The sequence below is a fragment of the Brenneria sp. hezel4-2-4 genome, assembly GCF_013155275.1.
Classification (GTDB): domain Bacteria; phylum Pseudomonadota; class Gammaproteobacteria; order Enterobacterales; family Enterobacteriaceae; genus Brenneria.
On the sequence record NZ_JABJXS010000010.1, the window covers coordinates 1 to 57,671 of the forward strand.

At 53.9% G+C, this 57,671-nt stretch carries 58 protein-coding genes (1 of these 58 running past the window's edge); 20 read left to right on the forward strand and 38 right to left on the reverse strand.

All coding sequences use genetic code 11. From position 1 onward, the window contains the following. The 9 genes from HOY33_RS16570 to fkpA form a co-directional block, all read right to left on the reverse strand. A partial coding sequence (locus tag HOY33_RS16570; RefSeq protein WP_000031664.1) for a GTP-binding protein occupies positions 1–220 on the reverse strand: 220 nt, incomplete at its 3' end. A 68-nt stretch (positions 221–288) separates the two neighbouring features. Then, entirely contained in the window at positions 289–2,403 is a 2,115-nt protein-coding gene (gene fusA / locus HOY33_RS16575; protein ID WP_172291252.1) for an elongation factor G, read from the reverse strand. Positions 2,404–2,498: 95 nt separating this feature from the next. Then, positions 2,499–2,969 (reverse strand): 30S ribosomal protein S7, encoded by a 471-nt coding sequence (rpsG, locus tag HOY33_RS16580; protein WP_009111198.1) that lies wholly within the window; start codon positions 2,967–2,969, stop codon positions 2,499–2,501. Between the two features lie 96 nt (positions 2,970–3,065). Further along, positions 3,066–3,440, reverse strand: a complete 375-nt coding sequence (rpsL, locus tag HOY33_RS16585) for a 30S ribosomal protein S12 (protein WP_021013355.1) — start codon at positions 3,438–3,440, stop codon at positions 3,066–3,068. A gap of 131 nt (positions 3,441–3,571) precedes the next feature. Next, the gene (gene tusB / locus HOY33_RS16590; RefSeq protein WP_172291253.1) at positions 3,572–3,859 is read right to left on the reverse strand and encodes a sulfurtransferase complex subunit TusB; all 288 of its coding nucleotides are present in this window, start codon (positions 3,857–3,859) and stop codon (positions 3,572–3,574) included. Positions 3,860–3,877: 18 nt separating this feature from the next. Continuing rightward, positions 3,878–4,237 (reverse strand): sulfurtransferase complex subunit TusC, encoded by a 360-nt coding sequence (tusC, locus tag HOY33_RS16595; protein ID WP_172291254.1) that lies wholly within the window; start codon positions 4,235–4,237, stop codon positions 3,878–3,880. A gap of 20 nt (positions 4,238–4,257) precedes the next feature. Beyond that, a complete protein-coding gene (gene tusD / locus HOY33_RS16600; protein ID WP_172291255.1) occupies positions 4,258–4,647 on the reverse strand; it encodes a sulfurtransferase complex subunit TusD in 390 nt (129 codons plus the stop codon). After that, positions 4,641–5,369, reverse strand: coding sequence for a transcriptional regulator (locus HOY33_RS16605; RefSeq protein WP_172291256.1), 729 nt, complete (start codon positions 5,367–5,369; stop codon positions 4,641–4,643). The genes tusD and HOY33_RS16605 overlap by 7 nt, the downstream gene beginning before the upstream one ends. A gap of 403 nt (positions 5,370–5,772) precedes the next feature. Further along, positions 5,773–6,591, reverse strand: coding sequence for an FKBP-type peptidyl-prolyl cis-trans isomerase (fkpA, locus tag HOY33_RS16610; protein ID WP_172291257.1), 819 nt, complete (start codon positions 6,589–6,591; stop codon positions 5,773–5,775). A gap of 289 nt (positions 6,592–6,880) precedes the next feature. On the opposite strand from fkpA, the gene HOY33_RS16615 reads away from it, so the two are divergent. Beyond that, positions 6,881–7,099: a SlyX family protein gene (locus tag HOY33_RS16615; RefSeq protein ID WP_172291258.1), complete on the forward strand. Its 219-nt coding sequence runs from the start codon at positions 6,881–6,883 to the stop codon at positions 7,097–7,099. 154 nt (positions 7,100–7,253) lie between these two features. Here HOY33_RS16615 and slyD read toward each other — a convergent pair whose 3' ends face one another. The 4 genes from slyD to kefG all read right to left on the reverse strand — a co-directional run bounded on the left by slyD (position 7,254) and on the right by kefG (position 10,559). After that, positions 7,254–7,826 (reverse strand): peptidylprolyl isomerase, encoded by a 573-nt coding sequence (slyD, locus tag HOY33_RS16620; protein ID WP_172291259.1) that lies wholly within the window; start codon positions 7,824–7,826, stop codon positions 7,254–7,256. Positions 7,827–7,974: 148 nt separating this feature from the next. Beyond that, on the reverse strand, positions 7,975–8,169 hold the full coding sequence (locus HOY33_RS16625) for a YheV family putative zinc ribbon protein (RefSeq protein ID WP_172291342.1): 195 nt from the start codon (positions 8,167–8,169) through the stop codon (positions 7,975–7,977). Positions 8,170–8,197: 28 nt separating this feature from the next. Further along, positions 8,198–10,006, reverse strand: coding sequence for a glutathione-regulated potassium-efflux system protein KefB (gene kefB / locus HOY33_RS16630; RefSeq protein ID WP_172291260.1), 1,809 nt, complete (start codon positions 10,004–10,006; stop codon positions 8,198–8,200). Position 10,007: 1 nt separating this feature from the next. Then, on the reverse strand, positions 10,008–10,559 hold the full coding sequence (gene kefG / locus HOY33_RS16635) for a glutathione-regulated potassium-efflux system ancillary protein KefG (RefSeq protein ID WP_172291261.1): 552 nt from the start codon (positions 10,557–10,559) through the stop codon (positions 10,008–10,010). Positions 10,560–10,686: 127 nt separating this feature from the next. On the opposite strand from kefG, the gene HOY33_RS16640 reads away from it, so the two are divergent. Then, positions 10,687–12,597, forward strand: coding sequence for an ABC transporter ATP-binding protein (locus tag HOY33_RS16640; RefSeq protein ID WP_172291262.1), 1,911 nt, complete (start codon positions 10,687–10,689; stop codon positions 12,595–12,597). 53 nt (positions 12,598–12,650) lie between these two features. On the opposite strand, the gene HOY33_RS16645 is transcribed toward HOY33_RS16640, so the two are convergent. Continuing rightward, positions 12,651–13,253 (reverse strand): LysE family translocator, encoded by a 603-nt coding sequence (locus HOY33_RS16645; RefSeq protein ID WP_172291263.1) that lies wholly within the window; start codon positions 13,251–13,253, stop codon positions 12,651–12,653. A gap of 167 nt (positions 13,254–13,420) precedes the next feature. Here HOY33_RS16645 and HOY33_RS16650 point away from each other — a divergent pair, with 167 nt between their 5' ends. Beyond that, the gene (locus tag HOY33_RS16650; RefSeq protein ID WP_172291264.1) at positions 13,421–13,657 is read left to right on the forward strand and encodes a YheU family protein; all 237 of its coding nucleotides are present in this window, start codon (positions 13,421–13,423) and stop codon (positions 13,655–13,657) included. Between the two features lie 107 nt (positions 13,658–13,764). Further along, positions 13,765–14,634 (forward strand): phosphoribulokinase, encoded by an 870-nt coding sequence (locus tag HOY33_RS16655; RefSeq protein ID WP_172291265.1) that lies wholly within the window; start codon positions 13,765–13,767, stop codon positions 14,632–14,634. Between the two features lie 51 nt (positions 14,635–14,685). Here HOY33_RS16655 and HOY33_RS16660 read toward each other — a convergent pair whose 3' ends face one another. Continuing rightward, positions 14,686–15,093: an OsmC family protein gene (locus tag HOY33_RS16660; RefSeq protein ID WP_172291266.1), complete on the reverse strand. Its 408-nt coding sequence runs from the start codon at positions 15,091–15,093 to the stop codon at positions 14,686–14,688. A 310-nt stretch (positions 15,094–15,403) separates the two neighbouring features. Here HOY33_RS16660 and crp point away from each other — a divergent pair, with 310 nt between their 5' ends. Then, positions 15,404–16,036, forward strand: coding sequence for a cAMP-activated global transcriptional regulator CRP (crp, locus tag HOY33_RS16665; protein ID WP_004090925.1), 633 nt, complete (start codon positions 15,404–15,406; stop codon positions 16,034–16,036). Between the two features lie 83 nt (positions 16,037–16,119). On the opposite strand, the gene ppiA is transcribed toward crp, so the two are convergent. From ppiA to HOY33_RS16700, 7 genes are all read right to left on the reverse strand, one after another. After that, on the reverse strand, positions 16,120–16,689 hold the full coding sequence (gene ppiA / locus HOY33_RS16670) for a peptidylprolyl isomerase A (protein WP_172291267.1): 570 nt from the start codon (positions 16,687–16,689) through the stop codon (positions 16,120–16,122). Positions 16,690–16,993: 304 nt separating this feature from the next. Further along, positions 16,994–17,770 (reverse strand): ABC transporter ATP-binding protein, encoded by a 777-nt coding sequence (locus HOY33_RS16675; RefSeq protein WP_172291343.1) that lies wholly within the window; start codon positions 17,768–17,770, stop codon positions 16,994–16,996. A gap of 60 nt (positions 17,771–17,830) precedes the next feature. Next, positions 17,831–18,718, reverse strand: coding sequence for an ABC transporter ATP-binding protein (locus HOY33_RS16680; protein ID WP_371734390.1), 888 nt, complete (start codon positions 18,716–18,718; stop codon positions 17,831–17,833). Continuing rightward, positions 18,690–19,496, reverse strand: coding sequence for an ABC transporter permease (locus HOY33_RS16685; RefSeq protein WP_370541757.1), 807 nt, complete (start codon positions 19,494–19,496; stop codon positions 18,690–18,692). Before HOY33_RS16685 ends, HOY33_RS16680 begins: the two co-directional genes overlap by 29 nt. A gap of 95 nt (positions 19,497–19,591) precedes the next feature. After that, on the reverse strand, positions 19,592–20,632 hold the full coding sequence (locus tag HOY33_RS16690; RefSeq protein ID WP_172291269.1) for an ABC transporter permease: 1,041 nt from the start codon (positions 20,630–20,632) through the stop codon (positions 19,592–19,594). A gap of 132 nt (positions 20,633–20,764) precedes the next feature. Further along, the gene (locus tag HOY33_RS16695; protein WP_172291270.1) at positions 20,765–22,375 is read right to left on the reverse strand and encodes an ABC transporter substrate-binding protein; all 1,611 of its coding nucleotides are present in this window, start codon (positions 22,373–22,375) and stop codon (positions 20,765–20,767) included. 75 nt (positions 22,376–22,450) lie between these two features. Then, complete coding sequence (locus HOY33_RS16700; protein WP_172291271.1) at positions 22,451–23,605, reverse strand: mandelate racemase family protein; 1,155 nt, start codon at positions 23,603–23,605, stop codon at positions 22,451–22,453. Between the two features lie 351 nt (positions 23,606–23,956). Here HOY33_RS16700 and HOY33_RS16705 point away from each other — a divergent pair, with 351 nt between their 5' ends. The 7 genes from HOY33_RS16705 (at position 23,957) to HOY33_RS16735 (ending at position 30,803) form a co-directional block, all read left to right on the forward strand. After that, on the forward strand, positions 23,957–24,187 hold the full coding sequence (locus tag HOY33_RS16705; protein WP_172291272.1) for a nitrite reductase (NAD(P)H) small subunit: 231 nt from the start codon (positions 23,957–23,959) through the stop codon (positions 24,185–24,187). 104 nt (positions 24,188–24,291) lie between these two features. Then, positions 24,292–25,671 carry a siroheme synthase CysG gene (gene cysG / locus HOY33_RS16710; protein ID WP_172291273.1) on the forward strand — a complete coding sequence of 460 codons (1,380 nt, stop codon included), beginning with the start codon at positions 24,292–24,294 and terminating at the stop codon, positions 25,669–25,671. 414 nt (positions 25,672–26,085) lie between these two features. Then, the gene (locus HOY33_RS16715) at positions 26,086–26,802 is read left to right on the forward strand and encodes an ABC transporter permease (RefSeq protein WP_172291274.1); all 717 of its coding nucleotides are present in this window, start codon (positions 26,086–26,088) and stop codon (positions 26,800–26,802) included. After that, on the forward strand, positions 26,802–27,536 hold the full coding sequence (locus HOY33_RS16720; RefSeq protein WP_172291275.1) for an ABC transporter permease: 735 nt from the start codon (positions 26,802–26,804) through the stop codon (positions 27,534–27,536). The genes HOY33_RS16715 and HOY33_RS16720 overlap by 1 nt, the downstream gene beginning before the upstream one ends. Beyond that, entirely contained in the window at positions 27,533–28,297 is a 765-nt protein-coding gene (locus HOY33_RS16725) for an ABC transporter ATP-binding protein (RefSeq protein WP_172291276.1), read from the forward strand. Before HOY33_RS16720 ends, HOY33_RS16725 begins: the two co-directional genes overlap by 4 nt. 48 nt (positions 28,298–28,345) lie before the next feature. Next, entirely contained in the window at positions 28,346–29,215 is an 870-nt protein-coding gene (locus HOY33_RS16730; RefSeq protein WP_172291277.1) for a transporter substrate-binding domain-containing protein, read from the forward strand. Positions 29,216–29,348: 133 nt separating this feature from the next. Continuing rightward, positions 29,349–30,803 (forward strand): M20 family metallopeptidase, encoded by a 1,455-nt coding sequence (locus tag HOY33_RS16735; protein WP_172291278.1) that lies wholly within the window; start codon positions 29,349–29,351, stop codon positions 30,801–30,803. Between the two features lie 67 nt (positions 30,804–30,870). On the opposite strand, the gene trpS is transcribed toward HOY33_RS16735, so the two are convergent. The 12 genes from trpS to pilM form a co-directional block, all read right to left on the reverse strand. Beyond that, the gene (gene trpS / locus HOY33_RS16740; protein ID WP_172291279.1) at positions 30,871–31,875 is read right to left on the reverse strand and encodes a tryptophan--tRNA ligase; all 1,005 of its coding nucleotides are present in this window, start codon (positions 31,873–31,875) and stop codon (positions 30,871–30,873) included. Next, positions 31,872–32,576, reverse strand: coding sequence for a phosphoglycolate phosphatase (locus HOY33_RS16745; RefSeq protein WP_172291280.1), 705 nt, complete (start codon positions 32,574–32,576; stop codon positions 31,872–31,874). The genes trpS and HOY33_RS16745 overlap by 4 nt, the downstream gene beginning before the upstream one ends. After that, entirely contained in the window at positions 32,569–33,246 is a 678-nt protein-coding gene (gene rpe, locus HOY33_RS16750) for a ribulose-phosphate 3-epimerase (RefSeq protein ID WP_172291281.1), read from the reverse strand. The genes HOY33_RS16745 and rpe overlap by 8 nt, the downstream gene beginning before the upstream one ends. A 181-nt stretch (positions 33,247–33,427) precedes the next feature. Then, positions 33,428–34,240, reverse strand: a complete 813-nt coding sequence (gene dam, locus HOY33_RS16755; protein ID WP_172291282.1) for an adenine-specific DNA-methyltransferase — start codon at positions 34,238–34,240, stop codon at positions 33,428–33,430. An 80-nt stretch (positions 34,241–34,320) separates the two neighbouring features. Next, positions 34,321–35,268: an SPOR domain-containing protein gene (locus HOY33_RS16760; protein ID WP_172291283.1), complete on the reverse strand. Its 948-nt coding sequence runs from the start codon at positions 35,266–35,268 to the stop codon at positions 34,321–34,323. Positions 35,269–35,415: 147 nt separating this feature from the next. Next, on the reverse strand, positions 35,416–36,501 hold the full coding sequence (aroB, locus tag HOY33_RS16765) for a 3-dehydroquinate synthase (RefSeq protein ID WP_172291284.1): 1,086 nt from the start codon (positions 36,499–36,501) through the stop codon (positions 35,416–35,418). A 52-nt stretch (positions 36,502–36,553) separates the two neighbouring features. Then, positions 36,554–37,075, reverse strand: coding sequence for a shikimate kinase AroK (gene aroK, locus HOY33_RS16770; RefSeq protein WP_113867471.1), 522 nt, complete (start codon positions 37,073–37,075; stop codon positions 36,554–36,556). Positions 37,076–37,407: 332 nt separating this feature from the next. Further along, positions 37,408–38,679, reverse strand: coding sequence for a DNA uptake porin HofQ (gene hofQ / locus HOY33_RS16775; protein WP_172291285.1), 1,272 nt, complete (start codon positions 38,677–38,679; stop codon positions 37,408–37,410). Positions 38,680–38,714: 35 nt separating this feature from the next. Continuing rightward, positions 38,715–39,119, reverse strand: a complete 405-nt coding sequence (locus tag HOY33_RS16780; RefSeq protein WP_330528048.1) for a HofP DNA utilization family protein — start codon at positions 39,117–39,119, stop codon at positions 38,715–38,717. After that, positions 39,112–39,666, reverse strand: a complete 555-nt coding sequence (locus HOY33_RS16785) for a hypothetical protein (protein WP_172291286.1) — start codon at positions 39,664–39,666, stop codon at positions 39,112–39,114. The genes HOY33_RS16780 and HOY33_RS16785 overlap by 8 nt, the downstream gene beginning before the upstream one ends. Continuing rightward, entirely contained in the window at positions 39,663–40,229 is a 567-nt protein-coding gene (locus tag HOY33_RS16790) for a PilN domain-containing protein (protein ID WP_172291287.1), read from the reverse strand. The genes HOY33_RS16785 and HOY33_RS16790 overlap by 4 nt, the downstream gene beginning before the upstream one ends. A 2-nt stretch (positions 40,230–40,231) precedes the next feature. Further along, positions 40,232–41,083, reverse strand: a complete 852-nt coding sequence (gene pilM / locus HOY33_RS16795; RefSeq protein WP_172291288.1) for a pilus assembly protein PilM — start codon at positions 41,081–41,083, stop codon at positions 40,232–40,234. Positions 41,084–41,219: 136 nt separating this feature from the next. Between pilM and mrcA the strand changes: the two genes are divergently transcribed. Continuing rightward, the gene (mrcA, locus tag HOY33_RS16800) at positions 41,220–43,772 is read left to right on the forward strand and encodes a peptidoglycan glycosyltransferase/peptidoglycan DD-transpeptidase MrcA (protein WP_172291289.1); all 2,553 of its coding nucleotides are present in this window, start codon (positions 41,220–41,222) and stop codon (positions 43,770–43,772) included. 75 nt (positions 43,773–43,847) lie between these two features. Here mrcA and nudE read toward each other — a convergent pair whose 3' ends face one another. After that, positions 43,848–44,399 (reverse strand): ADP compounds hydrolase NudE, encoded by a 552-nt coding sequence (nudE, locus tag HOY33_RS16805; RefSeq protein ID WP_172291290.1) that lies wholly within the window; start codon positions 44,397–44,399, stop codon positions 43,848–43,850. A gap of 439 nt (positions 44,400–44,838) precedes the next feature. Here nudE and HOY33_RS16810 point away from each other — a divergent pair, with 439 nt between their 5' ends. The 5 genes from HOY33_RS16810 to pckA all read left to right on the forward strand — a co-directional run bounded on the left by HOY33_RS16810 (position 44,839) and on the right by pckA (position 50,895). Then, a complete protein-coding gene (locus HOY33_RS16810; RefSeq protein WP_172291291.1) occupies positions 44,839–46,989 on the forward strand; it encodes an intracellular growth attenuator family protein in 2,151 nt (716 codons plus the stop codon). A gap of 98 nt (positions 46,990–47,087) precedes the next feature. Next, complete coding sequence (gene yrfG, locus HOY33_RS16815; RefSeq protein ID WP_172291292.1) at positions 47,088–47,789, forward strand: GMP/IMP nucleotidase; 702 nt, start codon at positions 47,088–47,090, stop codon at positions 47,787–47,789. After that, on the forward strand, positions 47,786–48,196 hold the full coding sequence (gene hslR / locus HOY33_RS16820; protein WP_172291293.1) for a ribosome-associated heat shock protein Hsp15: 411 nt from the start codon (positions 47,786–47,788) through the stop codon (positions 48,194–48,196). The genes yrfG and hslR overlap by 4 nt, the downstream gene beginning before the upstream one ends. 7 nt (positions 48,197–48,203) lie before the next feature. Then, positions 48,204–49,076: an Hsp33 family molecular chaperone HslO gene (hslO, locus tag HOY33_RS16825; protein WP_172291294.1), complete on the forward strand. Its 873-nt coding sequence runs from the start codon at positions 48,204–48,206 to the stop codon at positions 49,074–49,076. Positions 49,077–49,275: 199 nt separating this feature from the next. Next, on the forward strand, positions 49,276–50,895 hold the full coding sequence (pckA, locus tag HOY33_RS16830; RefSeq protein ID WP_172291295.1) for a phosphoenolpyruvate carboxykinase (ATP): 1,620 nt from the start codon (positions 49,276–49,278) through the stop codon (positions 50,893–50,895). Positions 50,896–50,959: 64 nt separating this feature from the next. On the opposite strand, the gene envZ is transcribed toward pckA, so the two are convergent. Both envZ and ompR read right to left on the reverse strand, forming a co-directional pair. Next, positions 50,960–52,318, reverse strand: coding sequence for a two-component system sensor histidine kinase EnvZ (envZ, locus tag HOY33_RS16835; RefSeq protein WP_172291296.1), 1,359 nt, complete (start codon positions 52,316–52,318; stop codon positions 50,960–50,962). Beyond that, positions 52,315–53,034 (reverse strand): two-component system response regulator OmpR, encoded by a 720-nt coding sequence (ompR, locus tag HOY33_RS16840; protein WP_005969424.1) that lies wholly within the window; start codon positions 53,032–53,034, stop codon positions 52,315–52,317. The genes envZ and ompR overlap by 4 nt, the downstream gene beginning before the upstream one ends. Before the next feature lie 337 nt (positions 53,035–53,371). Between ompR and greB the strand changes: the two genes are divergently transcribed. Then, positions 53,372–53,860 (forward strand): transcription elongation factor GreB, encoded by a 489-nt coding sequence (gene greB, locus HOY33_RS16845; RefSeq protein ID WP_172291297.1) that lies wholly within the window; start codon positions 53,372–53,374, stop codon positions 53,858–53,860. A gap of 25 nt (positions 53,861–53,885) precedes the next feature. On the opposite strand, the gene HOY33_RS16850 is transcribed toward greB, so the two are convergent. Then, positions 53,886–55,175, reverse strand: coding sequence for a citrate synthase (locus HOY33_RS16850; protein ID WP_172291298.1), 1,290 nt, complete (start codon positions 55,173–55,175; stop codon positions 53,886–53,888). Positions 55,176–55,454: 279 nt separating this feature from the next. On the opposite strand from HOY33_RS16850, the gene HOY33_RS16855 reads away from it, so the two are divergent. Continuing rightward, positions 55,455–57,671: the 5' portion of a Tex family protein gene (locus HOY33_RS16855; protein WP_172291299.1), read on the forward strand. 120 nt of this gene lie beyond the right edge of the window; the window shows 2,217 of its 2,337 coding nt (coding positions 1–2,217); its start codon is at positions 55,455–55,457; its stop codon lies off the right edge, out of view.

Consider the following 57,671-nt stretch of genomic DNA (forward strand, 5'->3'; position numbering starts at 1 on the left):
TCGGGGTATCGTATTCAACGTGAGAGGTGTTGATGGTGATACCACGGGCTTTTTCTTCCGGCGCGTTATCGATCTGATCAAATGCGCGCGCAGCGCCACCGTAGGTTTTAGCCAGAACGGTAGTAATTGCTGCGGTCAGCGTTGTTTTACCATGGTCAACGTGGCCGATAGTACCGACGTTAACGTGGGGTTTTGTACGTTCAAATTTTTCTTTAGACACGGCGATATTCCTTACTCTAATGTTCTCTCCCTGTGGAGAGAGCACGGGATTAATGTGTTAAACCCAGATTATTTACCACGGGCTTCAATAACGGCCTGAGCAACGTTGTTCGGCGCATCATCGTACTTCAAAAACTCCATGGAGTAAGATGCACGGCCTTTGGTCAGAGAACGCAGTTGAGTTGCGTATCCGAACATTTCAGACAGTGGAACCTCAGCGTGAATCACAACGCCAGTAACGTTGGACTCCTGACCGCGCAGTAGACCACGACGGCGGCTAAGGTCACCGATAACGTCACCAGTGTTTTCTTCCGGCGTTTCAACTTCAACCTTCATGATCGGCTCAAGCAGAACGGGTTGCGCTTTCTTAAAGCCATCTTTAAAGGCAAGAGAAGCTGCCAGTTTAAACGCCAGTTCAGAGGAGTCAACGTCGTGGTAAGAACCGAAGTGCAGACGCACACCGAGATCAACTACCGGATAACCAGCCAACGGACCCGCTTTCAGCTGTTCCTGGATACCTTTATCAACGGCAGGGATGTATTCGCCAGGAATTACACCACCCTTGATGTCGTTGATGAACTCATAGCCTTTCGGATTTGAGCCCGGTTCCAACGGGTACATGTCAATAACAACATGACCATACTGACCACGACCACCAGACTGCTTGGCGTGTTTACCCTCGATATCGGTAACTTTTGCACGAATCGCTTCACGATATGCAACCTGCGGTTTACCAACGTTGGCTTCAACGTTGAACTCGCGCTTCATACGGTCAACGATGATGTCGAGATGCAGTTCACCCATACCAGCGATGATGGTTTGGTTAGATTCTTCGTCAGTCCATACGCGGAAAGACGGGTCTTCTTTCGCCAGACGGCCCAGAGCCAGACCCATTTTTTCCTGGTCGGCTTTGGTTTTCGGTTCTACCGCGATGGAAATAACCGGCTCCGGGAATTCCATACGTTCCAGAATGATCGGCGATTCTGGATCACACAGGGTATCACCCGTCGTTACGTCTTTCAGACCGATAGCCGCAGCGATATCGCCCGCGCGAACTTCTTTAATCTCTTCACGTTTGTTGGCATGCATCTGAACGATACGACCAAAACGCTCGCGTGCGGATTTCACCGAGTTCAGTATGGTATCACCGGAGTTAACCACGCCAGAGTAGACGCGGAAGAAAGTCAGGTTACCTACAAACGGGTCGGTGGCGATTTTGAACGCCAGTGCAGCGAACGGTTCGTCATCGTTGGCGTGACGCTCGGCCGGTGTATCTTTACCGTCATCCAAAATACCGTTGATCGCAGGTACGTCAGTTGGCGCCGGCAGGTAATCGATTACCGCATCCAGCATCGCCTGCACACCTTTGTTCTTAAACGCGGAACCACAGGTTATCAGGATGATTTCGTTGTTCAGAACGCGCTGACGCAGAGCTTTTTTGATCTCTTCTTCAGTCAGTTCTTCACCGCCGAGGTATTTCTCCATCAGATCTTCTGATGCTTCAGCGGCGGACTCGATCAGGTTCTGGTGCCATTCGTCGGCCAACTCCTGCATATCAGCCGGAATATCTTCATAGGTGAAGGTAACGCCTTGATCGGCTTCATTCCAGTTGATAGCTTTCATTTTCACCAGATCAACAACACCGGTGAAATTTTCTTCAGCGCCAATAGCTAACTGAAGCGGTACCGGATTTGCGCCCAAACGGGTTTTGATCTGGCCGACCACTTTCAGGAAGTTCGCACCCATGCGGTCCATTTTGTTAACGAACGCAATGCGCGGCACTTTATATTTGTTCGCCTGACGCCATACGGTTTCAGACTGCGGTTGAACACCACCGACAGCACAGTAAACCATTACTGCACCGTCAAGAACACGCATGGAACGTTCCACTTCGATAGTGAAGTCAACGTGTCCCGGGGTGTCGATGATGTTGATACGATGGGGTTCATACTGCTTGGCCATACCTGACCAGAAAGCAGTTGTCGCAGCAGAAGTGATGGTGATCCCACGCTCCTGCTCCTGCGCCATCCAGTCCATGGTGGCCGCGCCGTCATGAACTTCACCGATTTTATGGTTCACACCGGTATAGAACAGAATACGTTCTGTCGTGGTGGTTTTACCGGCATCGATGTGTGCACTGATACCGATATTGCGGTAGCGTGCAATGGGTGTTGTACGAGCCATTTGTTTCCTCTATATCCTAGGGCGTTCAATTAGTTAACCCAAGCGGGTCGGCTTTCGAAAGCGCCCGCCTGGTTAGCATAACTACAGCGAAGGGATTACCAACGGTAGTGAGCGAACGCCTTGTTGGCTTCAGCCATACGGTGAACGTCTTCACGTTTCTTGACAGCAGTACCTTTGTTTTCTGCTGCATCAGAAAGTTCGTTCGCCAGGCGCAGAGCCATGGATTTATCACCGCGTTTACGAGCAGCTTCAACGATCCAACGCATTGCCAGAGCATTACGACGAACCGGACGGACTTCAACTGGCACCTGATAAGTAGAACCACCAACGCGGCGAGACTTAACTTCGACAGTCGGGCGAACGTTGTCCAGAGCTACTTCAAAAGCTTCCAGATGATCTTTACCAGAACGCTGAGCCAGGGTCTCCAGCGCGGTATAGACAATTGCTTCAGCAGTAGATTTTTTACCATCTACCATCAGGATATTTACAAATTTGGCCAACAGCTCTGATCCGAACTTAGGATCCGGCAGGATTTTACGTTGACCAATGACGCGACGACGTGGCATGGAAATACTCCGTTGTTAATTCAGGATTGTCCAAAACTCTACGAGTTTAGTTTGACATTTAAGTTAAAACGTTTGGCCTTACTTAACGGAGAACCATTAAGCCTTTGGCTTCTTCACGCCGTACTTGGAACGGGATTGCTTACGGTCTTTAACACCTGAGCAGTCCAGCGCGCCGCGAACGGTGTGGTAACGCACACCTGGCAGGTCTTTAACACGACCGCCACGGATCAGGATCACGGAGTGTTCCTGTAGGTTATGACCTTCGCCACCGATGTAGGAGGTCACTTCAAAACCGTTAGTTAAACGAACACGGCATACTTTACGCAGCGCGGAGTTCGGTTTTTTCGGGGTGGTGGTATATACACGGGTACATACGCCACGTTTCTGCGGGCAGGCTTCCAACGCCGGAACGTTGCTTTTAGCAACCTTCAGAGCGCGTGGTTTGCGTACCAGCTGGTTAATTGTTGCCATTCAAAAAGCTCCTGGTTTTTGCTTCGTAAACACGTAATAAATCGTCTCGTACCCGCGCAAGGCAAAGTATGAGGACGCAGAATTTTAGGGCTGGCAGTGGAAGGAGTCAAGAAATATACAAAAATTCAGCGTTACCAAGCCAGCTGTTGCGGATGCCGAACCGTCAATTTAACAAACTCAGTATAGTCAATTAATGAAACATTGGTTGAAATTTGTGCGACCAAGCCGCGGGCATCCACATCATTTTTAAGCGCATACAAAGGGATAGCGGTTTTAAGCAGGCGGTTTAATACCGGGGTATCCGCCAGTGCGGCGATAACGCCGTCCTGCAATAATACCAGTGCGTCCTCCGGCCCCAGACAACGTAACAGCGTGTCCATGTCGCAGTGATAAGGAGAATGAGAAAGGGTGTGCAACATAAATAAAAACACTCGCCGCTAAAATGAGATGATTGACGGGTAATCCGACAGCTCGCTTTTTAAGGCTTCCGGGCTCAGAAGCTCAACATCCACCACCCAATTGGTATCCAACGCAATACCGCGCTGCCGTAAAGATGTTTCGCACGCATAGCAGCGCTCGATGTCATACAGCGGCAGTACGCCAAAGGTGGCAATATAGTTACGCATCAGGATCTTTTCAGGCTGCTGTCCGGGTAATAACTGCAATACGCCATCACCGATAAAGAACACGCCGATTTCTTCCGTCAACGCCGATACCGCCAACAGGGCATCCAATCCTTCACGGCCGGCCGCGCTACCGTGAGGCGAGTGGGTAAAAACAAACGCAATACGCTTCATGACGCTACCTTAAAGACGCATTAAAACTGCACAACCCGATCGCAGGCCAGAACGGACTGAGCCAGTTCGCCAAGACCGCTTAAGGTAAAGCCATCCTGTAAATTAGCGGCGCCCAATTTAAGGTATTCGGCCTGCTGCCGGTCAGTAACGCCACGCCGCAAGGCCGCGGCGATGCATACATTGAGCGCCACCTGATGTTCCTGGCCCAAGCGTTGCCAGCCACGCACCAGATCAAATTCATCATTCGCCGGAGAGGTGAGCTGATTGGCATTCAACACGCCCTCGCGATAAAAGAAAACGCAGGCCAACCGATGCCCCTCGGACAATAAAGCCTGAGCGAACTGCAACGCGCTGCTCGCTTGCTGCGTACCATAAGCAGGGCCGGTGACCAGCAGGCAATAGCTTAGCATCCGCGATCGTGCCCGCTAAAATCGCCGCTTTTAAACTGGCGAATATAGAGATATACGGTGTGTTTGGAGATATTCAGGCGCTCGGCGACCTGGTTGATCGCATCTTTAATATCAAAGATGCCCTTCTCATACAGGCTCAACACAATCTGTCGGTTTTTCGCATTGTTAGACACATTGCGGTCCGCATTCACTTCTTCAATGGAGAATTCCAGCGTTTGCGCCACCAGATCGTCAACCGACGATGCGAAGTTGACCGATGACGCCACTTCATGGGTTTCTGGTGGAATAAATGTCTGAACGATCTGTGAGAAAGGCACATCCAGGTTCATGTTGATGCATAACAATCCAATCACCCGCTGATCGCGGTTACGAATCGCGATCGTCACCGATTTCATCAGCACGCCGCTTTTAGCCCGGGTGAAATAGGCCTTGGAGACGCTGCTGTCTTCTCCGGCCATGTCATGCAGCATACGCAATGCGAGGTCGGTAATCGGCGATCCGATTTTCCTGCCGGTATGTTCCCCATTGGCAATACGCACGGCGGAACATTTAAGATCCTCAAGGGAATGCAGCACAATCTCGCAGTGCTCGCCGATCAACATGGCCAAACCATCAACCACCGCTTCATACGATTTCAGGATCTCATAATCCGTCTGGCTAAACGGACGTTCATCCAGCAAATCAAGGTCATAAGATTCGCCGGATATAAGCGAAGTAGACATGGCAAACACCACCCTCAATGTGATCTATTTGTTGTATTGACAAGAGGCACAGTCTAGCAAATGTCCACTCACTCGTCCCTGAAATTAACAAGCCGCATGATAAGGTTGAATGAATGGAATCCCGCCAGCGACGGCCCCGGGTGACACGGCAACCATTGTTACAAGAGAGAAGCTGCTTGGAGAATCAGTTCCAGATTGGCAGACCTTATTGGAACAGCATAATGTTTGTGCCGATTTTTGCCGACTTTATCACACTTGCTTAAAACATTGCCTGCCGCCGGCAATGGCTATTGATGCCAGATTGACGTTGACGCTCACGTCAAGAGGAAGGTTCAGTCGGAAGCCGGCAAAAAAAAAACCGCAGGGCTGAACCTGCGGTTTATCATCGCTTGATAGGGATAAATTACTGGGCGCTTTTCTCAGCAGCGGCCGGTTTTTCCGCTTTTGCATCGTCGGCTGCTTTCACGTCGGCTTCAGATTTGATATCCAGCAGTTCAACGTCAAAGACCAGCGTGGAGTTGGCAGGAATGCCTGGAACACCGGTTTCACCGTAGGCAAGGGCTGGCGGAATAACCAGTTTAATCTTACCGCCCTTCTTCACCTGTTTTAACCCTTCAGTCCAGCCGGGGATAACGCCGTCCAGACGGAAAGACAACGGCTCGCCGCGTTTGTAGGAGTTATCAAACTCGCTGCCGTCGACCAGCGTACCTTTATAGTTAACCACCACGGTGTCGCTGTCTTTCGGCGCATTGCCGCTGCCGCTTTTCTCAACCTGATACAACAGGCCGGATTCGGTTTTCTTCACGCCTTTTTCTTTGGCGAAAGTATCGCGATATTTGGTGCCTTTATCCGCGTTGTCTTTGGCGTCCTGCTTCATCTTGGTTTCAGCCGCGGCTTTTACCCGGCCTTCAAAGCTTTGCAGCGTCTTTTCAATCTCTTCGTCGCTCAGTTTGCTCTTATCGGCAAACGCGTCCTGAACACCGGCAATCAGCTGATCTTTATCCAGTTTAATACCGAGCTTTTCCTGCTCTTTAAGCGAGTTATCCATGTAACGACCCAGAGATGCGCCTAACGCATACGCCGCGGCCTGTTCATCATTCTTGAATTTGGCTGCCGTAGTACTATCGGACGCCTGCGCCTTATCTGCCGCCAGAGCCTGGCCAGCGTTCAGAGTCAGGGCCATCGTCGTTGCTAACAGCGTTACTTTAAACAGTGATTTCATCCATTTCTCCAGCATCTGGAGCAATACGCCCCAGCCATCATTAAAAATAAATTCGCGACTACTATAACTGCGCGCGTGAAGACAACACAACGACACGCACGACAAACTTTTGATAAAAACGCCCGCAGCGGTTTTTAATCGCCCGATTGGGCCGAGCCGTAAAATCAACCCCTACAGGACGGCTCAACATCCATAGATAGCCTATTGCGTCCTATTCCGACCGTTTTTACTACCAGAAGTTTCCGCTTTCTGACAAACTCACGGGGAACAGGAAGTAAAAGGAAAACCGATGTCACCGTCTTTACTTGAAGAACGGCTCGAATTACTGGAAAGTCGACAGGCCTTTCAGGAACTGACGATAGAAGAGCTGAACCAGACCATTATCCAACACGAGCGGGAAATTAGCCGCTTGCGCGAGCAAATGCGCTTGTTGACGGAAAGATTACGCACCCAGCAGACCTCGTTAGTCGCCCCGCAGTCTGAAGAAACGCCGCCGCCGCATTATTAATTAATGCGTCGACACCGCGGCAACGGCGCTCCGAAAAACCGGCGGCAGATGCCCGCCATAAAAAAACCTCAGATCAACGACCGTTGATCTGAGGTTATCTGCAACGCCTGCCTTCCGCCGATAAAATCGGCGTTTATCCGCAATCAGGCTCGGATTAATGGCAACCGCAACCGCCGTTACCGCCGCAGCCGCCTTTACCGTGCTCATGCTCGTGGTCATGACCGTGACCGCCACAGCAGCCATCGCCATGCTCATGGTCGTGCTCGCCGTGAACATGGCCGTGAGCCAGCTCTTCTTCGGTCGCGTCACGGATCGCGATGACCTCAACATTAAAGCTCAGGTTCTGACCCGCCAGCATATGGTTGCCATCAACCACGACGTGATCGTCTTCAACTTCGGTAATTTCGACCGGCACCGGCCCCTGGTCGGTTTCAGCCAGAAAACGCATACCAACCTGCAACTCGTCTACGCCCATAAAGACATCTTTGGGTACGCGCTGAACCAGGTTTTCGTCATAATTGCCATAAGCGTCGTTGGAAGCGATGTTGACATCAAAACGATCGCCCACGGCGCGGCCTTCCAATGCGTTTTCCAGACCGGAAATCAACGAGCCGTGACCATGCAGATAGTCCAACGGCGCACTCACCGGAGACTCATCAACCAACACACCGTCTTCTGTTCGTACCTGATAGGCCAGACTGACCACCAGATCTTTTGCTACTTTCATGATATCTCCTACCGTTGGAAATCAAACTGGCGCAAATTGTAGCTGAAAAAAATCCCTGTGTACCGTCCGGGATAAAAAAACGTCACGCAGCGACGGCCCGGAGGGTGGCGTACTTGATGCCGCCGGGGCGTCGCCCGGAATCCCCCGCTTACTCGGGATGAAAAATGCCGATGATGTTGTCCGCCGGGCGCCCCGCCGTCGTGGCGGACTCATCCGTCCGGCTTTGCTGATAACCGCACTTCACACAGACAACCACTTCCGTCTGGTTTTCATGTCCGACGGCCAATGTATCCTGCGTTTGACATTTAGGGCAGACGGCCCCGGCAATAAAGCGTTTACGCATAGTGTTCCGACCTACTTTCGCTTCAGTATTATCCAATTTCATCCCAGTCGTCCGGCCGGCGGCGCTCATGCTGCATTTCCCGTTGGAAAATATCCTCCAGCTCGCGCCGCGCCTCTTTCACCCGAGATATCTGCGCCACATCGCTCTGTAACTGCGGCATCAACTCCCGCAACATCCGCATATCCAGACGGCGGAAATGCTGCTGGGCACGAAAAGCCTGATGGGGATGCATACCCAACGATATCAGCGATTTGCGACCCAACTCCAGCGCGCTGGAAAAAGTTTCGCGGGAGAAATGCCTGACCCCGGCCTGCAAAAGCTCATGCGCTTCCACCCGCCCACGGGCGCGGGCCAAAATTTCCAGATGAGGAAAATGCTGTTGGCACAGATGCACAATCGCCAGGGTATCTTCCGGCGCATTACAGGTAATGACGATCGATTGCGCCTTTGCCGCACCCGCCGAGCGCAATAGTTCCAGTTCCGTCGCATCACCATAGTATACTTTATAACCATAGCTGCGCATCAGGCTGACCGCGCTGATATCACGTTCCAGCACCGTAATGCGCATCTTATTCGCCATCAACAGGCGGCCAATCACCTGTCCGAAACGCCCAAACCCCACCACAATCACCTGCGGCTCGTCATCGGCGACGTAGGGCTTCTCGTCGGGCGCCTCCTGCATGTTGTAGCGGCGGGCCAGAATGCGGTCGATAAGCTGCATCAACAGCGGCGTCGTCATCATCGACAGCGTTACCGTCACCAACAGCATCGGCAGTTGGTCGCCCTGTAAAACCTTATAAGCCGACGCGGCTGAAAACAGAACAAAGGCAAACTCCCCGCCCTGACTCAATACGCCGGCGAACTGCAAACGTTCCGAGCGGCGCATTCGGTTAATCCGCGCCAGAACATAGAGCACCGTTCCTTTTACGGCGACCAGCACCACAACCGCAATCAATACGTCCACAATATGGGTGTAGAGAATGCCCAGATTGAGCGCCATGCCGACGGAAATGAAGAACAACCCCAGCAGCAATCCTTTAAACGGCTCGATGGCGATTTCCAGCTCATGGCGATATTCGCTCTCCGCCAGCAGCACCCCGGCAATAAACGTGCCCAGCGCCATCGAAAAACCCAGCGCTTCCATAAACAGCGCCGATCCCAACACCAGCAGCAGCGCCGCCGCGGTAAACACTTCACGCACGCCGGAGGCGGCGATAAAACGAAACAGCGGGCGCACCAGGTAGCGGCCGCCGATCAGCATACCGGCAAAGGCCGCAACCTTGAGCGCCACATGATTCCAGTCGTCCAGCTCGCCCTGAACGCCGGCCAGAATCGGAATTAATGCCAGAGCGGGAATGACCGCCAAATCCTGAAACAGCAGTACGGAAAAACCCAGTTGCCCGGACTCGCTGCGATTCATCCCCTTTTCGCGCATTAGCTGTAATGCCATCGCCGTGGATGACATCGCCAGCCCCACCCCGCCGATTAATGCGGATTGCCAGGAGAAATCGGTCAGATAAAGCGCCCCGCCCAACACCAGCGCACTTAGCCCGACCTGTGCGGCGCCGACGCCGAAAATGGAGCGGCGCAGCGTCCATAATTTTTTCGGATTCAGTTCCAGCCCAATGATGAACATAAGAAAAACGACGCCAAGCTCGGAAAAATGCAAAATAGCGTCGACATCCCGAATAAACCCCAATCCCCAGGGGCCGATGGCGATCCCGGCAATCAAATAGCCCAATACGGCGCCAATGCCTAATCGTGCGGCAATCGGCACGGCGACCACCGCCACAAACAAAAACAGAACGCCGGCGGTAAGCAGTGCGGAACTTTCCATATCAGCGTTCCTCGCGATCGAAAGGGGAAGCCAACCATTGGGCATAGGCCAGCGCATGACTGGACAGCGCATCCGGCGGCAGACGGCGCGCCCAGTAAACAACCATCGGCTTCATCCAGCGCATGCGACATAAAGCGGCGGCCATTTCAAACGGCCGCAGCAGTTCATCCATGGAATAACCGCTGTTGCCGCCGGCCCGATAGGCTTCCTCCGGCTCACCGGTGGTGATCACCGAACGCCAGAGCTTTCCTGCCAGCGCATTTCCCCCGATGCCGTTGGCAAAGCCGCGCGATAACACCCGGTCGAGCCACTCTTTCAGTAAGGCCGGACAGCTGTAGGTATATAACGGATGCTGGAACACAATCACCTGATGCTCGCGCAGCAGCTGTTGCTCATGGTGAATATCAATAAAGAAATCAGGATAGTGCGCGTAAAGGTCGTGCACGGTGACATGATCTAACTGGTGCGCCGGTTGCAGTAAAACCCGGTTCGCCACCGAGTCCTGTGATTCCGGATGGGCATACAGCAGCAAAATCCTGGGTGGCTGCGACATCATTCCCCTCCAAAGCGTCGTCATGGTGGTCGTTTTCCGTTACCATGCAGCGCAACGACTAAAAACAAGACCTGTTGGTCCTGATATCAGGTCCATAATTTAACATACTCTGAACATACGGCGCTTTATGATTGTTTTCTCCTCGCTGCAAATTCGACGTGGTGTACATGTTTTGCTGGATAACGCAACGGCTACCATCAATCCCGGCCAGAAAGTCGGTTTAGTGGGTAAGAACGGCTGCGGTAAATCGACGCTGTTGGCATTGCTGAAAGGTGAAATCAGCGCCGACGCCGGTAGTGCGACCTTCCCTCAAAGCTGGGCGCTCGCCTGGGTCAATCAGGAAACCCCGGCGCTGGATGTCCCGGCGCTTGAGTATGTGATTGACGGCGACCGCGAGTTCCGTCAGTTGGAAGCCGCATTGCACACGGCGAACGAAGAGAACGACGGCCATGCGATCGCCACGCTGCACGGCAAGCTGGACGCCATTCAGGCCTGGACGATTCAGGCCAGAGCCTCAAGCCTGCTCAATGGCCTGGGCTTCTCACAGGAACAGTTGCGGCACCCGGTCAGCGCTTTTTCCGGCGGCTGGCGCATGCGTCTTAATCTGGCCCAGGCGCTGATTTGTCGCTCCGATCTGCTGCTGCTGGATGAACCGACCAACCACCTCGATCTGGATGCGGTTATCTGGCTGGAAAAGTGGCTGAAAAACTACCCGGGCACGCTGGTGCTGATTTCGCACGACCGCGACTTCCTCGATCCTATCGTTAATAAAATAATACACATAGAACAACAAACGCTAAACGAATACACCGGCAACTACACCTCGTTCGAACGTCAGCGCGCCACCCGGCTGGCGCAGCAGCAATCGTTATACGAACATCAGCAGGAACGCGTCGCCCATCTGCAACACTATATCGACCGCTTCCGGGCCAAGGCGACCAAAGCCAAGCAGGCGCAAAGCCGAATAAAAATGCTGGAACGGATGGAGATGATTGCCCCCGCCCATGTGGACAACCCGTTTCGTTTCAGTTTCCGGGCGCCGGAATCGCTGCCGAATCCCCTGCTCAGAATGGAAAAAGTCAGCGCCGGCTACGGCGATACGCCGATCCTCGAGTCGATCAAGCTGAATCTGGTGCCCGGCTCGCGCATTGGCCTGCTGGGCCATAACGGCGCGGGGAAATCGACGCTGATCAAGCTATTGGCCGGTACGCTGGCGCCGATGCAGGGTGAAATCGGCCTGTCCAAAGGCGTGAAACTGGGTTATTTCGCCCAGCATCAGTTGGAGTTTCTGCGCGCCGACGAATCGCCGCTACAGCATATGGTGCGGTTAGCCGAACGGGAAACCGAGCAGCAACTGCGCGATTACCTCGGCGGCTTCGGCTTCCGCGGCGACAAGGTGACGGAAATTACCGAACGCTTTTCCGGGGGGGAAAAAGCCCGACTGGTGCTGGCGCTGGTCGTCTGGCAACGTCCGAATCTGTTACTGCTCGATGAACCCACCAACCATCTGGATCTTGATATGCGACAGGCGCTGACCGAAGCGCTGATCGATTTTGAAGGCGCGCTGGTGGTGGTATCGCACGACAGACACCTGATCCGTTCCACCACCGACGATCTCTATCTGGTGCATGACCGGAAAGTCGAGCCGTTTGATGGCGATCTGGAGGATTACCAACAGTGGCTGCTCGACAGACAACGTCAGGACGGCGACGGCGATGAGACGCCGAAGGAAAACGCCGTCAACAGCGCGCAGGCCAGAAAAGACCAAAAGCGGCGCGAGGCCGAGCTAAGAACCCAGACGCAGCCTTTGCGCAAGCTGATCGCCAGGCACGAACAGCAGATGGAAAAGCTGGGCGTCGAGCTGGAAGCCATTGAGGCACGGCTGGCGGACAGCACACTATATGATCTCAGCCGCAAAGCCGAGCTTACCGAGTGTTTACAGCAGCAGATAAAAGTAAAAGCGGAACTGGAAGCATCAGAAATGGCCTGGCTGGATGCGCAAGAGCAGTTAGAGCAGATGAATCAGTCGCTGTCATAATTGACGCCGGCGGCGAGCGGATAAAACGCTTATCCGCTCGCCATAACAGGCCGTCAGTGCCAAATCAGCAACACACAGGCCGCCGTCAGCATGCCCATCGATACATTGAAGATAATCCAGGCTTTTTTACTGCGCAGCAGTCGGCCGATCAGCGTGCCGAACCCCAGCCATATCACGCCGGAAACCAGATTCACCAGCACGATGCCGACGCTTATCGCCACCACCGAATGATTGTATTTATCGCCCGCCAGACTGAAGCTGGCCACCGCGCCCAGCGCCATCAGCCAGGCTTTGGGATTCAGAAACTGTAGCAACCAGCCCTGATAAAGCCGGATAGGCCGCGAGGGGGCAATTTTTGTCTCAAGCTTTTCATAGGCCGCCGTGGCAATTTTCCATGCCAGCCACAGCAGATACAAACTGCCGAGGACTTTGAGAATGAAGTGCAGCGAAGGGTAGATCAGGATCAGACCGCCAATCCCAAACGCCACCAGCAGTAAAATACTCTGCATGCCCAACATGATACCGAGCATCAGCCACAGAGAGCGATAAAAACCGAAGTTGGCGCCCGACGTGGTCAGTAACATATTATTCGGACCCGGGGTAATCGCCGCCACCCACAGAAAACCCAGCATTGACAGAAACAGGCTCAATTCCATGTAATGGGTGCTCCTCACCCTGACGCATTTTTACGATATAGTTGATAATGAGTATCGAATTGCTGGTTAACCAACGGTATTGAAGCTAACAGTGTGATATTGATCGCACAAGATCCGGCAACAAGATTTTTATTCCTATCGGGACAACCTTTTTCTGGACAATCATTGTGATCATTCCCTGGCAACAACTCGATCCTGAAACAGTGGACAATCTCATCGAATCTTTCGTACTCCGGGAAGGAACGGATTACGGTGAACAAGAACGTACGCTGTCGCAAAAGGTCGCCGACGTTCGCCGGCAACTGGAATCAGGCGACGTGGTTTTGGTATGGTCGGAGCTGCATGAAACGATCAACATCATGCCGCGCAGTCAGTTTAATGCCGGCGAGTACCACCCTCGCTAAACGCGGGAAAAGTCATCAGAGAAGATGTATCTGTCTTATTAAACATGCTAACAATGATAAAAATATAAGCATCCGATCGGTGCCACTATTACGGAGTAAATCGTCTTATGTCGCATAAGCATCCGATTATTGCGGTTACCGGCTCCAGCGGAGCGGGAACCACCACCACCAGCCTGGCATTCCATAAGATTTTTCAGCAATTAAAAATGCGGCCGGCCCAGCTTGAAGGCGATAGTTTCCACCGCTATACCCGTCCGGAAATGGATATGGAAATTCGTAAAGCGCGGGATCTGGGTCGCCATATCAGTTATTTTGGCCCGGAAGCCAACGATTTCAGCCTGTTGGAACAATCCTTTATCGAATATGGCCGGCATGGGCGCGGTCTGACGCGTAAATACCTTCATACCTACGATGAAGCGATTCCCTATAATCAGGTGCCCGGTACGTTCACGCCGTGGGAACCCATGCCTGAACCCACGGATATCTTGTTTTATGAAGGGCTGCATGGCGGGGTCGTCACCGATCAGCACAATGTGGCGAAACACGTCGATTTACTGGTCGGCGTCGTGCCCATCGTCAACCTGGAATGGATTCAAAAACTGATCCGCGATGTCAATGAACGCGGGCACTCGCGTGAAGCGGTGATGGATTCGGTCGTCCGATCCATGGAGGATTACATCACCTATATTACGCCGCAGTTTTCACGCACGCATATCAACTTCCAGCGCGTTCCGACCGTGGATACCTCAAACCCGTTCGCCGCCCGATCCATCCCTTCATTGGACGAAAGCTTTGTGGTGATCCACTTCCAGGGGCTGGATAATATTGACTACCCTTATCTGCTGGCCATGTTGCAGGGGTCGTTTATTTCGCATATCAACACGCTGGTGGTGCCCGGCGGGAAAATGGGGCTGGCGATGGAGTTGATTATGGCGCCGCTGGTGCAGCGATTGCTGGAAGGGAAAAAAATCGAGTAGCCGGCGGCTAAAACCAGCCCGGCCACCATACTCCGGGCGATACCGCCCAGGCTATGGCAATACTCTGACTTCATGGCTGTAAGTGACCTTGACCGTTTTATTCAGCATCAGCGCCACCGAGCAATATTTTTCCGCAGACAGTTCCACCGCGCGCGCGACCGCCTGCTCGGCCAATCCTTTGCCCGTCACGGTAAAATGCAGATTAATATGGGTAAACAAACGCGGCGCTTCCGTTCTCCGCTCCGAGGTCAGTTTAACTTCGCAATCCGCGACGTCATTACGCCCTTTCTGCAAGATCGACACCACATCAATCGCGCTACAACTGCCAATCGACATCAGCACCATTTCCATGGGACTTGGCGCTTTATCGCCCGAATTTCCATCCATCACCACCTGATGTCCGGAAGCTGATTCGCCCAGAAATGTTAAGTTTTCAACCCACTTCACCCGAGCCTGCATGCCGCCTCCGCTAAAAAATTTTTGAATATTTATATCGTTATTATACAAAAACAACCTATAACCACAGCTTTATCATGCTGACGCGAGACAACACAAGACACTTCCTCCAAGCTGTGTTAAAAATGAGAACAGAAGCTGTCTTTTCTGGACAAACTCAGATCGCGGGAAGATGATAACGTCGCCAGACAGAAGCTCCAGTATATTCCCTGACGGCCTACACGTAATTTGAATTTTTAGCAGTAAACACGCCGTACAGGGAACTCTGAGCCCTGTGATTTGCGCAGTGAATTACAACAGAGGATAATAGCGAATGGTTCTCGGCAAACCGCAAACAGACCCAACTCTCGAATGGTTCCTTTCTCATTGCCATATCCACAAGTATCCATCGAAGAGTACGCTGATTCACCAAGGTGAAAAAGCAGAAACGCTTTACTACATCGTGAAAGGCTCTGTCGCAGTGCTAATCAAAGATGAAGAAGGCAAAGAAATGATCCTCTCTTATCTCAATCAGGGAGATTTTATTGGCGAGCTTGGCTTGTTTGAAGAAGGCCAGGAGCGTAGCGCCTGGGTACGGGCGAAAACGGCTTGTGAAGTTGCTGAAATTTCCTATAAAAAATTCCGGCAGTTGATTCAGGTCAATCCCGATATTCTGATGCGTCTGTCCGCGCAGATGGCAAGCAGGCTGCAAGTGACCTCAGAGAAAGTCGGTAATCTGGCATTCCTTGATGTAACCGGTCGCATTGCCCAAACATTATTGAACCTGGCAAAACAACCCGATGCCATGACGCACCCAGATGGCATGCAAATAAAAATCACCCGCCAGGAAATTGGGCAAATCGTTGGCTGTTCACGCGAAACCGTGGGCCGCATTCTTAAAATGTTGGAAGATCAGAACCTCATTTCCGCACATGGTAAAACGATCGTGGTTTACGGTACGCGTTAAACCCGGCGATTACCCTACGACAAAAAAGCGTGAAGTCTCTTTCACGCTTTTTTTATAGCCATATAACACCATAGCAAGGCGTATCAGGGCAGAACTTTGGCTGACTGGATCACGATCGGTTTGGTGGGCACATTTTGGTAAGGGCCGACGTTTTCGGTCTGCACCTGAGCGATTTTATCCGCCACGTCCATGCCTTTTACCACTTTACCGAATACCGCATAGCCAAAATCACGCTGTCCGTGATCGAGGAAAGCGTTATCAGCCACATTGATGAAGAATTGACTGGTGGCGCTGTCTTTTTCCGCAGTCCGCGCCATGGAAATGGTGCCGCGCAGGTTGCGTAAGCCATTGTCCGCTTCATTTTTGATCGCCGGGTTGGTCGCTTTCTGCTTCATGTCGTCGGTAAAACCGCCGCCCTGAATCATAAAGCCGGGGATGACCCGATGAAACGTCGTGCCGTTATAAAAACCGTTATTCACGTACTCAACGAAGTTATTCACCGAAACCGGTGCTTTTTGGTTGTCCAATGCCAGCTCAATGTTTCCCGCCGAGGTCGTCAGCAAAACATGCGTTGTGCCGGAGGCAGCGAACACCGGAGAAAAAGCCGTAAGTGAAATAAAAGCCGCCGCAGCAGCCAGAGTACGTTTAAGCATGATAATTCCTTGTTGAAGAAACCGACCACTGAAAGCGTAATGATTGTAAATACCCACACCCGCCAACGCCACCCATTTACCTTTTTTTACGTATTATAAAAAGGCTGACGTTAAAGTCAGCCCCAGACCATTGACAAAGCCCGTTATTAGGGAGAGCGTGGCGAGGGGCCGTAGCGGCGTAAGCCGCCGGAGCGCCCCTCGGTACGGTAGGCCCGGGTATCTCAGGCTTACAGACGACTTTGTCAGTAACCTCAGGCTGACGTTAAAGTCAGCACCCGCTTATTACCTGTCGCCGCACAGAACCTTAGCCCATACGCTCCGAACGCACCGCAAGGTCGCGGCTATACTGGCGGCTGGCCTCCACCAGCATGGTGGTATAGGCGTTCTTCGGCGTATCGCGGGTTAAGTCGCCGATATTCAGCGTTTCCAGTATCCGGCCATACTGCATCACCGCGACTTTATGACACAGATGGGAAATTACCCCCAGATCGTGCGTCACCAGCAGGTAGGTTAATTTCTCCTGCTGTTGCAGTTCAGCCAGCAGATTAAGAATTTCCGCCTGCACGGAAACGTCCAGCGCCGAGGTCGGCTCATCGAGCAACAGCACTCTGGGCTCCAGAATCAGCGCGCGGGCGATCGCCACGCGCTGGCGCTGGCCTCCCGAAAGCTGATGCGGATAGCGGCGGCGGAAGTGCGTGCCCAGCCCGACTTTCCCCAGCAGCGTATCGATACGGTCGTCACGATCGTTAAAACGGTGGATGGACAGCGGTTCTTCCAGAATCGACTCCACCGTGTGACGGGGATGCAGCGAACCATAGGGATCCTGAAAAATCATCTGCACTCGTCGGCAGCGCGCCTGATCGATACGATGCGCCAGTTGCTGGCCGTCAATCAGCAAGCTTCCCTGCCAGTGATTAAACAACCCGGCCAGACATTTCAGTACGGTGGTTTTACCCGAACCGGACTCGCCGACCAGACCGAAAATCTCACCGTCGTCCACGGTAAGGTTCACGTCATACAAAACCTGATTCTGCGTGCTTCCCTGACCAAACGACAGATTAAGGTTGTTCACTTCAATCATGGATCGGTTCATATTCATAGATTCGCTCATCGGAAGGGTTGCCGTCGCCATACGTGCTCCTTACTCATTAATCCAGGCCGGATCGCGATTCATCACCGGCAGATGCGAACGCGGACGATCGATATCCGGTAACGAGTTCAGTAATCCACGGGTGTAAGGATGCCGCGCATTATCCAGATCGGTGGCGGCAATCGACTCCACCACCCGTCCGGCGTACATCACCAGTACCCGATCGCAGAAACTGCGCACCAGATTGATGTCGTGGCTGATGAAAATCAGCCCCAATCCACGTTCACCCACCAGATCGTCGAGCATCGCCAACACCTGCAAGCGCACCGAAACATCCAGCGCCGAGGTCGGTTCATCGGCAATCACCACTTCAGGCTCGGTAATCAGCATCATCGCAATCATGATGCGCTGCCCCTGCCCGCCTGAAATTTCGTGGGGATACAGGCCGTATACCCGTTCCGGCTGGCGAATACGCACCACATCCAGCATCGCCATCACTTTTTCCTTCGCTACGCGCGCCGAAACGCGATGGTGAGCCAGATAGGCTTCTGCAATCTGATCGCCGACGCAGACCACCGGATTCAATGAGTATTTGGGATCCTGCATAATCATTGAGATGCGTTTGCCGCGGATCTGACGCATCCGCGCTTCGTCCGCCGTTAACAAATCGGTGTCGCCAAAACGCAGACGATCCGCCGTAATACGCGCGCTGTGCGGGTGTAAGCGCAGCAAGGCGCGCCCCACCGTGGATTTACCGGAGCCTGATTCGCCGACAATCGCCAGCTTTTCACACCCCAGCGTGAAGGAGACGCCGCGCACGGCATCGGTCACCACGCCGCCGTTGACGAAACTGACCCGCAGATCCGCGACATCCATCAACGGTGCGTTCTGCGGCGTACGGTGAGAAAGATTATTCAGTTCTGGGATCGAGGATGTCACGTAGGCCGTCTCCAAGGAAATTGAACGCCAGGCTGTTGATCAAAATCGCCAGCCCCGGAATAGTCACTAACCACCAGCACTCCATCATGTAACGGCGACCGGCTGAAATCATCGCGCCCCATTCAGGATCGGGCGGCTGCGCCCCTAACCCCAGGAACCCCAGCCCGGCCGCGGTCAGAATGATGCCCGCCATGTTCATGGTGATACGAATAATCACCGACGGCAGACACAGCGGCACAATGTGGTGCAGCAGGATGCGGATCGATGATGCGCCTTGCAGTTTCACGGCGGAAACAAAGTCGGCATGGCGCAATGACAGCGTTTCGGCCCTTGCCAGACGCGCAATCGGCGGCCAGGCGGTCAAGGTAATTGCGATCACCACATGCTCCAGCCCCGGGCCAAGCGCCGCCACGAACGCCAGCGCCAGCACCAGACTGGGGAAAGAGATGAAAATATCGGTGATGCGCATCAGAATGGTATCGACGATGCCGCCGTAGTAGCCCGCCACCACACCCAGCAACAGACCGATCGGCCCGACGGTTACCGACACCAGCGCCACGATATACAGCGTGATGCGGGAGCCATAGACCAGTCGGCTAAAGACATCGCGGCCAAACTCATCGGTTCCGAACCAATGGGCCGCGCCCGGCGCCTGCAATGCATTGCCCAGATCCTGCGCCAGCGGGTCGTGCGTCGCGATCCAGGGGGCAAAAATGGCGACCAGCATCAGCATCAGGACGATAGCCGAACCAATGGCGGTCAATGGATTACGCATCATCAGCAGCAGAAAACCAGCGATACGCGCGCCGCGCAGCTTCAGGCGCCCCACCCGCTTTTCCGGTGACGTTCGCAGTACCGGTTCAGAGGAAATGTTCATGCGTTCGTCCTCGGATCAAAGATTTGATACAACATGTCCGACAACAGATTGAGGGTGACGAAGATCAGCCCTACCAGCAGGACACAGCCCATAACCGCGTTCATATCCCCCAGCAGCAAACTGCCGGTGAGATAGGAGCCGAACCCCGGCCAGGAGAACACCGTTTCGATCAGCACCGCCCCTTCCAGCAGCGAACCGTAAGCCAGCGCGACCACCGTCAGCAATTGCACCAGAATGTTACGAAACGCGTGCGCCCACACCACCCGGAATTCAGACAGCCCCTTGACGCGCGCGGTAATGATGTACTCCTGCGACAGCTGCGCCAGCATAAAGCTGCGCGTCATACGGCTGATATAAGCCAGAGAATGAAAACCCAGAATGGTGGCGGGCAACAGCAGGTGATTCAGCGCGCTGCGGAACACCTCCCAGTTGCCTTCCAGCATCGCGTCAAGCAACAGCAGCCCGGTGCGGTTCTCCACCAGGCCGTCATAGGCCATGTCCACCCGTCCGGCGCCGCCCACCCAGTTGAGCCAGGCATAGAACACCAGCAGCCCCATCATGCCGACCCAGAATATCGGGGTGGAATAGCCCGCCAGACTGATAAAACGCACCACGTAATCCGCCCATTTGCCGCGTCTTGCCGCCGCCAGAACGCCCAGCGGCACGCCCAGACCGGCGCCGACGATAATCGCCATCGTGGCGAGCTCTATGGTGGCGGGAAAGACACGGATGATATCGTCGACGACCGGACGTCCGGTCAGAAGCGCGTTGCCCAAATCGCCCTGCATAAGAGAGTTGAAGTAAATAAAAAACTGCGCATACAGCGGCTTATCCAGCCCCAACTGCTGATAAACCTGTTGATAGGTACTTTGATCGGCATCCTGTCCGACAATCGCCAGGACGGGGTCGATCGGCATCACGCGGCCGATCACGAATGTCAGGATCAGTAATCCGAACAGCGTAACCACGACCTGAAACAGACGTTTCGCCAACCGACGCAACACTCCCCCCGGTTTGATCCAATCAGAGAAAACCATGTTCTTTCTCCTGCTACTCCGGTTAGCGGCGATGCCAAATCGCCACTAACGCGGCTATTTCGTTTTTAACGTTCCCAGGCGGGATGATTCGCCGGACACACATCGGCCAATCATCCGCTGAACGTGTGAAAACTAGCGCTGTTTAGAGACGTCCCGCAGTTGCGTCGTGGAAGACGGATGCGGCACATAACCTTTCACGTCTTTACGCAACACCACGGAGTCGATCATCTGCGACACCGGAATAATCGCCGGGAACAGTTCTTCATAACGATTCTGTACGTCGATATACATCTGCTTCTGTTGCTGGGGATCTTTCTCCAATAACGCCCGATCGATCATCTCGTTCAATGACTTATCGTAGAAAGAGGTGCGCCAGCCCTGGAAGTTGGTCAGTTTGGCTTCTTCGCTGTTATCGGGGTTATAGGCCACGGATCGCAGGCTGGAATGGGGATGCGGATCGACGCCGCCGCCGCCGCGGCCAACCAGCATATCGAATTTACGATCGCGCATGGCGCCATATACCTGATTGCCGGTGCCGGAAATAATCTTGGCTTTGATGCCGGCCTGCGCCAGCGTTGACTGCACGGAAGTCGCCAGATTGAGGAACGGTTGATCCGACAACACGCGCAGCGTGGTTTCAAAGCCATTCGGATAACCCGCTTCCGCCAGCAATGACTTGGCTCGGGCCACATCCAGCTTATAGCCCGGATTCGGCAACGTGGCATCCATCCCGGATTGAATCGGGCGTTGGTGATAGAAGCCGTAGCCAGGCATGACGGTTTTATTTACGCCATCATAATCAATGAGATAGCGAACCGCTTCACGCACTTTGGGTTGCGCGAAGTATTCATTTTTCAGACTCATGGCGACGTAATACAGCGTGCCCTTTTTCACCTCATCCACGACGACGTTCGGGTCGCGTTTCAGGGCGTTGATATCCGGCACCGACATGCCGGAGGCGACATCAATATCGCCTTTTTCAATCATCAGGCGCAGCGCCTGCGACTCGGTCATGTGGCGGAAAATGACGCGCCTCATTTTGGCGTCGCCGTGCCAGTTGCCCTCAACCCGACTGATGCGCAGCACATCTTTCGCCTGCCACACATCCAGCTTGAACGGGCCGGAGCCTGCCTCATTGGTCGTCAGCCAGCCGTTGCCCCAGTCGCCGTTTTTCTCGTGCTGCAAGACCGTTTTGCTATCCAGCACCGATCCGCTGCCCAAGGTCGCCAGCGAATAGATAATCAGTTTGGGATCGTTCGGCTTGGGCAGTTCGATTTCAATCGTATGGGCATCTTTGGCGCGGATCATTTTCTCCACGTTGTCCGCCGTGAAACCATAGGATTTCCAGGTGGTGGCCTGCGCCATATTGAGGTTAAGCAGGCGTTTCATCGACCAGGCGAAATCCTGCGCCGTAACCGGGTTTCCTGAATGGAACGCCGCGTTGTCCACCAGATTGAAGGTAATGACCTTACCGTCATCGCTCACGCTCCAGCTTTTCGCCAGAGACGGCAGGACGTTGCTCAGGTTTGCCGGATCGAGCACCACCAGCGAATCATACAGATTGACGATAATGCCCACCACTTCATTACCGGTCATCGCCGCCGGATCGAGCGACAACATGTTGTTCATATTCATCCCGACAATCAGCTGATCGTCAGGCGTTTTGGCGGACAGCATGGCGGGGGTCGCCGCCATGCAGAGGGTACTTAACAGTAGGGTACGGAGTATTGCGCGTGCTTTCATTATTCTTCTCCAGGTGTGGAAGTATGGAAGACGACAACTTTTTATTTTTTAAGTATTTTCTTTCAGACTGACGTTCTATTCTTTGCTTAAGGTATGCTCCTCAATCCAGTCAAAATTGATATCCTCGCCCAACCCCGGACGCTGCGGCAGATGCACGAAGCCTTCGCCGTCCATCGGATCGACGATGGAATTCAGGTAGGCGGCGGGTTCATCATAATCAAGGAAGGGATGCAGCAAGCCGCGTTCATACCAGCGGCAGTTCTTGATAGCGCCCACCACCGCCAGATTGGGGGCGCCATTGCCATGAATCTCGCAATCCATACCAAAGGCTTCGGCCAGACCAGCCACTTTCATACACGGCGAGAGACCGCCGACGCCCTGTACGCCGGCGCGCAAAATATCGCACGCGCCTTCTTTCACCCAGTCGGCCCGGCTGAAGTATTTGCCTGATAGACTTTCCGGCCCGATGACATCAATATCCAGGCTTTTGGTCAGCCAGCTATAGGAGGCCATGCTCTGTTCTTCCATCGGCTCTTCAAACCAGGCGAAATCCAGCTTCTGGAGTTCCCGGCCGATGTACAGCGCGTCGCTGCGGCTATACCAGTGATAGCCATCCAGCATCAGGCAGATATCCGGCCCGACCGCTTCACGCACGGCGGCACAGGCTTTCACATCCATTTTCGGGCTGGGAGCAAAAGAAACCGGCGGCATCCAGGTGTGCAGTTTGATGGCTTTATAGCCGCGCTGAACCAGTTTTTCGGCGAACTGACCGTACTCTTCCGGCGTGGATAAACCACCGGCCAGTTCGTCGCCGCACATGGTGCTGCCGTAGGCCGGCACTTTTTCCCGGTAACCGCCCAACAGCTTGTGGACGGGCATATTCAACATGCGCCCCTGTAGATCCCACAGCGCCGATTCAACAATCGACAGCGCGCGATCCGTCAGTTGGTTGGCGCTACCGCGCTGCCAGTGCACCAGATCCTGCCACAGACGCTCGCGATCAAACGGGTTTTGCCCGATCAGAACTTTGCGGAAAAACGCATTCACGATATGCGGGCGAATCACTTCCGGCGGCGCGAACGCATAGCCTTTATGCCCCTCGTCGGTACTGATGGTTAACAGAGCCATTTTGGCCTGATTTTCCGCGCCCGGATGTGAATGCCCTGCGCTGTCAGACACCCGGCGCGTGGGATAAGTAAACACGGTGACATCAATTGATTCTATTTTCACGTTGTTACCTGCCTTGATGTTTAACACAACTCATGTACACGATTTACAGTTGGAAACTGCATGTATTAAAGGAACAATTTTGTATGCGTCGTCATTCTGTATAAGGGAAAAAGCAGATATATCTACCCGTTTTCTCTTACAGAGAGATCGGCATCACAAAAAAGGAATAATGTGTTAATTAAAAAAAAATAGCGTTTTATTTTTAATTATTAAGGTTGTTCCTGCGTTAGTCATTAGGCAATTTCTTTCATCTAAAAAGATTATGCGGCGGATAATTGTGCAATTGCCCATAACTTTGTGAGCATTATCACCAGAAAAATCGCATACCCTTCCCTTGACAAGGGAAATAGCATGTTTTCAATCGCCGATGAGAAAGCCATACGCTCGAATTCCGGGCGCAAGATTAATGATGGTTTCCCGGCCGAGCGTCAAGGTGAGCGATGGGTCGCCAGCGCATTGAAAAAACAGCATTTTCACCTGTATGATGGCCCCTGCCTGGAAGACGAAACCCAATCCGCCGCGATAGACGGCATTCAGGTTCCCGATGGTAATGGGCAAATTGAATATTTATCCCGCCGTTGAGGGCATAATTGCCGTTGATGACGCGCCATCACTGATATAACGCTACGCCGCCTGCCTCACTGGCGGGCGGCTTCTATTGACCTGAATTTATTAAGAGGCAACACATGGATTACCTGCCAATATTTTGCCAGTTACGCGACAAACCTTGCTTATTGGTCGGGGGAGGAGAAATCGCCGAGCGTAAAGCCAGGCTATTACTGGATGCCGGAGCGATTCTCACGGTGAATGCCCTCAGCTTTAATGAACAATTTATTGGCTGGCAAAAAGACGCGCGGGTCACCCTGGTACAGGGTCGGTTTAATCCAGACTTGCTGAACGGCGCATGGCTGGCGATTGCCGCGACTGACGATCGGGAAATCAACAGGCAGGTTTACGAAAGCGCCAGCAAACAGCGGATTTTCTGCAACACCGTAGACGATGCCCGGAACACAAGCTGCATTATGCCTTCCATTATCGACCGATCTCCTATTATGGTCGCCATCTCATCCGGGGGAACCGCGCCGGTGCTGGCGCGTATACTGCGTGAGAAACTGGAAAGCATCCTGCCGCAGCATCTTGGCAAGCTGGCGGCTTTTGCCGGCGAACTACGCCAGCGCGTGAAAGGCCGCTTCAAAAATATGGGCGCCCGTCGCCGCTTTTGGGAAAAACTGTTTATTCACGACCGGCTGGCTCAATCGCTGGCGAATAACGACACCGCCAGCGTACAGCAGCTTACCGAGCAACTCTTCTCCGCGCCGTTGGATGACCGGGGTGAAGTCGTCCTGGTGGGCGCGGGGCCGGGAGATGCGGGATTATTAACGCTAAAAGGCCTACAGCAACTGCAACAGGCCGATATCGTGATCTACGATCGTCTGGTTTCAGAAGAGGTGCTTAACCTGGTAAGGCGCGATGCCGAACGTATTTTTGTCGGCAAGCAGTCTGGTCATCACTGTATTCCCCAGGAACAGATTAACCAGCTATTACAGGAAAAAGCGCTGGCGGGGAAACGGGTGGTGCGGTTAAAAGGCGGCGATCCCTTTATCTTCGGGCGCGGCGGCGAGGAATTGGAGCACCTGCAACAGGCGGGAATTCCTTTTTCCGTCGTGCCCGGCATTACCGCCGCCTCCGGCTGCTCCGCCTATGGCGGCATTCCCTTAACGCATCGCAATCATGCCCAAGGCGTGAGGCTAATCACCGGACATGTCCAACATGACGCCGAACTCGACTGGGCCAGCCTGGCGGCCGAAAAACAAACGCTGGTGTTCTATATGGGGCTCCAGCAGGCTGATTATATTCAGAGCAAACTGATCGAACAGAAGCTTCCGGCCACCGTCCCTGTCGCGTTGATTGAAAATGGCACATCCACGGCGCAGAGGGTATTAACCGGACAGCTTTCCCAGCTTGGTGAACTGGCGAAACAGGCTGTCAGCCCGAGCCTGATCATCATCGGCAGCGTCGTCAGCCTGCGAGAAAAACTGAACTGGTTTATCCAGCGACCAGACTAACGACCATACCGTTCTTCTTTTATCGACGGCGGCCGGCGGAGGGATCATCCCGCTGGATCGCCGCCCGACAAATGCACCAATATAGTGCTTGGCACCAAATGGAAGCACCGCAATGCACTACTTTGTCACAATTCCCTCTAAAACATTATTTTGATGCTTTACCCGCTATGCGACCTGCCTTATGTTGGCTAATCTAATGGCGATTAATAAGCAATATATATGAATAAATAGTCAATTTAGGCACGGGTAAAATCTGGCCTGAATATTGCTTAGCATCCTAAGCACTTCGGTGCGAGCGAAGCTATACCTCTACATCGTCGTTCCCGAACAGGGTGTGCGGTTCTCCGATCACAAAAAACAGTTCTGCTCACGACATCATTAGAAGGCGGAACAATAAGCAGTTGGGAGCTATTTGTGGAAGAAGTGACTTTCTGGCAACTCATCAGTTTTGGTGAAAATGGCTGGGGGAAATTATTATTGCTCGGCGCTGGCATGACGATCGCGCTGGCAACCTGCGGGTTCCTGCTCGGCGCGCTCATCGGCACCGTCGGCGCCTGGTCAAAAATTTGCGGTAACCGTCCCGTACGTTATCTCGCTGACGCCTATACCACCATCATCCGCGGCATACCCGACCTGCTCATCATTTACCTGCTGTACTTTGGCGGAAGCTCGGCGTTAACCATGCTGGCCAGACTTTTCGGCAATGATGGCTTTGTCGGTTTTCCTGGCTTTCTGGCCGGGGTATTTGCCGTTGGCATCTCTTCAGGCGCACAGCAGACGGAAGTTTTCCGCGGCGCGTTTTACGCGGTTTCCACCGGTGAAATTGAAGCCGCCAAAGCCTGCGGTATGCCCACGATGCTCCGCCTGCGGCGTATTATCATGCCGCTCCTGCTGCGCCATGCCATCCCGGCATTAGGCAATGTCTGGCAACTGGTGTTAAAAACCTCCGCACTGGTATCGGTCACCGGCGTCGCCGAGTTGATGACCCAATCTCAAACCGGCTCGGGTTCAACCGGCAAACCGTTTGATTTCTTTATGGCGGCGGCGATGCTTTACCTGGTTATCTCTATCTGTTCCGGCTGGATTATGCGTAGAACAGAGTCATATTATTCCCGGGGTGTGAAACGCTGATGGATTTTCCTTTTATTTATGCCACGTTTCTGGAAATCATTCCCGGCATTCCCCTGACGCTTCAGTTAGCCATCGGTTCTGTTTTTTTAGGGTTCTTTCTGGCTCTGGGGCTGGCGTTAATGCAGATATCCGGAAACCCGCTGCTAAATTCGATTGCCCGGACCTATGTGCTGTTTTTCCGCGGCACGCCGCTGCTGGTGCAACTGTTTTTAATCTACTACGGGCTGGGACAATTTCCCTGGGTCCGGGAAAGTTTCCTGTGGCCGATGCTGCGCGAACCCTATTGGTGCGCCCTGCTGTCTCTCAGCCTGTGTACCGCCGCCTATGCCAGTGAAATCATCCGGGGCGGATTGCAATCCGTGCCTGCCGGACAGATAGAGGCCGCCCGCGCCTGCGGCATGCCGTCCCTGATGATTTTTAAACGCATTATTTTCCCATTGGCTATTCGTCAGGCGCTGCCAGCCTACGGTAATGAATTGATCTCAATGATCAAATCAACCTCACTGGCTTCCATTATCACCTTGATGGAAATTACCGGTATTGCCGCCCGAATTATTGCGGAAACCTACCGGGCGCTTGAAGTCTTCATGGTTGCCGGCGCGATCTATCTGTTTATCAACCTTATTCTGACGCGTCTGTTGATATGGGCGGAGTTCACCGTCACCCCGCATTTACGGGCGCCCGGCGCCCCGTCTGCAGCAAAGAACATCAAGAAACTGGGAGACCTTAAATGACCACGCCAGCGATCTGCCTGCGCAATATTCACAAAAGCTTTGGCTCTCTGGAAGTGCTGAAAGGTATCTCTTTTGAAGCCAGTCAGGGCGAAGTTGTCTCGATCCTCGGATCATCCGGTTCAGGAAAATCCACCCTGCTGCGTTGTATCAATATGCTGGAACTCCCCGATCGAGGAGAAATTATCGTCGCGGGCGAATCCATTGAAATGAAACCAAACCGCAAGGGACAAAACCGCCCTTCCAATCCCAGGCAAATCGATCGGATACGCACTCAGCTAGGCATGGTGTTTCAGAGCTTCAATCTGTGGTCGCACAAAACGGTGCTGGAAAACGTTATTGAAGCACCGGTACATGTTTTAAAACGTTCTCATGCAGAAAGTGTGGAGCATGCCGAGCAGCTATTGGAAAAAGTCGGGCTGGCGGATAAACGACATTACTACCCTTCCCATCTTTCAGGCGGTCAGCAACAACGTGCGGCGATCGCCCGCGCATTGGCGATGGCGCCGAAAGTTATGCTGTTCGACGAGCCGACATCGGCGCTTGACCCTGAATTGGTCGGTGAAGTATTACGCGTGATGCGAACACTGGCGGACGAAGGAATGACTATGCTGGTCGTCACGCATGAGATGGATTTCGCCCGCGAAGTCTCGAACCGGGTGGTCTTTCTGCATCAAGGCGAGATTGAAGAACAGGGTACGCCAGAGCAGGTTTTCACCGCCAGTCAATCCGCCCGCTTCCGGCAATTCATTGCCAGCTGGTAAGTCACTATTAATGATTAATCAATAAAATAACACCGGGGAAATAGCCTTATGATGAAATCAAAATTAAAAATGATCGCCTGTTCGCTGTGTCTGGTAAGCACGCTGGCCGCGGCTTTCACCGCGTCGGCTGAAGAGAAAAAATGGTCGACGATACGTATCGCCACCGAAGGCAACTATCATCCTTACAACTTCACCAAGCCTGACGGTACGCTGGATGGTTTTGAAATCGATATGTACAAAGTCCTGTGCGAGAGCATGCAGGTTAAATGCGACATCATAGTACAGCCGTTTACCAGCACCATTCCGGCGCTGAACGCCGGCAAGTTTGACGCCATCATCTCTGGTATGTCAGCCACGGAGAAACGCCGTCAGGTTATTGATTTCAGCCAACCTTACACCCAGTCAGGGCAGACTTTCGCCGTGTTGAAATCCAGCCCGCTGGCGAAAGAACTGCCTGATGCAGGCAAACGCTTCTCCATCAATCCGGCTGATGAAGCCGTCGCATTAGAAGAAATCGAAAAATTAAAACCCCTGCTGCAAGGCAAAACCATCGGCGTTCAGTCCGCCTCCATTGCCAGCGCGTTTCTGGATAAATACCTCAAGGGCGTCATGACCATTCGTGAATATAAAACCACACAGGAACACGATCTTGACCTGAAAGCCGGACGCGTGGATCTGGTCATTGCTTCCGCGCCTTACCTGAAAGGCATTACCGAAAAACCGGGCAATACCGACATCGTAACCCCGGGCCCGCAGTTCATCGGCGGCATTCTGGGCAGCGGTTCATCCGTCGGTCTGCGTAAAACCGATCCTGAACTGAAGGCCATGTTCAACACCGCCATTGAGCAAGCCAAGAACGACGGTACATTGAAGAAATTGAGTGAAAAATGGTTTGGCATGGATACCTCACCGCTCTAATTCACGATTGAGCTAGCCGGGGCGACGATGGCGTGAGGCATCCCTGTGGAAACCTCATCACCGTCTCCCCTCATATCGGACTTTTCCAGCGGTCTGTACCGTTTTTATCAGACAGCACGAGAATTTATCGCACATGAACGCAACACAAACTGAAGACACGTTGCCCGCCGTCGATCGTCAGACCGTAGAAGAAATCTGCGCGCTGATTGCGAACAAGCGCCAGCAGTTCTTCACCCTGAGCGACGGCATCTGGGATACCCCGGAGCTGAATTATGAAGAATACCGTTCGGCAGCCCAGCATGAGGCCGTACTCAAAGCGGAAGGTTTCCGCCTGACAAAGGGCATCGCCGGCATGCCGACGGCATTATTGGGCGAATTTGGCGCGGGTTCGCCGGTCATCGCCATCCTTGGCGAATACGACGCCCTGCCGGGCTTGAGCCAGCAGGCAAATGTGACCGAACCCAAACCGTTGGAAAACGGCGGCAACGGGCACGGCTGTGGTCATAATCTGCTTGGCACCGCCGCCTTGCAGGCCGCGACAGCGGTAAAGGATTATCTGCAAAAACACGCCATTGCGGGGACGATCCGTTTCTATGGCTGCCCGGCGGAAGAAGGCGGCTCATCAAAAGGCTTTATGGTAAAAGCCGGCGTTTTTGATGATGTGGATATCGCTATCTGCTGGCACCCGGCCACCTTTACCGGGGTCAACAGCCCGGTATCACTGGCCTGTAATGAGCTGAACTTCTACTTTAAAGGCCGGGCCGCTCATGCGGCAAGTAGCCCGCATCTGGGACGCAGCGCCCTTGATGCCGTCGAATTAATGAACGTGGGCGTCAACTACATGCGTGAGCATATGCCTTCTTCCGCCCGCGTTCACTACGCCATTACCGACAGCGGCGGTCATGCGCCCAATGTGGTACAGGCCAATGCCACCGTGCGCTATCTGGTGCGCGCCAGACAGTTGCCGGAGCTGCACCAGTTGGTCACACGGGTGAAAAAAATTGCCGAAGGCGCCGCACTGATGACCGAAACCCAAGTCAGTTGTGAAGTGCTTAGCGGTGATGCCAACCTGCTGGGTAATCAACCATTGGAGCAACGGATGCATGAGCATCTGCTGACGCTGGGCCCCATTGAGTTCGATGAAAACGATCGCCAACTGGCGGCAAAATTTCAGACCGCGCTGACGGCCGAGGACATTGCCGAATCCTACGCCCGGTTTGGCGTCACGCCACGTCCGGGTTTAGCGCTGCATGACGGCATTTATCCGCTCTACAGTCCCAATGAGGCGTTTATCGGCTCAACGGACGTAGGCACCGTAAGCTGGGTGGTGCCGACCGTGCAGATCCGCAGCGCCACTTACGCTATCGGTACGCCGGCCCACTCATGGCAGTTGGTCGCTCAGGGCAAAACGCAGGCCGCTCACAAAGGCATGGAATATGCCGCAAAAGCGATGGCTTCGCTGGCTGTCGATTTACTGCTAACGCCCGATCTGGTCGCCCAGGCGCAAGCCGATCTTCAGGCTAAATTGCAGCAAACGCCTTTTGAAAACCCGATTCCGGACGATGTTTTTCCGCCGCTGCCGCAGTGATTAACGTTATAGGAAAGAAGTGAAAGACAGGTCATCAGGAGGAACCCCTCCTGATGACTTATAACACTCATGGACGGGAAACAAACCCAACGGCCTGGTACACTTTTTTCAGCGTTTCCTGCGCACGGGCGCTGGCTTTCTCGGCGCCGTCGCGCATCACCTGCTGCAAGAAAGCCTCGTCATTACGGAAACGATGATAGCGTTCCTGTAATTCCGTCAACATACCGGATACGGCATCGGCAACGGCGCCTTTCAGGTGACCATACATCTGGCCGCTGAATTCCTGCTCCAGTTCGGCAATGGTTTTCCCGGTGACGGCAGACAGAATATCCAACAGGTTGGAGACCCCGGCTTTATTCACTAGGTCATAACGAACGACAGGCGGCTCATCAGAATCCGTCACCGCACGTTTGATCTTCTTCACCACCGACTTCGGATCTTCCAGCAGGCCAATCACGTTATTGCGGTTATCATCAGACTTGGACATCTTCCTGCTCGGATCCAGCAAAGACATCACCCGGGCGCCGGACTTTGGAATAAACGGCTCTGGCACCTTGAAAATATCCCCGTACAGCGTATTGAAACGCTGGGCGATATCGCGGCTCAATTCCAGATGCTGTTTCTGATCTTCACCCACCGGCACCTGGGTGGTCTGATATAGCAGAATATCCGCCGCCATCAGCACCGGATAATCAAACAAACCGGCATTGATATTTTCTTCATAACGCGCTGATTTATCTTTAAATTGCGTCATGCGGCTCAGTTCGCCGAAATAGGCGTAGCAGTTCAGCACCCAGCTTAGCTGGGTATGTTCAGGGACATGCGACTGAACGAAGATAGTGCTCTTCTTCGGATCGATCCCGCAGGCCAGATACAGCGCCAGCGTATCCAGCGTCGCTTTTCTCAGCTGTTGGGCATCCTGACGCACCGTAATGGCATGCAGATCGACGATACAGTAGATGCAATCGTAGTCATCCTGCATATTCACCCACTGACGTAACGCACCCATGTAGTTACCAATGGTCAATTCACCAGACGGTTGTGCACCGCTAAATACAATGGGCTTACTCATACTAATGTTTCCTGATTTTTTGAAGATGACAGCCCGACGATGGGCAACAGGTCGGCAAAACGATCCAGCACAATATCCGGATGACTGAGTTCAATCGCTTCACCATAGTTATATCCGTAGGTCATGCCGACGCAGGGGCAACCGGCGGCCTGGGATGCTTGAATATCGTTACGCGAATCCCCCACGAACAGCAACTCGTTCGCCCGTAAGCCTAACTTGCCCAGCACCAGATACAGGGGAGCCGGATGCGGTTTCTTTGCGATGACATCATCACCGCCGATAATGAGGGAAAAATAGGCGTCAATGCCCAGCGACGCCAGCAAAGGCGCAACAAACGGCGTCGGTTTATTGGTCACCACCGCCATGGGAAATCCCTGCCGGGCCAGATGCGCCAGCGTCTCTTTTACCTGAGGAAACAGCCGGCTGCCGCCGTCAACCGTTTGCGCATAGTCGAGATCAAACTGCTTGCGGGTATCGCGGATCCGCTGTGGCGTTGGCTCGACGCCGGCCCAGCGCAGCGCGCGCTCAACCAGAACATCGGCGCCGTTGCCAATCCAGGTGGCGACCTGCGCCTCGCCCGCGGCCGGCAGAGATTGCGCCTGTAACGCTAAATCTATCGCGGCGGCCAGCCCGGGCAAACTGTTAATCAGCGTGCCATCTAAATCAAACGCCAGCCCACGAATCAACGCCATGTCAGTCATGCGCCACCTTCGCCACTTCGCCGCGCATCTGCTCAATGACCGAGCGATAATCAGGCTGGCTGAAAATTGCCGATCCCGCCACAAACATATCGGCCCCCGCCGCGGCAATGGCGCCGATATTGTCGACCTTGACGCCGCCGTCCACTTCCAGACGAATATCATAGCCGCTGTCGTCAATCCGCTTGCGCACCTGCCGCAGCTTGTCCAGCGTGGACGGAATAAACGATTGCCCGCCAAAACCGGGATTGACCGACATCAGTAAAATAATATCCAGCTTATCCATGACGTAATCAAGATAGCTGAGAGGCGTTGCCGGGTTGAAAACCAGACCGGCCTTGCAACCGTGATCTTTGATCAGTTGCAGGGAGCGATCGATATGTTCCGAGGCTTCCGGATGAAAAGTAATGAAACTGGCGCCCGCCTGCGCAAAATCGGGAATAATGCGATCAACCGGCTTGACCATCAAATGAACATCAATCGGCGCACTGATGCCATAGTCCCGCAAGGATTTCAACACCAGCGGGCCAATGGTCAGATTAGGCACATAGTGGTTATCCATCACATCAAAGTGAACCACATCGGCGCCGGCCGCCAGTACGTTAGCGGTATCTTCACCCAGTCGGGCAAAGTCAGCCGACAGGATAGACGGGGCGATTAAAAACGGTTTCATTCGGTTCTCCAAACGATAAGGTCTGAATTCCTGCTGTCGGGATGTTCTGGTCCGTCACCCGATAAGCGTTCGGTTGCTGAGCAACGCTAACTTCCAATCAATCATATTCATCTTGTGGCCGCACTGCCCTGCTTGTCATCCCATATCCGTTCACATGGCCGGTGCGGTTTATCAAACCGGATCAGGCATACAGCGCCAGAAGTTCGTTTACTTTACTACGACCCAGAATATTACGGCTAATCGTCCGGCGCGCTTTTACCACATAAAGTGAGGCGTCCTGATACCACTCGCGGGTCAACACCGTATCGTGATTCGAAATCAACACCGGGATCCGGTTTTCCACCGACAAACGATAGGCCAGCCTGGCCAGATCTTGCTGGTCGACGCTATTAAAATTTTTGGTGTGGTACGCCGTAAAGTTAGCGGTCGCCGATAACGGCGCATAGGGAGGATCGCAATAAACCACCGATCCGGGCGCCGCTTTAATCAACGTCTGCTGATAATGTTCACAAACAAATGTTGCGTTCCGGGCTTTAAAAGCGAACCAGCGGATTTCTTCTTCCGGGAAATAGGGTTTTTTATAACGTCCGAACGGCACATTAAATTCGCCACGCATGTTATAGCGGCACAGGCCGTTATAACAATGACGGTTCAGATACAGAAACAATACCGCCCGCCGATAGGCATCGGTGCAGAGATTAAACTCTTCGCGCAGCAGATAAAAAACTTCTGAAGTATTCACTTCGTCCGTAAAAAGCTTGCGGGAGTCGCGGACAAAATCGTCGGTATTCGACTTAACGATATTGTAAAGATTGATGAGGTCGCTATTAATATCAGCCAATATATAGTTGTCGTACTCTGTATTCAGAAATACAGAACCCGCACCGACAAAAGGTTCGATAAGGCAGTCTCCTGCGGGTAAATAGCGACGAATTTCTTCTACCAGCGGATATTTACCACCAGCCCATTTTAAAAAAGCGCGGTTTTTCTTCATGCCGTCGTTAGTTACTCATACTTTATCAGAGCCGCGGATTGTACTCTGTGTCAGACAGCACATCAGGGCTAAAATTGGTGTTACTTATTCAAGTCCTGCTTCACCTGACGGATCGGCTTAACCCATGGTTTTTTCGCTTGTACATCAGCAGGCAGCGTTGCAACCGCCCGCCTTGCTTCTGAAGAAGAAGCATAGACTCCACTCACTAATACATACCAAGGTTTTCCATCGCGTTTGGTTTCATACACCCATGAATGAGTCAGATTATGCTGCTTAGCGTAAGCTTGCAGCGTATCTGAACGGGAAGCGCTGCTCAGTTGCAAGGTAAAATGGCTGGCTGGCGCGCTTTGTATTGAACTGCTTTGACCAGCGGACGCATTTGCCGCAGGTTTGCCCGCAGCGGCTTTCTGAGTATTCGTTGCCGATGGTCTGGCGCCGCTGTGCGCCGAATTATTGTGCGTAGACCTCTCCGCGGGACGGGGCGCCGGTGTTCTGGTCGTTGGCGCCACCGTGGCCGGCGCGGTCGGCAGCGTAGAGCTACCTATCGCGCCTTGAGAAAATTCGTTAACGCGGCCCTGCTGCTGAGAAAGCGCGTCGGTAATATTACCTGGCAACTCGATACGTTGCTGGCCGCTAACCTGCGGTTGAACCTGTGCTTCCGTCGGCGTGCCGGCGATAGGCGGCGCGCTCAGCGTTTGCGGCGACTGTCCGGCGACGGCGGGAGAGGCCTCAACCGGCGCGGCGGTCTCTGTTTGCGTCATTGGCGATGATGAAGAAAGATCGATACTCTTTTCACCACCGGTTTGGCTCTGGGGCTGAGAAGTCTGCGGATGAGATGGCGCCTGTAAGGCAGAACCAATACCAATAATAATCAACAGCAATACCAATATCCCGATGGCGATCATCAGGTGCTGTTTGGAAAGCGCGATTTTCGGTACAGAAAAATGACTGCTTCTTTTTTGCTGACGTGTTGGTCGACGGTCACTGGCATCAGGCTTCAGCTCATCTTCCGGCTTAAACTCATCCATTTAAAACCCCCCAACTGAAAGGTTAAAATTCGCAACGTTATCCCCACAGCGAATTATTAAATCATAACGCATTGTATTTTATTAACCATAAACCATCAGAGCTTATCTGTCGTTAACGCATTTGCCGTTAACAAAACGGTAAAGCGCTTAGGCAAGACAATCAGCTATCGACGCGAGCACAATATCACGGGCTACGCCACCACGGACTTCGGAATGACCAATAGATGTCGGCAGCACAAGACGTAACTCACCGGCCAGCACTTTCTTATCACGCATCATGTGGGGAAGGTATGATTCCGGCGCCATCTGTTCCGGCCCGTCAACAGGCAGACCGGCCCGAACGAATAGAGACTTGATACGTTCGATATCATCAGCGGAAAACTGCCCGAGACGCCGGGCGGTATGGGCGGCCATCACCATACCCGCCGCAATCGCTTCGCCATGCAGCCAGTTACCGTATCCCATTTCCGCTTCAATCGCATGGCCGTAGGTGTGCCCGAGATTAAGCAATGCGCGCATGCCGCTTTCGCGTTCATCCGCAGCAACAACCGCCGCTTTCAGTTCACAGCAGCGGCGGATACAGTAAGCCAACGCGTCATGCTGTAATCCGCGCACCGCCTCAATATTTTCTTCCAGCCAGTGAAAGAAATCGCGATCCAGAATAATACCGTACTTGATCACTTCGGCCAGTCCGGATGAAAGCTCCCGCGCTGGTAAGGTTTTCAGGCAATCCAAATCGACAACCACTGACGCCGGTTGATAGAAAGCGCCGATCATATTCTTGCCCAGCGGATGATTCACTGCGGTTTTACCGCCAACGGAAGAATCAACCTGCGCCAGTAGCGTAGTCGGCACCTGAATGAAACGAACGCCGCGCTGGTAGCTGGCGGCGGCGAAACCGGCCAGATCGCCAATCACGCCGCCGCCCAACGCAACAATCGTCGTATCGCGGCCGTGCGGTTTAGCCAGCAGCGCGGTAAAGACCTGATCCAGCACCATCAGGGATTTATATTTCTCCCCATCCGGCAATATCACCTGATCGACATGCACACCGCTTTGCTCAAGCACGCGGCGGACATGGTCAAGGTAGAGGGGAGCCAAGGTCTGGTTGGTCACCAGCATGGCCTGTTCCCCGGCTTTCAACGGCATAAAAGAGGCCGAATCATTAAACAATCCGGCGGCTATCGTAATAGGATAACTACGTTCCGCTAATGTTACGGTAATTCTTTCCATGCTCGTTCAATAACCTGTTCAAAACCCGCATAACGCAGATGATGTATTACACTCAGTTACTTTCCAGCATATTGATAATCTGGTTAGCAACTACCTTGGCGCTTTGTTCATCGGTCCGGATAGTGACATCAGCGATTTCCTCGTACAGCGGATTCCGCTCTCTCGCCAACTCTTCCAGAACTTCACGCGGAGGCGTTTCAACCTGAAGCAACGGACGCTTCTTATCGCGCTGCGTGCGGGCGAGCTGCTTCTCAATCGTCGTTTCCAGATAAACGACGACCCCACGCGCGGAAAGACGATTGCGTGTCTCACGTGATTTGACCGAACCGCCGCCTGTCGCCAGCACGATACCTTGTTTTTCCGTCAATTCATTAATGACTTTCTCTTCGCGATCGCGGAAGCCTTCTTCGCCTTCCACATCGAATACCCAGCCCACATCAGCCCCGGTGCGTCGCTCAATTTCTTGATCGGAGTCGAAAAACTCCATATTGAGTTGCTGAGCTAACTGACGGCCAATAGTGCTTTTGCCGGCACCCATAGGCCCAACCAGAAAGATATTGCGTTTCTCTGCCATGTTTTTTGGTATTACTAAGACAATTCGTTAATGATAACCCGCCCCGCCAATCAACCCAGCGACGGGACCTAAACTGAAACCTCATGAGCGATAGTGCGAGAATCAGACAAAAAATTATCTCAATACTCAGGGTAGTTTGGCAACCGAATAAAATGCCACACGACATACAGGTGGTAATATCGTGTGTTTTATCGACATTTTCGGAGGAACAACACTTCTGTGCTCAATTCGCTAACCCTTGTAAGCTAAATCCGCCGCAGCGTCAAACTTAGAAGACATGAATCAATCAAAATGTTGCGCCATTTGCATGAAAACATCACGTTCCTTATTACTTATAAAGAGGGAATTAACGTCGGCGTGATAAAAATGACCAACTCCCGCCGGGTATGCTGCTGCGTGTTGTTTTTGAACAAATATCCCAGCAGGGGAATATTGCCTAAAGCCGGTATCTGGCTGCCGCCGTTTTTTTTCTGCTGCTGAAAAATACCCCCCAGAACGATGGTTTCACCATCGGCAACCGTAACCTGCGTTTGTATTTCCTGTTTATCGATCGCCAGCGCGTCGCCATTTTCGCCCTGTTTTATCACCTGCCCCGGCATATTCTGGCTGATTTTCAGATTCAGCGTAATCCGACCGGCGCGCAGAATGCTGGGGGTCACCTCCATTCCCAACACCGCTTCCTTGAATTCAATGGATGTCGATCCGCTGGCGCCGCTGGAAACTTGGTAGGGAATTTCCGTACCCTGTTTGATACTGGCGGTTTGCTGATGGGCGGTGAACAACCGCGGGCTGGCGATGATCTCAACCTGATTTTCCTGCTCTAACGCCATCAGCTCCAAATCAAGCAGACGCCCATTCAGCCGCGCCAAATGAAAGCCGGCGTTTATCGCTGGCGTCGTGACCGGCAAACTGATGTTGAAATTATTCAACCGCGGGGCTTTATTGGCCGTGTCGCCGGCTCCCAGCCCCCAGTCGACGCCCAACGCCTGTAGGTGTTCACTGCTGATCGTCACAATATGCGCGGCCAGTCGCACCTGCGACAGCGGTAAATCCAGTTCGCTCACCCACGGTTCAAGCTGCGCCAGCGCCTCTTGCGTATCACGGATCAGTAAGGTATTGGTTCGCTTATCCACGGTCACGCTGCCCCGATCGGTCAGGAGCGCGCCGCGTTGCGCCTGCACACTGGCGGCCACCTCCGCGACATCAGCGTGCCGCAAGGTGACTGACAGATTGTGCAATGGTTGCTTTTGCGCCTGTCGGGCAAGATGCTCTTCTTTTTGTCGCTGCAATTCATCAAGGCGTCCGGCGGGATATATCAGTAAAACATTACCGTCCCGCTCCATCGTAAGCTGCCCCATATGTAAAACAATATCCAATGCCTGCTGCCAGGGAACCTCCGCCAACCGCAGGCTGATCGTCCCCTCAACGCCCGGCGCAACAACCAGATTTAGCCGCTGATGGTCGGCCAACGCCTGTAATATCCGCGATATGGGCGAGTCTTCAAACGCGATAGACACCGGCGCTTCACCTCTTGCCGGCCCCGACGCGGCGGCAAGAAGCAGTAAAGCCAGAACAAACATTTTCTGAAGCGATGGAAACGTCATAACCTTCCTTGTCGTAGAGAGTAGATAAAAGCCGTTTATGAAAGTGGAATTTCAGGTGGCATGACCGGTTTAGTAATAAAGGGAGATACCAGAGCAACGTCCGCCGGCGCGCCGTCACAAACATCGGCCTGGTCTGTGGGCGTCAGGATAGCGCCGGATCTGTCCAGATGGCTGACCCGCCAGTTTCCCGGCGGAATCGCCTCCCCGCGAGTCAGCTTTAACCACTCGCCTTCCGATTGCGTCAGCCATCCCACCCATTTTTCACCGGAACCCATGACGCCTTTTAATTGCCATTTCTGCAAGGAATAACGCTGGCTACAGCGTTGCGCAGAGACGGGACGAAAAGGATCGCGGCCGGCTTCCGCCGCCTCTGCCGGCCCGATGCTGAATAAAGCGATAACCAGCGATACGCGGGAGGTTCGCGCAATAATCCTATTCACCCTCTTCTCTCCGCTCAGCCATCGGTTTCACCCATGTCATGTCAATGTGTAAAGCCCCCTCCGTAGACTTCATGGCGAGGTGCTCAATCTTTAAAATATGCGGCTGCGCGATAAATTTACGCAACATACGCAGCAGCGCCGGGTAGTCGGCGCTAAAAGTTAACTGCCAGGCTTCGCGGTTAGCGGAAACCGGATTAAGGTCGGGTCGCCAGGAAAGCAATGACGCGCCGGATTGCGACAACAGCGCCGAGAGCCGTTGCGCCGGCATATCGGCATGAAAAGGCGCGGTTTCCGTCGCTACCCCGGCTAGCTGTTCCGTCAAAACGGTCAATGCGGGCATCGTCCCCAATTGTTGCTGAATATGCCGGATTGCGGCGTACTGCTTATCGATCTGCTGTTTCAGCGCCTCGGCTCGCTGTTGTCCGCCACTCAGCGCCAACACGATCCCCAGCCACGAAAAAATGACCATCGGCACAAGTTGCGCGCTTGCCAGTACCCACAGCGGCTTACTTATCCACACCGGCCAGTTAAGCATCGAATGAGTCACCGATGTTCCCCCTCGTCTGTCGACCCCGTGGCTCCCCAATCCGCCTGAAGAGAAAAACGCAATAACGAACGCGCGCTCTGCTGTCTTAACGCCTGAAGAACCTGTATTCGCCCCAGCGCCGGATGGCGGCCTAATGCACGATGTAAATCCACAATATCGGTATAATTCTCGCTGATTCCGGAAATCAACACATGTTCGCCGCGATCGACGATATCCGTCAGCCAGAGACGCCGGGGCATCATCGACGGCACCTGCTCCAGCAGGCGCAAATAGCGCTGGTTATGACGCATCCCTGCGGCATCGGCGTCACGCTGGGCCTGATAATGCCGCCACCTGCTCCACATCTGGCGGGTTTGCTGATATTGCATCGTCAATTGCCGCAACTGCGCCGATATGTCGCTCAGTTCGCGCTGCGACATCAGCCGTTGCTGATGCCGATGCGCAGAGATCCCAGCGAGCGTCGCCGCGACCAGCGCCAGTTGCAGCAGCAATGCCAGCAGCCAGTTACGCGCTCGCCGGCGTAAGCGCCGTTTACGCCAGGGCAAAAGATTAACCCGCGGCATGTTCAGCAATCCCCTGGGCGCACCGCCAGGCCGCCCGCGATAACAAAGGCCGATGGAAAATCAGGTAAGGGCGGCTGCATCTGGTTGAAAGCGGTCAGCGGAGACCACGGTTTCAGCACGTCGGCGGCACTGTTGGCTAAATCAGGTAACGTGCTGCTGTAATAGGCCGTATTATCAACATCTGGTAGATAGCGGGCGCTTACCAATGACAGAACGTTGGCGTCGGAAATCACCTCGTCAGGATCGATAACCCCAAACTGAAAAGGATGATTCAGCGGAGAGATCCATAGCCAACCGTCCGCCAGCCGATGCAGGAATAACCGGTTATATTCAAGTCCCGCCGCATCCGCCATACAACGAATCGCGCTGGTTGAAACATCGACCACTTCGGGATGTAAATCCGCACTACGCAGACAATCAAGCCAATGATTTAATTCACTTCGCCGCGCCGCCGTAATCACTAAAGATCCCGGCGAGTGCGGATCTTCACGGTAGTCTATCGCTAACGAATCACTGCTGACCGGCAGCTTGCGGGCAGCCATATTTTCGATGTACCAACCGCGTTCAGGCTCTTGCAGCCGGCTGTCCGGCGCCGGCAGGCGTTGCTGTAATATCAGCTGCGCCGGAAACCCCACCCGCAGCGAAATATGACGGGGTAAGAGTCGGCGCCATTTCAGTAAGGTCTCACAAAGCGCTTCAGTATGGTGTAGACTACCTGCGCGTAAGGTGTCGCCCGGCAGCGGAAACTGCCACCAGTGACGAAGCTGCCAGCCGTAACGCCGGCGTTGTACCGCCAGCGCACGCATAAAGCCGTTTTGTATATCTAATCCAACCCGCCAGATGTGATAAGCCATGTTCAAATCGATCTCCTTATCTATTGCAAAGAACGCATCCACAGTTAAAAGAACGTATCCACAGTACTGGCTTACCTTTATACTAGCGCGCGATTGTTTATAAACTGTCCAAACGCTACTGAATGGAAAATCTCAGGTGAAGTTCGTAAAGTATTTACTCATCCTTGCAGTGACTTGCATCCTGCTGGGAGCAGCCTCGATATATGGTCTGTACCGCTATATCGAACCCCAGTTGCCCGATGTCACCACATTGAAAGACATCCGGCTGCAAACGCCCATGCAGGTATACAGCGCCGATGGCGAACTGATCGCCCAGTTCGGTGAAAAACGCCGTATCCCACTGAAGCTGGAACAGATCCCGCCGGTGCTGGTGCATGCCTTTATCGCCACGGAAGACAGCCGTTTCTATGAGCACCACGGCGTCGATCCGGTGGGGATCATCCGTGCCGCCTCGATTGCGTTAAGCTCCGGTCATGCTTCCCAGGGCGCCAGCACCATTACGCAGCAACTTGCCAGAAACTTTTTCCTCAGCCCGGAACGCACCCTGATTCGTAAGATCAAGGAAGTCTTTCTGGCAATCCGCATTGAGCAACTGCTCACTAAAGATGAAATTCTTGAGCTATACCTGAATAAAATCTACCTCGGATACCGCGCTTACGGCGTCGGCGCGGCCGCACATGTTTACTTTGGCCGTCCTGTCGATCAGCTTACGCTGAGCGAGATGGCGATGATTGCCGGTTTACCGAAAGCGCCGTCCACCTTTAATCCGCTTTATTCCTATGACCGCGCCATTGCGCGGCGTAACGTAGTTCTGGCGCGCATGAGGGATGAGAACTACATCACTCAGGCGCAATATGATGAAGCGCGGAATGAAAAGCTGGTGGCTGACTATCACGCGCCGCAGATTGCGTTTTCCGCGCCTTATGTGGCGGAAATGGTGCGTCAGGAAATGGTCAAGCGTTATGGCGATGATGCCTATAACGACGGCTATAAGGTCTACACCACCATCACCAGAAAACGCCAGTTGGCCGCGCAAGACGCGCTGCGCAATAACGTCCTCGCCTATGACATGCGCCACGGCTATCGCGGCCCGACAAAAGTGCTGTGGAAAATTGGCGAAAGCGCCTGGGATCAGGACAAGATCGTCGCCACGCTGAAAAGCCTGCCGGTTTACGGCCCGTTATTCCCGGCCGTCGTCACCGCGACGCAGGCCGACAGCGCGGTTGCCGTGATGTCCGACGGCAGTCACATCTCTTTGCCGATGGCCGGTATGCGCTGGGCGCGTCCTTATCGTTCCGATACGCAACAAGGCCCGACCCCCAGACGCGTGACCGACGTGGTGCAAGCCGGTCAGCAGGTGTGGGTGCGCAAAGTGGACAACGATTGGTGGCTTGCTCAGGTGCCGGATGTGAATTCGGCGCTGGTGTCGCTCAACCCGAACAATGGCGCCATTGAAGCGCTGGTGGGGGGATTTGACTTTAACCAAAGCAAGTTTAACCGCGCGACGCAGGCGTTGCGTCAGATTGGCTCCAACATCAAGCCGTTCCTTTATACCGCCGCGATGGACAAAGGCCTGACGCTCGCCACGATCCTGAATGATGTGCCGATTACGCGTTGGGACGCGGGCGCGGGTTCGGACTGGCGGCCGAAAAATTCACCCGCAACCTATGACGGCCCCATCCGTTTGCGTCAGGGACTGGGACAATCCAAAAACGTGGTGATGGTACGCGCCATGCGGGCAATGGGCGTGGATTACGCCGCAGAATACTTGCAGCGTTTCGGCTTCCCGAAACAGAACATTGTCTATACCGAATCGCTGGCGCTGGGCGCCCCCTCGTTTACGCCGCTACAGGTGGTTCGCGGCTATGCGGTGATGGCGAACGGCGGTTATCTGGTCGATCCCTATCTGATTACCAAAATAGAGAGCGAGGCGGGCGGCGCCGTCTTTACCGCCACGCCGAAAGTGGTCTGCGATACCTGTAATTTACCGTTGGTTTACGGTGAAACGCAGCGGGCCGCAACGCTGTCTGCGGATAGTATGGAAAATGTGGCGACGTCCAGAGAAAACCGGAACGCCTTACCCATGCCGCAACTGGAGCCGGTTACGCCGCAAGAAGCGCTGCAAAAGACCGCACCGCCTTATGCGCCGCATGTGATCAGCACGCCGCTGGCTTTCCTGATCAAGGATGCTCTGAACAGCAATGTGTTTGGCGAGCCGGGCTGGACGGGTACGGGGTGGCGCGCCGGCCGTGAACTGAACCGTCGTGATATTGGCGGAAAAACGGGGACGACCAACAGTTCCAAAGACGCCTGGTTTTCGGGCTATGGCCCAGACCTTGTCACCTCCGTGTGGATCGGCTTTGACGACCATCGCCGTACTTTAGGCACCAGCAGCGCGTCTGGCGCGATCAAAGATCAAATATCGGGTTATGAAGGCGGCGCGAAAACGGCGCAGCCCGCCTGGGATGATTTTATGAAAGCCGCGCTGGATGGGGTTCCCGAGCAGCCGCTGACTCCGCCGCCGGGCATCGTCAGCGTGTCTATCGATCGCAGCAGCGGCAAACTGTCCAACGGCGGCGGCAACAGTCGCGCCGAGTTCTTTATTGAAGGAACGCAGCCGACGGAATATGAAGTCCATGAAGTCGGCACGACCTTGATGGATAACGGACAGAGCGAAGAGCTGTTCTGATCGCTGTGGCGGAGTTGCCTACACAACAGGCGCTGAATACGGCGCCTTTTTTATTTTTTCCTGTCCGCAATAAGTTTACTGCCGGCCTAACCAATCCTGCGTTAAAAACAGCGCGCTGACATTACGCGCTTCCCGAAAATCCGGATCCTGTAGCAGCGACATCATATCGCTTATCGGCCAGCGCACTTTCGGCATCGGTTCCGGCTCATCACCCTCACGACTTTGCGGATACAGCCCGCGCGCGACGACAATGTTCATCTGGCTGGAAAAATAGGACGGCGCCATCGTCAATGTGGCTAACAAATCCATTTTTTCCGCACCAAATCCCGCCTCCTCCATCAGTTCCCGGTTGGCCGCTTCGAATACCGTCTCGCCCGGATCGATCAATCCTTTAGGAAACCCAAGTTCATATTGTTCAATCCCCACCGCATACTCACGGATCAACAGCAGTTCATCATCAATGATCGGCACAATCATCACCGCTTCCCGGCCGCTTGGCCGCATCCGCTCATAAACCCGTCGAGCGCCATTACTGAATTCCAGATCGATGGATTCAACATTGAACAAACGCGATCGCGCAACTGTTTCTACTTTGAGGATTTTAGGTTTTTGCAGGTTATGACTCATAATGGCCCCATAGAGAAATTACGACCAGAACGACACTTTCGCCCAACCCGAATGATCGGTTTATGTTACCTTCACCATAGTTGCCGGCGTGTCGCAGAATGAAACGAAATCGTTAATATTCTTTTTTGATCTTGCTCACATTGTGCGTTAACAATGGCCTTCGCTGCAACTCTCATGAACATGAATGTACTTTTTCATAACATGAGGTAAACATCGCCGTTGAAGTAAAAATAAAAAGTCAATGACCTGTCAAAAAATCAGACTTTCCTCATTTCAGATGTTCCTGCTGAGAGTTACTATCATCGCCTTGCGTGGACAATTTCCGTTATTTTTTAATTAGTAATCTAATAAAACAAGACCATACGGGTTACCATCGATTGTATAAGTTTGTTAAAATTCGACATAAACAAGGAGCTAGCCGCTTTGGGATGGAGATGACATGAGCACAATATTTATCCTATTGGCTATATTGTTTGCCTGTCTGCTCGCCGTCGGAAGTTTCATTGGCTACCGTATGCGCCGACGCCTGCCATTCGCCAATCCCTTGCCGGTAACGCCATCGTTGCCCCGTCAACTGACACCGGAAGAACGCATTGCCGTTGAGCATTATCTTGCTCAGGAAAATAGTCAGACAACCACGCCGCTCGACACGCCGACCGACCAACCCAAGCTCCCCCGTTCATTACAAAGCAATCGGGTCTATCCGATCACGCATACCATTACGCGTTACGGCCTGAGCACCGACGCGCAAACGAAATGGCGCTACTATATCGATACGCAGGAGATTCATCTGCCCCCCAATTGGGAGCAGTATATTACCGAAAATAACACCGTCGAATTGATTAAAACCCGTTCAATCCCCCTGGTTATTTCCCTGAACGGGCACTCATTGGCGGAATGCGTCGATAACCGTCAGGTGATGCCCGCCCCTGAAATTCCGATGCCCAATGCCTCCATTCGTCAGGAAGAACATGAACACGCCGAGCTGGTGACCATTCGTAAGGAAACCAGAGAAGAGCATGCCATCCATCACTCCGCGGGGCTGAAAGAAGCCGGGGTTCTCTGTCTGGCATTCCTGTTGTTGCTCATCAGTCTTAACAGCCCGATAGCGCTGCTTCCCTGGCTGACCGGCTCCGCGGCGCTGCTCGCCGCCTGGAGTGTCTGGCAGCTCTTCCGCTCCCCCTCAGAGCAGGAACTGCGTGACGTCCACTGCCTGCATGGCACGCCGCAAAGTCTCGGGCTTTTTGGCGAATCCAACCAGGGGCAGTTCGGTAATATTTCATTGGGTAATATCGACCTTATTTATCCCCCCCACTGGCAACCCTATATCTCGCTGGATTTAGGCAGGAAAACCGATGTCGATATTTATCTTAACCGGCAGGTCGTCCGTCAGGGGGAACACCTTTCGTTGCATGACGAAGTAAAAAACTTTCCCCTGCAACGGTGGGGGAAAAATCTGCTGCTGGCGGCCGGATCGCTGTTCAGCCTGATCCTCTTATTGACCTACGTTCCCCTTGAACTGCCGTTAAAGCTCAGTATGGCCTGGATACAAGGCGCGCAACATATTCAGGTGACTCAGGTTGATGAACTGGAAAAAATACCGCTTAAAATCGGCGATGCCCTGAACGTTCAGGGCTCCGGAATGTGTTATGTCCCGTCCGGGATCCATCCCGCAAGCAGCAACTCTCCGCCCCATGCCTTTACGCCTTTTGACTGTTCCGCGATTTACTGGAATAAGGCCGACCCTTTACCCTTGCCGGAATCCGATATCATTGAAAAAACCTCGGCGCTGCTTAACGCGGTGAATAGTCAGTTACATCCCCAGACCGATAACGAAGGCCAGGTTAACTCCCAGCTTGCCACCGCCATTCAAAAATCCGGCATGATCCTGCTGAACGATTTTTCAGAGATTGTGCTGAAAACACAGGAACTCTGCGAGCAGGAGAGAGACTGTACCCGGCTGAAAAATGCATTGATTAATCTGGGCAACGTGAAGAACTGGGATACGCTGGTAAAACAGGCTAGATCGGGATCGCTGAAAGGCATGAACGTTCTGCTGCGCCCGGTAAGCGCGGAGACGCTGGAATCGCTCGTCAACAGCTCAACTGACTTTTTCTTCTATCAGGAAATCAATAACGCCGCTGATTTACTCAATAGCCCTCCTCCGGGCGGCTTTTTAATTCGCAGCGATGAAGGACGCCAATTCGTCAGTCACCCTTTGCCGCTCATGCCGCTGCATGAATACCGCCCCTCAGACCAATGGCAAGAACTCCAGCGGTTATCAGCCATGTTATTACACACGCCGTTTAATGCATCGGGCGTCATCACTCACCTCAGCACCGATGCCAATGGCACCCAGCATATTGGCCTGCACAGTGAACCCGATGTCATTACGCTGTGGCGTTATCTTGGCAGTTGTCTGCTGTTGCTGATCTTTTCCGCGACATTGATCGCCAACGCCGTGCTGTTGGGCATAAAAGTCCGTAAGAGTCGGCAGCGGGTAACCCATATTCAGCATTACTATGCCCAACGCTTTGGCCCCGCCGCCTCGCCGCCGCCCTTGCTCGACAACCGCATGGCCCAGCCCTGAACGTCGCGACGCGCGGCGCTGTTATGTTATTCTGATAGCGCTGCCGCCGACATCTCCCCCGCCAACGTTCAGGAATCGTTCGCTATCTGGAGTTATTTATGAGCCCCCCTATTAACTGGCAAGAAATTGATACCGTCATACTGGATATGGATGGCACGCTGCTTGATCTGGCGTTTGATAGCTATTTCTGGTTGCAACTGGTGCCGCAGTCGCTCAGTGAAAAACGCGGCATCAGTCTGGAACAGGCGCAACAGTTTATCGCAACGGAGTACCAGGCGGTGCAGAATACGCTCAACTGGTACAGTTTCGATTACTGGAGCGAGAAGCTGGGGCTGGACATCTATCAGATGACGACGGATATCGGCGCCCGCGTCCGTCTGCGCTCAGACACGACACCGTTCCTGTCGGCGCTGCGCGACAGCCGAAAACGAACTATTCTACTGACTAATGCTCACCCGCACAGCCTGGCGGTCAAGATTGAACACACCGGGCTGGATCAGCACCTTGATTTATTGCTTTCCACCCACACTTATGGGTATCCGAAAGAGAATCAGCGGTTATGGCAGGCCGTGCAGCGGCAAACCGGTTTCAATCCGGCCAGAACGCTGTTTGTTGATGACAGCGAACCGATTCTGGACGCCGCCAAAACGTTCGGCATACGCTATTGTCTGGGCGTCAGTAATCCCGATTCCAGCCAGCAGGAAAAATCATTCCGGCAGCATCCGGCACTGAATGACTATCTTGGGCTATTACCGTCGTTGCTGCGCTCGGTAAACCCCGGTAATCAGGAGAGTTCATGATGAAAGCAACCGAGAATGCCGACGAAGCCATCCGTCTGGATAAATGGTTGTGGGCCGCCCGTTTCTATAAAACCCGGGCTATTGCGCGTGAAATGGTTGACGGCGGCAAAGTCCACTACAACGGACAACGCAGCAAGCCCAGTAAGCTGGTTGAGCTGAATGCCGAGATCAAGTTACGGCAGGGAAACGACGAGCGTACGGTGATTGTTCGCGCGCTCAGCGGTCAACGCCGAACCGCCACTGAAGCCCAGTCGCTGTATCAGGAAACCACAGCCAGCATTGAAAAACGGGAAAAGCTGGCGCTGGCGCGAAAAATGAATGCGCTGACCATGCCGCACCCGGATCGTCGCCCTGATAAGAAAGAACGGCGGGATCTGATTAAATTTAAATACAGCGATCAGGAATAAACCCAATATGGCCACCCATGACCAACTACACCGTTACCTGTTTGAAAATTATGCCGTTCGTGGCGAATTGGCGACGGTAAGCGATACCTATCGGCACATTCTGACCAATCATGACTACCCTGCCGCGGTGCAAACGTTGCTGGGAGAAATGCTGGTCGCCACCAGTCTGTTAACGGCAACCTTAAAGTTCAACGGAGATATCACCGTGCAGCTTCAGGGAGACGGCCCGCTGAAGCTGGCGGTGATTAACGGCGACCATCGACAGCAAATGCGTGGCGTGGCGCGCCTGCAAGGCGAAATCGCGCCGGATAGCTCACTCAAAGACATGGTCGGTAACGGCTATCTGGTGATTACCATTACGCCGACGGAAGGCGAACGCTATCAGGGCGTCGTTGGCCTTGAGGGTGAAACGCTCGCCGATTGTCTGGAAAACTACTTCCTGCAATCCGAACAGCTTCCCACCCGGTTATTTATCCGCACCGGACGGCATGAAGGCCGCATGGCCGCCGCCGGTATGTTGTTACAGGTGCTGCCGGCGCAAAACGCCGGCCGTGATGATTTCGATCATCTGGCACAGCTAACAGCCACGGTCAAAGCCGATGAATTATTTACGCTTTCCGCCAACGATGTGCTTTACCGCCTCTACCATCAGGAACAGGTCACGGTATATGAGCCGCAGACGGTATCTTTCCAATGCCATTGTTCGCGCGATCGCTGCGCCGATGCATTAATGACGCTTTCCGACCAGGACATGGCCGACATGCTGGAGCAGGACGGCGAGATCGACATGCACTGCGACTATTGCGGTAGTCACTACCGCTTCAGTGCCGAAGAGATACAGGCGCTCAAACAGAATCCATCAGATAATCTTTTGCATTAATCCTTTCACGGGTACGTCAGGTACCCGTTTTATTCTCTTTATTAACAAAGCGATAAATTAACCTGTTCAATTTTACAACATATTGAATAAGCAAAGTAATTAACGAATTTATTCAATTTTATGATTGCTATCGCGGTTAAAATAAGCTTACTGCTTACAATGGTTCTCAGTATGACTATAACTATTGAGGAGTAGCGACATGCAGATCAAAGGTATGACACCACAAGCTCTCGCGGCTTATGGAATCCAAAATGTCCGCGGTATTGTCTACAACCCCAGCTATGAATTACTTTTTAAAGAAGAACTCGACCCAACCCTACAAGGCTATGAACGCGGCATAGAAACCAAACTGGGCGCCGTCGCCGTCGACACCGGCATTTTTACCGGCCGTTCCCCGAAAGACAAATACATCGTTCGCGATGACGTCACCCGCGACAGCGTGTGGTGGTCGGATCAAGGGAAAGGTAAAAATGATAACCACCCCCTGAGTCAGGAAACCTGGACACACCTGAAACAGCTGGTGACCACGCAATTATCGGGCAAGCGCCTGTTTATCGTCGACGCTTTCTGCGGCGCCAACCCGGATAGCCGCCTGAAGGTTCGCTTCATTACCGAAGTGGCCTGGCAGGCGCACTTCGTTAAAAACATGTTTATTCGCCCGAGTGATGAAGAACTACAGGATTTCGAGCCTGATTTCATCGTCATGAACGGCGCCAAATGCACCAACCCGCAATGGCAGGAACAGGGGCTGAACTCCGAAAACTTCATCGCCTTTAATCTGACGGAACGTATTCAGTTGATTGGCGGCACCTGGTACGGCGGCGAAATGAAGAAAGGGATGTTCTCCATCATGAACTACCTGTTGCCGCTAAAAGGCATCGCCTCCATGCACTGCTCGGCCAACGTCGGCGAACAAGGCGATGTGGCGATCTTCTTCGGCCTTTCCGGCACGGGTAAAACCACCCTGTCCACCGACCCTAAACGCCAGTTGATCGGCGATGATGAGCACGGCTGGGATGATGACGGCGTCTTCAACTTTGAGGGCGGTTGCTACGCCAAAACCATTAAACTGTCCAAAGAAGCGGAGCCGGATATTTATGGCGCCATCAAGCGGGACGCGCTACTGGAAAACGTCACCGTGCTGGCGGACGGCAGCGTCGATTTCAACGACGGTTCAAAAACCGAGAATACCCGCGTTTCCTATCCGATCTACCACATTCACAACATTGTGAAACCGGTCTCCAAAGCCGGGCATGCCACCAAGGTGATTTTCCTGACGGCGGATGCGTTCGGCGTATTGCCGCCGGTGTCCCGGCTGACGTCAGACCAGACCCAGTACCACTTCCTGTCTGGCTTCACCGCCAAACTGGCGGGCACCGAACGCGGCGTGACGGAACCGACGCCGACGTTCTCCGCCTGCTTCGGCGCCGCCTTCCTGTCGCTGCATCCCACGCAGTACGCAGAGGTGCTGGTCAAACGCATGAAAGCCTCCGGCGCTCAGGCGTACCTGGTGAATACCGGCTGGAACGGCACCGGGAAACGTATTTCCATCAAAGATACGCGCGGCATTATCGACGCCATCCTCAATGGCAGCATTGACGATGCGGAAATGCGGACGCTGCCGATCTTCAATCTGGCGATCCCAACCTCATTGCCGGGCGTTGATCCTGACATTCTCGATCCGCGCGATACCTACGCGGATCTGGCGCAATGGCAGGAAAAAGCGGAAGATCTGGCGCAACGGTTTATCGCCAACTTTGATAAATACACCGACGCGCCCGCCGGCGCCGCTTTGGTTACCGCTGGCCCTAAGCTGTAACCGGGCGATAACGGGGAGAGGCAACAAAGGCGCGGGGATCCGCGCCTTTTACTTATCATGCCGGCTAGTCTTTAGCCGTACTGCTCTCGGCGCTTACCCTATCAAACAGCAGCGGCAAATAAGCCCGGACGTACAGTCCGCCGCGCTCGTTGGCGCCCACGTCAAGTACGCCGTGATGCGCATCAATAATTCGCTGCACGATCGCCAGCCCCAGACCCGTTCCGCTGGTGCTGCGGGCGCTGTCGCCGCGGACAAAAGGTTGGAACAGGTGCTTAAGCTGCTCCGGATCGATGCCGGCGCCATCATCCTCAACCTGAAACCAGGCGCGCTGCAATTCACGGCCGGTGCTGACCTTGATCCAGCCGTTGCCATAACGGGCCGCGTTTACCACCAGATTCAGCGCCGCGCGTTTAATTGACAAAGGACTGACGCGAACCATCAATTCGCCTGAGGAAAAATCGCTGTCAATCTGGCGTTCATAGCCGCTTTCAGCCGCCACCACTTCGCCCATAATGGCGTTAAGATCCGCCACTTCGGTTTGCATTTCCTGACCGGTGCGCAGGTAGTCGATGAACTGCTCGATGATCGCATTGCACTCTTCAATATCTTTATTGATCGACTCCGCCAGATAGTCGTCATCCTTGCTCATCATTTCCGTCGCCAGACGAATACGCGTCAGCGGGGTGCGTAAATCGTGACTGACGCCCGCCATCAGCAGAGTACGATCGTCCGCCAGCAGCTTCACGCCCGAGGCCATCTGGTTAAACGCCCGGGTCACCGAGCGCACCTCCGAGGCGCCATACTCACGCAACGGCGGCGGAATAATGCCTTTACCGACCTGTAAGGCCGCATGTTCCAGTTCGACAAGCGGACGATTCTGCACCCGAATAAACAGCCACGCGCCGCCAATCACCAAGAGCATAATCGCCAGCGTGTAGCGAAATAGCGGGGAAAAATCCCCCTGATGAATTTCGGTTAACGGCACCCGCACCCAGATATCCGGCGACAGCCAGGTTTTCAGCCACACCACCGGGGTATTTTTGTTCACCTCAACCCGCACGTCCGTCGGGCCGCCCAACTGTTGCGCCATCTGCTGGCTCAGAAACTTATAGTGCTGAGCCCACCGCAGGCCGCTCTCCTCCGCCGCCGCATTGGTATATAACGATATACCCAGCTCACGGTAAATCTCACGCCGGAACGCAGGCGGCACCTCCAGGGTGGTGCCGTCCTCCAGTTGCAGGCTGTCGGTCATCAGCATTCTTACTTCATAGGCCAGCACTTTATTAAACTGCTGTAAACTCGGCAAAATAGCGAAGTTCAGCACCACCAAATAGGTGGTGACCAGACTGACGAACAACAGCGTGACAATCAGCAACAATGTCCGGGCAAATGAGCTGCGCGGAGAAAAGCGCCATCGCATCATGCCTTACTGCCGTCCGGCACAAAGACGTAACCCAGGCCCCAAACGGTTTGGATATAGCGCGGGTGCGCCGGATCCTCTTCCACCATGCGCCGCAGACGGGAAATCTGTACGTCGATGGAACGTTCCATGGCGCTGTATTCGCGGCCGCGCGCCAGATTCATCAGTTTGTCGCGCGACAGTGGCTCCCGCGGATGGCTGACCAGCGCTTTGAGCACGGCAAACTCACCGCTGGTTAACGGCATAGGCTCATCATCGCGGAACATTTCGCGTGTGCCCAGATTCAGTTTGAATTTACCAAAGGCGATAATCGCCTCTTCCTGCGACGGCGCGCCCGGCAGCTCATTTGCCTGACGGCGCAGCACCGCACGAATACGGGCCAACAGCTCACGTGGATTAAACGGTTTGGGAATATAGTCATCCGCGCCGATTTCCAGGCCGACGATACGGTCAACCTCTTCCCCTTTCGCCGTCACCATGATGATTGGCATGGGATTACTCTGGCTGCGCAAACGACGGCAGATGGACAGACCGTCTTCACCCGGCAGCATCAGATCCAACACCATCAGGTGAAATGACTCGCGGGTCAGTAAACGATCCATCTGTTCAGCATTGGCAACGCTGCGTACCTGAAAACCCTGCTCGGTCAGATAACGTTCCAGCAGCGCGCGTAAACGCATATCGTCATCCACAACCAGAATTTTATAGTTCTCTTGCATTCTCTTTCTCCAAAGGCGCAATAGCCGCCGATGCCGCTATTGTTCAGAAACATTCGAATTACTGACAGTCGTTTCTGGTATACATTCTAGGCAAAATTGTTACAAAGCATATTAAAATACGCTTAATCAACCGTTTCCTTGCGTTAGTGATCGCTACCTTGCCATAAACCGACCGCCGTTCGCTATGCCAACGCATGGCGTTGGGCGTTAAAGCACACAATAGGTAATGGAATTCGCCGAAAGCGCATTTTATAAGCCCCAAAGGGATGCCGCACCGCCTCAGAAATACTTGATATAATGCCGGCCAATATCCCCAATAGCATGAGATTGAAAGCGAGTGAAAACCAAGCTGATCACCCGGGAAGGATACAACAAGCTCAAAGCGGAACACGACCATCTCTGGAATGTGAAACGACCCGAGATAACCCGGATCGTGTCATGGGCCGCCAGTCTGGGGGACAGATCTGAAAACGCCGATTATACCTATAATAAGCGTTTGCTACGCCAGATTGACCGCCGCGTCCGCTACTTGAGAAAGTGTCTGACCGAGCTACAGATCGTCGACTATTCCCCGCAACAGGACGGCAAGGTCTTTTTTGGCGCCTGGGTCGAAATTGAAAACGAAGAAGGCCGGACAAGACGCTTTCGCATCGTCGGGCCTGATGAAATTTATGGCGACGCTAAAGATTACATCTCCATTGACTCGCCGATGGCGCGGGCATTACTGAAAAAAGAGGTCGATCAGGCCTTCACCGTCACCACCCCGGAAGGCGCCAAAGAATGGTACGTCAATGCGATCGAATACATCACGCGCCAGAGCGAATAACCGGAAATTTTTTCGCTATCAAACGTTATGCTTCATTCAGCCGGGAAACATAATCCCGGCGCGGTTCGCCGATATAAATCTGCCGCGGACGATAAATCTTGATGTCCTGCTGATTGTGCATTTCATTCCAGTGCGCAATCCACCCGATGGTGCGGCCGACGGCGGAAATCACCGGAAACATCGAGGACGGCAGCCCCATCGCTTTGAGGATCACCGCGGTGTAAAAATCGGCGCTGGGATACAATTTGTTTTCCAGGAAATAGGGATCGGTGATGGCAATATGCTCCAGCTCGATGGCGACCTGAAGCAGGCTGTCTTCCATCCCCAGTTCACTGAGGACGTCGTAACAGGTTTTACGCAGGATGGCGGCACGCGGATCGAAATGTTGATAGATCGAATTGCCAAATCCCATCAGCCGCAACGAGTCGCCCTGATCTTTTGCCCGCTTCAAAAACGCCGGAATACGATCGACCGTTTTAATCTCTTCCAGCATGCGCATGCAGGCTTCGTTGGCGCCGCCATGCAACGGCCCCCACATTGAAGCCAGCCCTGCGGCAATACAGGCAAACGGGTTGGCCCCGGATGAACCGGAAGCCCTGACCGCCATGGTGGACGGACACTGGCCGTGGTCGGCGTGCAGGATCAGAATCCGGTTCATCGCGTTTTCCAGCACCGGATTCACCTCATACTTTTCCGCCGGAATAGAAAACAGCATATGCAGGAGATTACCGGTATAGGAAAGCGAATTGCGAGGATAAACGGCGGGCTGTTCGATAGAGTATTTGTAACACATCGCCGCCAGCGTCGGCATTTTCGACAACAGCCGGACGGCGGCCAATTCGCGATGTTCGGGATTGTTAATATCCAGCACGTCATGATAGAACGCCGCCAGCGCCCCGACGACCGCACACATCAGCGCCATAGGATGCGCATCGCGGCGAAAGCCGCTGAACATACGGCTGATCTGCTCATGCACCAGGGTATGGCGGGTAATGGTGTTGGCAAATCTGGCGTATTCGTCCTTTGAAGGCGCCTCGCCGTGCAGCAGGATAAAGCAGACTTCGGTAAAATCACAGTTATCCGCCAGTTGCTCGACAGGAAACCCCCGATGCAGCAACACGCTGTTGGCGGCGTCAATGTAGGTAATTTCAGATTCACACCCTGCCGTATTGGCAAAACCGGGATCGTAACTGCATAACCCCCGAGCGCCGAGCGGGCGAATATCCACGGCATCCCTACCCATCACGCCGGAACGAATGTCCAGCGTGATATTTTCCTGCCCGTCTACAATCAGGGTGGACTTGCTTACTGTCATTGAACTCTCTCCTGCACGGATTGGTCATCGCGGTTGCTATAAACGGCCTTGACTATTTAATACGCTAAAAACGCCGCGCGGTTATAACAATCTTACGCAATATTGATTTAGATAAAGTTTACCTTACCCTCTACCTTGGGTTTTTACCATGCCGTAAACACGCCGCCGCCGCGATCGCGGTTTTCCCCGGCGGGTACGGCTGGCATTTTTGGTTATCAATCCGTATAACTGTCCTCCAGCTGTTTAACCCATTACTTGATGACTATTGATATCAGACCTATGAATGATTCGTTAAGCCAGATTATCGCCGGCGAATTGCAGGCGCGTACCGAGCAAGTGGACGCGGCCGTCCGTCTGCTGGACGAAGGAAACACCGTCCCTTTTATCGCCCGTTACCGTAAAGAAGTGACCGGCGGGCTGGATGATACCCAACTGCGTCAGTTGGAAACCCGTCTGAGTTACCTGCGAGAACTGGAAGATCGGCGCCAGACAATTCTGAAATCCATCGACGAGCAGGGAAAACTGACCGAACAACTCGCCAACGCGATCGGCGCCACGCTGAGCAAGACCGAACTGGAAGATCTCTATCTGCCGTACAAGCCTAAGCGCCGCACTCGCGGGCAGATCGCCATCGAAGCCGGGCTGGAGCCGTTGGCGGACAGTCTGTGGCAGGATCCGTCTCAGGAGCCGGAGCAAGCCGCTCAGGCTTACGTCAACGCCGAGCTGGGCGTAGCGGACGCCAAAGCCGCGCTGGATGGCGCGCGCTACATTCTGATGGAGCGCTTCGCGGAAGACGCCGCGCTGCTGGCCAAGGTGCGTCACTACCTGTGGAAAAACGCCCATCTGGTTTCCCGCGTGGTGGAGGGGAAAGAGGAACAAGGCGCGAAATTCCGCGACTATTTCGACCACCACGAGCCGATTGCCCAGGTGCCCTCTCACCGCGCGCTGGCGATGTTCCGCGGCCGCAATGAAGGGATTTTGCAACTGTCGCTGAATGCCGATCCGCAGTTTGAAGAAACGCCGCGCGAAAGCCATTGCGAACAGATTATTATCGATCATCTGAATCTGCGGCTGGGTAATGCGGCCGCAGACAGTTGGCGGCGCGCGGTCGTCAACTGGACCTGGCGCATCAAAGTGCTGCTGCATCTCGAAACCGAACTGATGGGCAGCGTGCGTGAAAAAGCGGAAGACGAAGCGATCAATGTCTTCGCCCGCAACATGCACGATCTGTTGATGGCGGCCCCGGCCGGCATGCGCGCCACCATGGGGCTGGACCCGGGTTTACGCACCGGGGTGAAAGTCGCGGTGGTCGATGCCACCGGCAAGCTGGTCGCCACCGACACCATTTATCCGCATACCGGTCAGGCGGCCAAAGCCGCCGCCATCGTTGCCGCCCTGTGCATCAAACATCAGGTCGAACTGGTGGCGATTGGCAACGGCACCGCCTCACGGGAAACCGAACGTTTCTTCCTGGATACGCAAAAACAGTTCCCGGATATCCGCGCGCAGAAAGTCATCGTCAGTGAGGCCGGCGCGTCCGTGTACTCAGCGTCGGAATTGGCCGCGCAGGAATTCCCCGACCTGGACGTTTCCCTGCGCGGCGCCGTTTCTATCGCCCGTCGTTTGCAGGACCCACTGGCCGAACTGGTGAAAATCGACCCGAAATCCATCGGCGTCGGCCAGTATCAGCACGATGTCAGCCAGAGCCTGCTGGCGAAAAAACTCGATGCCGTGGTGGAAGACTGCGTCAACGCCGTCGGCGTCGATCTGAATACCGCCTCTGTCGCCCTGCTGACCCGCGTGGCGGGCCTCACGCGAATGATGGCGCAGAACGTGGTCGCCTGGCGCGATGAAAACGGCCGTTTCCGCAACCGGGAACAGCTACTGAAAGTCAGCCGGCTGGGGCCGAAAGCGTTTGAACAGTGTGCCGGCTTCCTGCGCATCAATCACGGCGATAATCCGCTGGATGCGTCTACCGTTCACCCGGAAGCCTACCCGGTCGTGGAGCGCATTCTGGCGGCGACCGAACAGGCGATCCAGGATTTAATGGGCAATCCCGGCGCGCTGCGCAATCTGAAAGCGGCTGATTTTACCGACGCGCGTTTTGGCGTGCCGACCGTGACCGACATCATCAAAGAGCTGGAGAAACCGGGACGCGACCCACGTCCCGAGTTTAAAACCGCCAGCTTTGCCGACGGGGTGGAAACCATGAACGACCTGCTGCCCGGCATGATTCTGGAAGGCGCGGTCACCAACGTGACCAACTTCGGGGCTTTCGTGGATATCGGCGTCCATCAGGACGGACTGGTGCATATCTCCTCCCTCGCCGATCGCTTCGTTGAGGATCCGCATACCGTGGTTAAGGCCGGGGATATCGTCAAGGTGAAAGTGATGGAAGTCGATCTGCAACGCAAGCGTATCGCGCTGACCATGCGGCTGGACGAACAGCCGGGTGAAACCGCCGCGCGCCGCGGGGGCAATGGCGGGGCTCGCGAC

Coding starts and splice junctions, on each gene's coding strand:
- fusA (WP_172291252.1), bottom strand. CDS start 2,403: ATGGCTCGTACAACACCCATTGCACGCTACCGCAATATCGGTATCAGT.
- rpsG (WP_009111198.1), bottom strand. CDS start 2,969: ATGCCACGTCGTCGCGTCATTGGTCAACGTAAAATCCTGCCGGATCCT.
- rpsL (WP_021013355.1), bottom strand. CDS start 3,440: ATGGCAACAATTAACCAGCTGGTACGCAAACCACGCGCTCTGAAGGTT.
- tusB (WP_172291253.1), bottom strand. CDS start 3,859: ATGTTGCACACCCTTTCTCATTCTCCTTATCACTGCGACATGGACACG.
- tusC (WP_172291254.1), bottom strand. CDS start 4,237: ATGAAGCGTATTGCGTTTGTTTTTACCCACTCGCCTCACGGTAGCGCG.
- tusD (WP_172291255.1), bottom strand. CDS start 4,647: ATGCTAAGCTATTGCCTGCTGGTCACCGGCCCTGCTTATGGTACGCAG.
- HOY33_RS16605 (WP_172291256.1), bottom strand. CDS start 5,369: ATGTCTACTTCGCTTATATCCGGCGAATCTTATGACCTTGATTTGCTG.
- fkpA (WP_172291257.1), bottom strand. CDS start 6,591: ATGAAATCACTGTTTAAAGTAACGCTGTTAGCAACGACGATGGCCCTG.
- HOY33_RS16615 (WP_172291258.1), top strand. CDS start 6,881: ATGTCACCGTCTTTACTTGAAGAACGGCTCGAATTACTGGAAAGTCGA.
- slyD (WP_172291259.1), bottom strand. CDS start 7,826: ATGAAAGTAGCAAAAGATCTGGTGGTCAGTCTGGCCTATCAGGTACGA.
- HOY33_RS16625 (WP_172291342.1), bottom strand. CDS start 8,169: ATGCGTAAACGCTTTATTGCCGGGGCCGTCTGCCCTAAATGTCAAACG.
- kefB (WP_172291260.1), bottom strand. CDS start 10,006: ATGGAAAGTTCCGCACTGCTTACCGCCGGCGTTCTGTTTTTGTTTGTG.
- kefG (WP_172291261.1), bottom strand. CDS start 10,559: ATGTCGCAGCCACCCAGGATTTTGCTGCTGTATGCCCATCCGGAATCA.
- HOY33_RS16640 (WP_172291262.1), top strand. CDS start 10,687: ATGATTGTTTTCTCCTCGCTGCAAATTCGACGTGGTGTACATGTTTTG.
- HOY33_RS16645 (WP_172291263.1), bottom strand. CDS start 13,253: ATGGAATTGAGCCTGTTTCTGTCAATGCTGGGTTTTCTGTGGGTGGCG.
- HOY33_RS16655 (WP_172291265.1), top strand. CDS start 13,765: ATGTCGCATAAGCATCCGATTATTGCGGTTACCGGCTCCAGCGGAGCG.
- HOY33_RS16660 (WP_172291266.1), bottom strand. CDS start 15,093: ATGCAGGCTCGGGTGAAGTGGGTTGAAAACTTAACATTTCTGGGCGAA.
- crp (WP_004090925.1), top strand. CDS start 15,404: ATGGTTCTCGGCAAACCGCAAACAGACCCAACTCTCGAATGGTTCCTT.
- ppiA (WP_172291267.1), bottom strand. CDS start 16,689: ATGCTTAAACGTACTCTGGCTGCTGCGGCGGCTTTTATTTCACTTACG.
- HOY33_RS16675 (WP_172291343.1), bottom strand. CDS start 17,770: ATGATTGAAGTGAACAACCTTAATCTGTCGTTTGGTCAGGGAAGCACG.
- HOY33_RS16685 (WP_370541757.1), bottom strand. CDS start 19,496: ATGATGCGTAATCCATTGACCGCCATTGGTTCGGCTATCGTCCTGATG.
- HOY33_RS16690 (WP_172291269.1), bottom strand. CDS start 20,632: ATGGTTTTCTCTGATTGGATCAAACCGGGGGGAGTGTTGCGTCGGTTG.
- HOY33_RS16695 (WP_172291270.1), bottom strand. CDS start 22,375: ATGAAAGCACGCGCAATACTCCGTACCCTACTGTTAAGTACCCTCTGC.
- HOY33_RS16705 (WP_172291272.1), top strand. CDS start 23,957: ATGTTTTCAATCGCCGATGAGAAAGCCATACGCTCGAATTCCGGGCGC.
- cysG (WP_172291273.1), top strand. CDS start 24,292: ATGGATTACCTGCCAATATTTTGCCAGTTACGCGACAAACCTTGCTTA.
- HOY33_RS16720 (WP_172291275.1), top strand. CDS start 26,802: ATGGATTTTCCTTTTATTTATGCCACGTTTCTGGAAATCATTCCCGGC.
- HOY33_RS16725 (WP_172291276.1), top strand. CDS start 27,533: ATGACCACGCCAGCGATCTGCCTGCGCAATATTCACAAAAGCTTTGGC.
- HOY33_RS16730 (WP_172291277.1), top strand. CDS start 28,346: ATGATGAAATCAAAATTAAAAATGATCGCCTGTTCGCTGTGTCTGGTA.
- HOY33_RS16735 (WP_172291278.1), top strand. CDS start 29,349: ATGAACGCAACACAAACTGAAGACACGTTGCCCGCCGTCGATCGTCAG.
- trpS (WP_172291279.1), bottom strand. CDS start 31,875: ATGAGTAAGCCCATTGTATTTAGCGGTGCACAACCGTCTGGTGAATTG.
- HOY33_RS16745 (WP_172291280.1), bottom strand. CDS start 32,576: ATGACTGACATGGCGTTGATTCGTGGGCTGGCGTTTGATTTAGATGGC.
- rpe (WP_172291281.1), bottom strand. CDS start 33,246: ATGAAACCGTTTTTAATCGCCCCGTCTATCCTGTCGGCTGACTTTGCC.
- dam (WP_172291282.1), bottom strand. CDS start 34,240: ATGAAGAAAAACCGCGCTTTTTTAAAATGGGCTGGTGGTAAATATCCG.
- HOY33_RS16760 (WP_172291283.1), bottom strand. CDS start 35,268: ATGGATGAGTTTAAGCCGGAAGATGAGCTGAAGCCTGATGCCAGTGAC.
- aroB (WP_172291284.1), bottom strand. CDS start 36,501: ATGGAAAGAATTACCGTAACATTAGCGGAACGTAGTTATCCTATTACG.
- aroK (WP_113867471.1), bottom strand. CDS start 37,075: ATGGCAGAGAAACGCAATATCTTTCTGGTTGGGCCTATGGGTGCCGGC.
- hofQ (WP_172291285.1), bottom strand. CDS start 38,679: ATGACGTTTCCATCGCTTCAGAAAATGTTTGTTCTGGCTTTACTGCTT.
- HOY33_RS16790 (WP_172291287.1), bottom strand. CDS start 40,229: ATGCCGCGGGTTAATCTTTTGCCCTGGCGTAAACGGCGCTTACGCCGG.
- pilM (WP_172291288.1), bottom strand. CDS start 41,083: ATGGCTTATCACATCTGGCGGGTTGGATTAGATATACAAAACGGCTTT.
- nudE (WP_172291290.1), bottom strand. CDS start 44,399: ATGAGTCATAACCTGCAAAAACCTAAAATCCTCAAAGTAGAAACAGTT.
- HOY33_RS16810 (WP_172291291.1), top strand. CDS start 44,839: ATGAGCACAATATTTATCCTATTGGCTATATTGTTTGCCTGTCTGCTC.
- yrfG (WP_172291292.1), top strand. CDS start 47,088: ATGAGCCCCCCTATTAACTGGCAAGAAATTGATACCGTCATACTGGAT.
- hslR (WP_172291293.1), top strand. CDS start 47,786: ATGATGAAAGCAACCGAGAATGCCGACGAAGCCATCCGTCTGGATAAA.
- hslO (WP_172291294.1), top strand. CDS start 48,204: ATGGCCACCCATGACCAACTACACCGTTACCTGTTTGAAAATTATGCC.
- pckA (WP_172291295.1), top strand. CDS start 49,276: ATGCAGATCAAAGGTATGACACCACAAGCTCTCGCGGCTTATGGAATC.
- envZ (WP_172291296.1), bottom strand. CDS start 52,318: ATGATGCGATGGCGCTTTTCTCCGCGCAGCTCATTTGCCCGGACATTG.
- ompR (WP_005969424.1), bottom strand. CDS start 53,034: ATGCAAGAGAACTATAAAATTCTGGTTGTGGATGACGATATGCGTTTA.
- HOY33_RS16850 (WP_172291298.1), bottom strand. CDS start 55,175: ATGACAGTAAGCAAGTCCACCCTGATTGTAGACGGGCAGGAAAATATC.